General features: G+C 48.4%; 52 protein-coding genes and 3 pseudogenes (1 of these 55 running past the window's edge). 43 read left to right on the top strand and 12 right to left on the bottom strand.

Features of this window, described 5'->3' with window-relative positions; genetic code table 11:
* The 21 genes and pseudogenes from R6242_RS03905 to R6242_RS03820 form a co-directional block, all read left to right on the top strand.
* Window positions 1-565, top strand: partial view of a hemagglutinin repeat-containing protein gene (locus R6242_RS03905; RefSeq protein ID WP_318423986.1) — the end only. It extends 14,039 nt beyond the left edge of the window; only the last 565 of its 14,604 coding nucleotides appear in the window; its start codon lies off the left edge, out of view; the stop codon is at window positions 563-565.
* Between the two features lies 1 nt (window position 566).
* Window positions 567-1,034, top strand: coding sequence for a hypothetical protein (locus R6242_RS03900; protein WP_318423983.1), 468 nt, complete (start codon window positions 567-569; stop codon window positions 1,032-1,034).
* 127 nt (window positions 1,035-1,161) lie between these two features.
* Window positions 1,162-3,711, top strand: coding sequence for a hemagglutinin repeat-containing protein (locus tag R6242_RS03895; RefSeq protein ID WP_318424243.1), 2,550 nt, complete (start codon window positions 1,162-1,164; stop codon window positions 3,709-3,711).
* Window positions 3,708-4,301, top strand: coding sequence for a hypothetical protein (locus tag R6242_RS03890; RefSeq protein ID WP_318423982.1), 594 nt, complete (start codon window positions 3,708-3,710; stop codon window positions 4,299-4,301). Before R6242_RS03895 ends, R6242_RS03890 begins: the two co-directional genes overlap by 4 nt.
* 93 nt (window positions 4,302-4,394) lie before the next feature.
* Window positions 4,395-4,718 (top strand): Imm8 family immunity protein, encoded by a 324-nt coding sequence (locus tag R6242_RS22270; protein WP_412099538.1) that lies wholly within the window; start codon window positions 4,395-4,397, stop codon window positions 4,716-4,718.
* A 195-nt stretch (window positions 4,719-4,913) separates the two neighbouring features.
* Complete coding sequence (locus R6242_RS03885; protein WP_318423979.1) at window positions 4,914-5,120, top strand: DUF4926 domain-containing protein; 207 nt, start codon at window positions 4,914-4,916, stop codon at window positions 5,118-5,120.
* Between the two features lie 80 nt (window positions 5,121-5,200).
* Entirely contained in the window at window positions 5,201-5,449 is a 249-nt protein-coding gene (locus tag R6242_RS03880) for a hypothetical protein (protein ID WP_318423976.1), read from the top strand.
* Window positions 5,450-5,494: 45 nt separating this feature from the next.
* Window positions 5,495-5,764 (top strand): hemagglutinin repeat-containing protein, encoded by a 270-nt coding sequence (locus tag R6242_RS22265; protein WP_412099580.1) that lies wholly within the window; start codon window positions 5,495-5,497, stop codon window positions 5,762-5,764.
* 106 nt (window positions 5,765-5,870) lie between these two features.
* Complete coding sequence (locus R6242_RS03875) at window positions 5,871-7,943, top strand: VENN motif pre-toxin domain-containing protein (RefSeq protein WP_318423973.1); 2,073 nt, start codon at window positions 5,871-5,873, stop codon at window positions 7,941-7,943.
* The gene (locus R6242_RS03870; protein WP_318423970.1) at window positions 7,940-8,836 is read left to right on the top strand and encodes a PoNi-like cognate immunity protein; all 897 of its coding nucleotides are present in this window, start codon (window positions 7,940-7,942) and stop codon (window positions 8,834-8,836) included. The genes R6242_RS03875 and R6242_RS03870 overlap by 4 nt, the downstream gene beginning before the upstream one ends.
* 31 nt (window positions 8,837-8,867) lie before the next feature.
* Window positions 8,868-9,464 carry a hypothetical protein gene (locus tag R6242_RS03865; RefSeq protein WP_318423968.1) on the top strand — a complete coding sequence of 199 codons (597 nt, stop codon included), beginning with the start codon at window positions 8,868-8,870 and terminating at the stop codon, window positions 9,462-9,464.
* Window positions 9,443-13,414: pseudogene (locus tag R6242_RS03855) on the top strand (hemagglutinin repeat-containing protein). Before R6242_RS03865 ends, R6242_RS03855 begins: the two are co-directional and overlap by 22 nt.
* Window positions 13,415-13,745: 331 nt before the next feature.
* Window positions 13,746-14,363 carry a deaminase domain-containing protein gene (locus R6242_RS22260; protein WP_412099578.1) on the top strand — a complete coding sequence of 206 codons (618 nt, stop codon included), beginning with the start codon at window positions 13,746-13,748 and terminating at the stop codon, window positions 14,361-14,363.
* 9 nt (window positions 14,364-14,372) lie between these two features.
* The gene (locus R6242_RS03850) at window positions 14,373-14,846 is read left to right on the top strand and encodes a hypothetical protein (protein ID WP_318423961.1); all 474 of its coding nucleotides are present in this window, start codon (window positions 14,373-14,375) and stop codon (window positions 14,844-14,846) included.
* Between the two features lie 150 nt (window positions 14,847-14,996).
* Window positions 14,997-15,494: a hypothetical protein gene (locus tag R6242_RS03845; protein ID WP_318423958.1), complete on the top strand. Its 498-nt coding sequence runs from the start codon at window positions 14,997-14,999 to the stop codon at window positions 15,492-15,494.
* 107 nt (window positions 15,495-15,601) lie between these two features.
* Window positions 15,602-15,676 (top strand): annotated as a pseudogene (locus tag R6242_RS22255) (hemagglutinin repeat-containing protein); the annotation flags it as partial.
* Between the two features lie 24 nt (window positions 15,677-15,700).
* Window positions 15,701-17,731 (top strand): VENN motif pre-toxin domain-containing protein, encoded by a 2,031-nt coding sequence (locus R6242_RS03840; protein ID WP_318423956.1) that lies wholly within the window; start codon window positions 15,701-15,703, stop codon window positions 17,729-17,731.
* Window positions 17,732-17,752: 21 nt separating this feature from the next.
* Entirely contained in the window at window positions 17,753-17,899 is a 147-nt protein-coding gene (locus R6242_RS03835; protein ID WP_318423954.1) for a hypothetical protein, read from the top strand.
* Window positions 17,900-17,909: 10 nt separating this feature from the next.
* Complete coding sequence (locus tag R6242_RS03830) at window positions 17,910-18,821, top strand: hypothetical protein (protein ID WP_318423951.1); 912 nt, start codon at window positions 17,910-17,912, stop codon at window positions 18,819-18,821.
* A 51-nt stretch (window positions 18,822-18,872) separates the two neighbouring features.
* A pseudogene (locus R6242_RS03825) lies at window positions 18,873-19,199 on the top strand (hemagglutinin repeat-containing protein); the annotation flags it as partial.
* Window positions 19,159-19,995: a hypothetical protein gene (locus tag R6242_RS03820; protein ID WP_318423948.1), complete on the top strand. Its 837-nt coding sequence runs from the start codon at window positions 19,159-19,161 to the stop codon at window positions 19,993-19,995. The pseudogene R6242_RS03825 and the gene R6242_RS03820, both read left to right, overlap by 41 nt.
* Window positions 19,996-20,192: 197 nt before the next feature.
* Here R6242_RS03820 and guaB read toward each other — a convergent pair whose 3' ends face one another.
* Window positions 20,193-21,662: an IMP dehydrogenase gene (guaB, locus tag R6242_RS03815; protein ID WP_318423945.1), complete on the bottom strand. Its 1,470-nt coding sequence runs from the start codon at window positions 21,660-21,662 to the stop codon at window positions 20,193-20,195.
* 272 nt (window positions 21,663-21,934) lie between these two features.
* Between guaB and R6242_RS03810 the strand changes: the two genes are divergently transcribed.
* From R6242_RS03810 to R6242_RS03795, 4 genes are all read left to right on the top strand, one after another.
* The gene (locus R6242_RS03810) at window positions 21,935-23,131 is read left to right on the top strand and encodes a patatin-like phospholipase family protein (RefSeq protein ID WP_318423942.1); all 1,197 of its coding nucleotides are present in this window, start codon (window positions 21,935-21,937) and stop codon (window positions 23,129-23,131) included.
* A gap of 157 nt (window positions 23,132-23,288) precedes the next feature.
* Window positions 23,289-23,780, top strand: coding sequence for a disulfide bond formation protein B (locus tag R6242_RS03805; RefSeq protein WP_318423939.1), 492 nt, complete (start codon window positions 23,289-23,291; stop codon window positions 23,778-23,780).
* Window positions 23,777-24,712 (top strand): LysR substrate-binding domain-containing protein, encoded by a 936-nt coding sequence (locus R6242_RS03800; protein ID WP_293934228.1) that lies wholly within the window; start codon window positions 23,777-23,779, stop codon window positions 24,710-24,712. Before R6242_RS03805 ends, R6242_RS03800 begins: the two co-directional genes overlap by 4 nt.
* 443 nt (window positions 24,713-25,155) lie before the next feature.
* On the top strand, window positions 25,156-26,307 hold the full coding sequence (locus tag R6242_RS03795) for an NAD(P)/FAD-dependent oxidoreductase (RefSeq protein WP_318423933.1): 1,152 nt from the start codon (window positions 25,156-25,158) through the stop codon (window positions 26,305-26,307).
* Here the strand turns inward: R6242_RS03795 and speG are convergent.
* The gene (speG, locus tag R6242_RS03790) at window positions 26,304-26,834 is read right to left on the bottom strand and encodes a spermidine N1-acetyltransferase (RefSeq protein WP_318423930.1); all 531 of its coding nucleotides are present in this window, start codon (window positions 26,832-26,834) and stop codon (window positions 26,304-26,306) included. The genes R6242_RS03795 and speG overlap by 4 nt on opposite strands.
* 115 nt (window positions 26,835-26,949) lie before the next feature.
* Window positions 26,950-27,258: a helix-turn-helix domain-containing protein gene (locus R6242_RS03785; protein WP_318423927.1), complete on the bottom strand. Its 309-nt coding sequence runs from the start codon at window positions 27,256-27,258 to the stop codon at window positions 26,950-26,952.
* Window positions 27,259-27,387: 129 nt separating this feature from the next.
* Here R6242_RS03785 and R6242_RS03780 point away from each other — a divergent pair, with 129 nt between their 5' ends.
* A complete protein-coding gene (locus tag R6242_RS03780) occupies window positions 27,388-28,146 on the top strand; it encodes an SDR family NAD(P)-dependent oxidoreductase (RefSeq protein ID WP_318423924.1) in 759 nt (252 codons plus the stop codon).
* A 57-nt stretch (window positions 28,147-28,203) separates the two neighbouring features.
* Here the strand turns inward: R6242_RS03780 and tdh are convergent, their stop codons facing one another.
* The 4 genes from tdh to R6242_RS03760 all read right to left on the bottom strand — a co-directional run bounded on the left by tdh (window position 28,204) and on the right by R6242_RS03760 (window position 32,373).
* On the bottom strand, window positions 28,204-29,229 hold the full coding sequence (gene tdh / locus R6242_RS03775; protein WP_318423921.1) for an L-threonine 3-dehydrogenase: 1,026 nt from the start codon (window positions 29,227-29,229) through the stop codon (window positions 28,204-28,206).
* A gap of 256 nt (window positions 29,230-29,485) precedes the next feature.
* The gene (locus tag R6242_RS03770) at window positions 29,486-30,688 is read right to left on the bottom strand and encodes a glycine C-acetyltransferase (protein ID WP_318423918.1); all 1,203 of its coding nucleotides are present in this window, start codon (window positions 30,686-30,688) and stop codon (window positions 29,486-29,488) included.
* A gap of 230 nt (window positions 30,689-30,918) precedes the next feature.
* On the bottom strand, window positions 30,919-31,503 hold the full coding sequence (locus tag R6242_RS03765; RefSeq protein WP_318423917.1) for a hypothetical protein: 585 nt from the start codon (window positions 31,501-31,503) through the stop codon (window positions 30,919-30,921).
* A gap of 180 nt (window positions 31,504-31,683) precedes the next feature.
* Entirely contained in the window at window positions 31,684-32,373 is a 690-nt protein-coding gene (locus R6242_RS03760) for a nitroreductase family protein (RefSeq protein WP_318423914.1), read from the bottom strand.
* 172 nt (window positions 32,374-32,545) lie between these two features.
* Here R6242_RS03760 and uvrC point away from each other — a divergent pair, with 172 nt between their 5' ends.
* The 13 genes from uvrC (at window position 32,546) to rfaE1 (ending at window position 45,545) form a co-directional block, all read left to right on the top strand.
* Window positions 32,546-34,402: an excinuclease ABC subunit UvrC gene (uvrC, locus tag R6242_RS03755; protein ID WP_318423911.1), complete on the top strand. Its 1,857-nt coding sequence runs from the start codon at window positions 32,546-32,548 to the stop codon at window positions 34,400-34,402.
* Between the two features lie 420 nt (window positions 34,403-34,822).
* Window positions 34,823-35,392 carry a CDP-diacylglycerol--glycerol-3-phosphate 3-phosphatidyltransferase gene (gene pgsA / locus R6242_RS03750; RefSeq protein WP_318423908.1) on the top strand — a complete coding sequence of 190 codons (570 nt, stop codon included), beginning with the start codon at window positions 34,823-34,825 and terminating at the stop codon, window positions 35,390-35,392.
* A gap of 340 nt (window positions 35,393-35,732) precedes the next feature.
* Window positions 35,733-36,734, top strand: a complete 1,002-nt coding sequence (locus R6242_RS03745) for a 3-deoxy-7-phosphoheptulonate synthase (RefSeq protein WP_318423905.1) — start codon at window positions 35,733-35,735, stop codon at window positions 36,732-36,734.
* A 9-nt stretch (window positions 36,735-36,743) separates the two neighbouring features.
* Complete coding sequence (locus R6242_RS03740) at window positions 36,744-37,388, top strand: META and DUF4377 domain-containing protein (RefSeq protein ID WP_318423902.1); 645 nt, start codon at window positions 36,744-36,746, stop codon at window positions 37,386-37,388.
* Complete coding sequence (locus R6242_RS03735) at window positions 37,388-38,257, top strand: prephenate dehydrogenase (RefSeq protein WP_318423899.1); 870 nt, start codon at window positions 37,388-37,390, stop codon at window positions 38,255-38,257. Before R6242_RS03740 ends, R6242_RS03735 begins: the two co-directional genes overlap by 1 nt.
* Window positions 38,258-38,265: 8 nt before the next feature.
* The gene (locus R6242_RS03730) at window positions 38,266-39,252 is read left to right on the top strand and encodes an aldo/keto reductase (protein ID WP_318423896.1); all 987 of its coding nucleotides are present in this window, start codon (window positions 38,266-38,268) and stop codon (window positions 39,250-39,252) included.
* 41 nt (window positions 39,253-39,293) lie between these two features.
* Entirely contained in the window at window positions 39,294-39,962 is a 669-nt protein-coding gene (gene cmk, locus R6242_RS03725) for a (d)CMP kinase (protein WP_318423893.1), read from the top strand.
* Window positions 39,963-40,206: 244 nt separating this feature from the next.
* Window positions 40,207-41,883 carry a 30S ribosomal protein S1 gene (gene rpsA, locus R6242_RS03720; RefSeq protein ID WP_374759863.1) on the top strand — a complete coding sequence of 559 codons (1,677 nt, stop codon included), beginning with the start codon at window positions 40,207-40,209 and terminating at the stop codon, window positions 41,881-41,883.
* Window positions 41,884-41,899: 16 nt separating this feature from the next.
* Window positions 41,900-42,184, top strand: coding sequence for an integration host factor subunit beta (locus tag R6242_RS03715; RefSeq protein ID WP_130108284.1), 285 nt, complete (start codon window positions 41,900-41,902; stop codon window positions 42,182-42,184).
* A gap of 155 nt (window positions 42,185-42,339) precedes the next feature.
* Window positions 42,340-42,642 (top strand): lipopolysaccharide assembly LapA domain-containing protein, encoded by a 303-nt coding sequence (locus tag R6242_RS03710; RefSeq protein ID WP_293934197.1) that lies wholly within the window; start codon window positions 42,340-42,342, stop codon window positions 42,640-42,642.
* A gap of 8 nt (window positions 42,643-42,650) precedes the next feature.
* Window positions 42,651-43,814, top strand: coding sequence for a lipopolysaccharide assembly protein LapB (gene lapB / locus R6242_RS03705; RefSeq protein WP_293934195.1), 1,164 nt, complete (start codon window positions 42,651-42,653; stop codon window positions 43,812-43,814).
* A 78-nt stretch (window positions 43,815-43,892) separates the two neighbouring features.
* Window positions 43,893-44,597, top strand: a complete 705-nt coding sequence (gene pyrF / locus R6242_RS03700; protein WP_318423886.1) for an orotidine-5'-phosphate decarboxylase — start codon at window positions 43,893-43,895, stop codon at window positions 44,595-44,597.
* Window positions 44,598-45,545, top strand: a complete 948-nt coding sequence (gene rfaE1, locus R6242_RS03695; RefSeq protein WP_318423882.1) for a D-glycero-beta-D-manno-heptose-7-phosphate kinase — start codon at window positions 44,598-44,600, stop codon at window positions 45,543-45,545. It abuts the gene before it with no gap.
* Window positions 45,546-45,557: 12 nt separating this feature from the next.
* On the opposite strand, the gene R6242_RS03690 is transcribed toward rfaE1, so the two are convergent.
* From R6242_RS03690 to R6242_RS03675, 4 genes are all read right to left on the bottom strand, one after another.
* Window positions 45,558-47,369: a GGDEF domain-containing protein gene (locus tag R6242_RS03690; RefSeq protein WP_318423879.1), complete on the bottom strand. Its 1,812-nt coding sequence runs from the start codon at window positions 47,367-47,369 to the stop codon at window positions 45,558-45,560.
* A 142-nt stretch (window positions 47,370-47,511) separates the two neighbouring features.
* On the bottom strand, window positions 47,512-48,687 hold the full coding sequence (locus tag R6242_RS03685) for a DUF2863 family protein (RefSeq protein ID WP_318423876.1): 1,176 nt from the start codon (window positions 48,685-48,687) through the stop codon (window positions 47,512-47,514).
* Window positions 48,688-48,770: 83 nt separating this feature from the next.
* Window positions 48,771-49,367: a GNAT family N-acetyltransferase gene (locus R6242_RS03680; protein ID WP_318423873.1), complete on the bottom strand. Its 597-nt coding sequence runs from the start codon at window positions 49,365-49,367 to the stop codon at window positions 48,771-48,773.
* 37 nt (window positions 49,368-49,404) lie between these two features.
* Complete coding sequence (locus R6242_RS03675; RefSeq protein WP_318423869.1) at window positions 49,405-50,958, bottom strand: DEAD/DEAH box helicase; 1,554 nt, start codon at window positions 50,956-50,958, stop codon at window positions 49,405-49,407.
* A 389-nt stretch (window positions 50,959-51,347) separates the two neighbouring features.
* On the opposite strand from R6242_RS03675, the gene acnB reads away from it, so the two are divergent.
* The gene (gene acnB, locus R6242_RS03670) at window positions 51,348-53,927 is read left to right on the top strand and encodes a bifunctional aconitate hydratase 2/2-methylisocitrate dehydratase (RefSeq protein WP_318423866.1); all 2,580 of its coding nucleotides are present in this window, start codon (window positions 51,348-51,350) and stop codon (window positions 53,925-53,927) included.
* A 317-nt stretch (window positions 53,928-54,244) separates the two neighbouring features.
* Here the strand turns inward: acnB and R6242_RS03665 are convergent, their stop codons facing one another.
* A complete protein-coding gene (locus R6242_RS03665; protein WP_318423864.1) occupies window positions 54,245-54,817 on the bottom strand; it encodes a phasin family protein in 573 nt (190 codons plus the stop codon).
* Window positions 54,818-55,022: 205 nt separating this feature from the next.
* Here R6242_RS03665 and phaR point away from each other — a divergent pair, with 205 nt between their 5' ends.
* The 3 genes from phaR to R6242_RS03650 all read left to right on the top strand — a co-directional run bounded on the left by phaR (window position 55,023) and on the right by R6242_RS03650 (window position 57,581).
* On the top strand, window positions 55,023-55,688 hold the full coding sequence (gene phaR / locus R6242_RS03660) for a polyhydroxyalkanoate synthesis repressor PhaR (protein ID WP_293934174.1): 666 nt from the start codon (window positions 55,023-55,025) through the stop codon (window positions 55,686-55,688).
* Between the two features lie 75 nt (window positions 55,689-55,763).
* A complete protein-coding gene (gene tcdA / locus R6242_RS03655; protein WP_293934245.1) occupies window positions 55,764-56,576 on the top strand; it encodes a tRNA cyclic N6-threonylcarbamoyladenosine(37) synthase TcdA in 813 nt (270 codons plus the stop codon).
* A 204-nt stretch (window positions 56,577-56,780) separates the two neighbouring features.
* On the top strand, window positions 56,781-57,581 hold the full coding sequence (locus R6242_RS03650; protein ID WP_318423860.1) for a carcinine hydrolase/isopenicillin-N N-acyltransferase family protein: 801 nt from the start codon (window positions 56,781-56,783) through the stop codon (window positions 57,579-57,581).
* Window positions 57,582-57,671 lie beyond the last annotated feature (90 nt).

The following is a 57,671-nucleotide window of genomic DNA, read 5'->3' as shown; positions in this document are numbered from 1 at the left end:
CAGATTGCCGCAAGGTTATAAAATTGACGACAATGGTATGATTACGGGGCCGCAAAATGGGAAATATCTACCAACGGGTAGCTCTGATGCGAATGGTCATCCAATTTTTGAGTTGAGTACTGGTGGTTATTACACGTTAACAAGTGGTAAATCAACGAAAGTAGACAATCCAAATCCAAATTATCATCGGCAGTCTGAACTCGACACTGGCAAAGATTTACCTGCAAATGCAAAACCGCAACAAGCCTTTAAAGATGGCAAGCCAGTACCCCCGAATACGCTGGGGTCAGTCAAACCAGATTGGGTTGATGGGGGAATGAGCAGTTGGTCGGTTGAAGTTAAAAATTACAATTTATCTAGGCCAAATGGAGCTGCCGATCTAGTTGCGAATATTAGTCAACAAGCGTTAGATCGAAAAACACATTTACCAAAAGGGATGGAACAGAGTGTGGTAATCGATATTCGGGGGCAGTCAGTAACTGTAAAGCAACGTATTGAAATTCAAAAGTCTATTGAAATAAAGACAAATGGTGTAATTAAGGCCGCATCAGTGAGGTTTATGTAATATGAGTAAAGTTGGTTTTATTGATTCGACCAATCTTCATCGTTTGGAAGAAGTAGGAAAGCTACCGTTATTTTTTGAAGTAATACGAATGGTATGTGGAGTTTCTGCGTGTCCAATTACTTTGAGTCAGCTCTATGCTGGATATGTTGCCGAGTCTAGTTTTGATGATTTTGTAATTGAATTTCGATATATCACAAAGAGATTAAGTGTCCTTTGTGTTTCTGATGTTATTCAGGGTGTCGATGAGGGGACTGAAAATGAATTGTTAACTGATTTCTTTAAAGAAATCTTATTTAAGTTGAATGATTCTATAGAGTGCATGATTATTTATCGTAATGAATTTGGATATGGCGCACCCTTGAAAATTGGAGATATCAGTATTCCAAACTATATATACGAGCACAAAAAAACTTCAGATGATTATGCCTTAATTGATGGTAAGCCATTTTGGTTTAAACTTTTACCCTAGCCATGCATCTAACATTTTGTTTGTTCAATGGCTTTGTTCCGCACATTAGCCAAGTAGGCGGGTTTCTGCAGAAGGCGAGAAAGCGAGGGTCCAATACCGTCTTGCAATACAACAATTTAGTTAAACTATTTGTTGTATTGCAAGTCTTGGCCCCATTTTTTCTGCCGCAGATCCTAAATCGCTCAGCGTTAGCATTACTTATGGCGAGTCAAAATCCGAAAGCACTACCAAAAGCAGTAGCATCAGCCATAGCGGTAGCACGCTCAATGCCAAAGGCAATATCAAGCTGAAATCGGATGGCGATATCAACTTGCAATCGGCGCTGGACGAGAGCGAGCAGCATAGCAAAAACAGCAGCTCCAACTGGGGCGCTGGGGTGGCCATTACCTTTGGCCAAGGTGGCGCTAGCTATGATGTGACTGCCAACGGCAGCCTGAGCCGTGGCCATGCCGACGGCAAAGACACCGCCCAGCAAAACAGCCATATCAACGCCGCTAAAACCCTGGAGCTGGACTCCGGCAATGACACCCGTATCGAAGGCGCCGTTGTGAGCGGCAATAAAATCATTGCTGACGTCGGCGGCGATTTAAAACTCGCTAGCCGCCAAGACACCAGCCAATTTGACAGCAAGCAAAGCAGCGTCAGCGCCAGCGTGACGGTGGGCGTTGGCGTATCCGGCAGCGCCAGCATCAGTCAGGACAAGATGAAATCTGACTACGCGGCGGTGCAAGAGCAAAGCGGCTTATTTGCAGGCAAAGATGGCTTTGAGATTAAGGTTAAAAACAACACCGATCTAAATGGTGCGGTGATCGCCAGCAAATCGGCGGACAACACCCTCAGCACCGGCACGCTCACGCAAAAAGAAATCAACAACCACGCCGAATACAGCGCCAGCAGCATCGGCATTGGCGGTGGCTTTAGCATGGGCGGCACTGAGAAAAAACCAGATGATGGCAAAAGTGGTGATCAGGCGGCCGCCCCTTCTGGTAGCAAACTCTACGACGCAGGCCCAAGTGGCGTGACGGCCACCATGCCAGTTGCGCTCAGCGCTGGGGACAATGGCACAAGCACCACCAAAAGCGCCATCGCCACCGCCAAAATCACCATCACCGACGAAGCCAAGCAAAAAGAGCTGACCGGCAAAACTGCCGCCGAAACCATCGCCAGCCTAAACCGTGACACCGATAGCGCGCAGCAAAAACTAGACAACGATTTTAAGCCTGAAAAAATCAACGAGCTATTCAGCGCCACCAAAACCTTCCTGCAAGAAGGCAATACCTTTATGGCCAACCGCACGGCTGAGGCGGATGCGGCGAAAAAGGCGCTGGCAGAAAACACCGATCCAACTGCAACAAACGCCTTAAAAGACAAGCTAACTGAAGCTAATAAATGGACGCCCGGCGGAGACTATGGCCGCGCCATGACCGCACTGCAAGCCGCAGTGGGTGGAAATGTTAGCGGCGGCGTAACGGGACTAGTGCAAAACGCCTCCGTGGCTTACGTGCAAAGCTTGGGCGCTGAAAAAATCAAAGAGATAGCCAACAGCTTCCAGAAAGTGGATGGCGAAGAAAACCAAACTAGCCAAAACGTCCGCGCCGCCCTGCACGCCATCGCCTCTTGCGCCGGAGCAGCGGTCACAGCCAGCAATTGCAGTAGCGCTGCAGTGGGCGCGGCTTCCAGCGTCGTGATTAACAACGTCTTATCAGAAATTGAAAACACCACCGCAGATAAGATGACTGCCAGCGAAAAGGAAAAACGTAAGAACCTGGTGGGCTCTATCATCACCGGCATTGTTGCGGCAACGGATGGCAATGCAGCTGCGGCGAATAATGCGGCGCAGATTGAGATGGAGAATAATGCGTTAACATTTTTAAAAGGGACGACTGCAAGAGTTAAAACAGTTGCTACAAGTACGGCAGATTTTTTGGCTAAGCCTCAGGGTAAAGTGACAAGAACTGAAATTGATGGCGAATTGGCGAAGCTTAAAACATTGGCAAGTAAAGGGGATTTATCAGTACAAGAGTCTCTTAATTTGAGTTCTTTATGGATTGCTGTTGTTACTCGTGCAGAGTCGGAAAAATTAATGACTTCAAGCGAGGGGGTTAATTCTAAGGAATTTATGCGTGCTGCGATTGCTTCAATGGCGTTTGGTGGTAGTAATAATTCCTTGAAGTCGCCAAAGAGTGAGACAGGGCCAGAATTGCCAAGTACAACAGGTACAGCAACAAAATATAATAAATCTGATGGGGTGGCTGATATAGGGGCCGCATCTCAACTTCGTCAAGATTTAGCAAAGAAAGAAGGAATTCCAAGGGGGGTGGAAAATATTTGGGGAGCAAATAAAAACGATTTGAAAAAAGCTTATAAAATGGATGGATATGCCACACTTGATGAAGCACCTATAAAGGGTACCTCTGGCAATGCACAGGTTTTTAAAGTTGACAATCATCCTTTAGTTAGCAAAGTGCAGTTTAGTCCTGCTAGTGAGGACTCAATACATAAAGGACAGTACTATAAAGTTACTTATAAAGATGGATCAATAGGGAAAATAATCGAACCTACAACTTATAAAAAGTATGATCCCGCTGAAAATAAAGGGCGAGTGGTATATTTTAATCCTGATGGACAGACTATTATTCCGCTTGATAAGTATGGGAAAAATTGGAGAGTGAAATGACAAAAGAAATTGAGATGAATGTGAATTGGAATTGTCCTATTGTCCCGTATGAATCGTGTGCAGGAATTATGTTGGGCACAAAAGTTGCGGACTTGGACAAGGTATTGCAAAAATATAAGGTGGTTGGAACGATCGATTTATTTCATTTTCCAGGGGGGCCAGTGCTTAGAAAAGAAGAAAATATGGAGTATATTTCCTTTCTAAGTACAGATGCACGATTTGGGGGGGCTGGTCAAGAAGATGGAATTGGGATTGATGATCGATCTTTAACGATAAAAATAAGTAATGGGGTTGTTTTGACTGTGACAGTCTGGTTGGTTGATTGTTATTCTGATGATATTAAAAAATCCTCTAAATTTGATGCGAAAAATTTAGATTTATCATATCAAGGTAGATTGCCAGAGGGCATGAGGTTGGGAGATCGTGTGGATTCTTTTCTTCCTTATACATCCATGCATTATGACTCTGGTGATGAGTGGTTTTACGTTGATGAAAGTTATGGCGGGCTTATTGTTGGAGGGCAGCATGCTCTCGATTTGTCCGAAAGTACGGATCAAATAATTACGATGTTGCGGGTAATTCCAGATTGAAATATTGTGAATATAAATGTTATTAGTGATAAGGATGTTAAAATAAATAATAAATAATAAACATTTAAATGTTACAAAATAACAAGGTATAAAATGAAGCCTATTGTGAGAAGTATTTCTAGTGACTTGTATGATATGGATGTGTTTACTCCTGAAGACAAGAGTTGTTTTTGTTTGAATCTATTAATACGAATTGGTATGAGTGACTCTTCAGGTTCCGATAATTTTGAAGTGCTCGTATGTACCGCGGGGTGGGTCAGTAAACATGTATGGGAACCAACTTGGGGGCGTCATATGATTATTGTTAGGTCATTTGATTTTCATGAAATTTGTGAAATAATTAGATGTAAAGTTGATTCATGTGAGGGAATTGATTGGCAAGAAATTGCCACGAAGATATCAAGATTCCTTGCGTGAGAATTCGAAGATTATAAATTATAATTGTTAATAAATATTGGTAGCGGTAAAGACAGTATTTGCACCGTATAGTGTGAAGTTTTATCAGGTCATTCCAATTGTTGGGGGTAATGGTAGGGTAATAAATATTACATTTGGTTGGGTAAAAAATAACGATGGAATTATTCGTTTAGTTACAAGGATGCCAGCAAATAAATGAAAGAAAAATTTTTGGAATATGATGTGATTCAATCAAAGTCTAGACTTCACGTTGATGTCCCTGCTAAAACTATTGGCACTATATTGATGGTTTTTTCCTTAGAGGGGTTGGCGGAGTATGAGGTCGAGTTTGTTGATGCCAATGGGGAAGCTTTGGCTGTAGTAACAGTTTCAGAAAACGATCTGGAGTGGGTTGTAGTTTGAAGGCAACATGAGGTGAAAATATTATATAAATATGGATTTGTTTATTTAAAAATAAAAATAGTAATGTAAGGAATGTTGTCATGGATGATCATTTAGTTAAGGCATTGGTTGATGTTGCTATATTTTTGGAATTTTCAAACCAAGAGCTATTAAATGAGGACTTGGCAGTTGATATGCTCGAGAAATTGTCATCTGAATTGCAGTTGATTAATGATGACCTCAGGTCTGAGTTGTGTGAGAAAATTAAAGATTTATCTGATAAGTACGAAGGAATAGAGAAGAAAGTATTCGTGAATAAATTGCCGGAAACATTAGGCATAGATTATTAAATTAGAATAACTGGGGTCAAATAACTGGGGGCAGAGCAAACTTAAATCCTGCTATGTTTCATACTCTCAAGCGATGTCGTTTGGCAGAACAGCCAATTAAACGCCGGAAAAACACTCACCCTGATTTCAGGGGGAGATACCAACTTGCGCGGCGCAACGGTGACAGGCCAGCAAGTCATTGCAGATATCAAAGGCAATTTAAATATTGGAAGCCTGCAAGACATTAGTCAATTCGACAATAAGCAAATAGGGGGGCAGTGCCAGTGTCACCATTGGCTATGGCAGTGCGAGTGGGAGTGCCAGCGCTTCCTATGATAAAACGCACAATGACTATGCCGCGGTAAATGAGCAAAGTGGCATTTTTGCAGGCAAAGATGGCTTTGATATCAAGGTTAAAAACAATACCGATCTGACAGGGGCGGTGATTGCCAGCATCAGTGATGCGGGTAAAAATAAGCTCAGCACAGGCACGCTGACGCAAAAAGACATCAACAACCATGCCGAGACCAGCGCCATCGGCTTAGGTGGCGGGCTTGATTTTAGTTCGTCAGGCAAAAAATCTGAAAGCAAGAGCGCTGATCAATCCAATGTAAGTGCAAGCACACCATCAGTAATCGGTGCGCAGGATAGTGACAGCAGCAACACCAAGAGTGCCATCAGCCAGGGCCAGATCACCCTGACGGATGATGCAAAACAAAAAGCGCTGACCGGCCAAACTGCGGCCGAAACCATCGCCAGCCTGAATCACGATACCGATGGTGCACAGCAAAAGCTGGCCAACAACTTTAATAAACAACAGTTGGCAGAGCAAATGGCTGCGGCTAAAGCGCTGGTTCAGGAAACGGGCCGCTTTATGGCCAATCGCGCGGCGGATGCGGATAAAGCCAAGGCAGCGCTAGAGGCCACCGACAAAGCATTAACAGCAGAAAACGCCAAACCAGCAGGGCAAAAAGATCAAGCACGTATTGATGATCTGATACAGCTGCAAGCCCGCCAAACAGAGCAAAAAGCCGACGCAGACAAATGGACCCCAGGCGGCGAATATGGTCGCGCCATGACCGTGCTGCAAGTGGCCGTGGGTGGCAATGTCACTGGAGGCATGAGTGGCCTGCTACAAAACGCCACCGTTGGCTATCTGCAAAGCATAAGCGCTGAAAAGATCAAAGACATCGCCGACAGCTTCCAGACCCAAAAGGGAGAAGAAAACCAAACCAGCCAAAACGTCCGCGCCGCCCTACACGCCATCGCATCCTGCGCCGGAGCAGCGGCAACGAGCAGCAACTGCAGCAGCGCCGCCGTGGGAGCCGCATCCAGCGTAGTGATCAACAACGCCCTTACGGCAGCAGATAGCCTGAGTGATACTCAGAAAGAGCAACGTAAAAATCTGGTGGGTAGTCTGATTGCGGGGATTGCAGAGGCAACAGGTGGTAATGCAGTCGCAGCAAATAATGCGGCACAGATTGAGATGGAGAATAATTGGCTTTCGCCAAGCCAAAATGCTCAGTATTTAAAGGAATTAAAAGAGGCAAAGAGTTTACTTGACGAAATTAAGGTAAGTGGTAAGTGGGCATATATAAGCGGAAAGCAGGATGGACTGACCGCAACCGGTATTGGTAAGGGCTTAGCAGAGTCCGGTTGGAGTGATGTAAAGGGCATTGCACAATTTCTAGCTGATCCAATTGCAGGTTTAAATGGATTAAAACAAATTATTACTAGCCCAGAAGTCAGACAGCAGTTGGGTGAAACCATCTTGGGCGAGCTGAACTTAAAAATGGCTCGAATGGATCAAGCGCTAACCCAAGGTGGTGATGTTCAGGCAGAACAGTTTGGTAAAGACCTTGGAAGCTTGATTTGGCAAGTGGGGAGTGTGGCAACAGGGGTAGGTGGCGTTGCTAAGGGCGGTGTGGCTTTAGCTAAGGCGGGCGTGGTGCTTTCAGAGCAAGGGCTGGAGGCTTTAGTTAATACTGCGAAATTTGATCAATTAGTGGCAAAAGGCGGTGTATTTGCTGTAGATGGCAAGCCATTAATGGATTTTCGTAATCTGACTAATGCACAAAAAAGTGTTGTTGGCGATTTACTTGGGGGTGAAAAGATTACGAGCCTTGCTCCGGGTGCTCAGAAAATAGGTCGTTCTCCGGGAATTGGACAAACTGGGATTGATGATCTTTATAAAGTCAATAAACCTAATGTTGATTATATTGTGGTGGAATATAAATTTGGCTCATCTGTTTTAAAAGAAACTAAAGATGGTTTGCAGATGAGCGATAGCTGGCTGTCAGGAGCAAATACTAATTACAATCGGGTATTAGAGTCGGTTGAAAATAATACAATAGCAGCAAATAAGATTTTTGATGCAATGAACCAAGGGCGTGTTGAAAAGTGGCTAGTTCATACGGATCCATTTGGGCGAATAACCGTTGGCGTGCTAGATAAAAATGGACGTTTTTTCTCTGATCCGAGCCTCGCATCTAAATTACTGGGAGGAAAAAAATGATACGTTCATCATTAGGGGGGCAAGCTTATTGGGATGAATGGGTGAATTATTGCGATGGTCGTATTGGAGATGTTTTAGAAAAACTCAAAGAACCATCGGGCGATCCATCTTATCGTCCGCAGTATATCTTTCAACTCGCTCAAGAGAATTGGCATCAAATATTACGTCGTTATTCTCGCGGTGATGAAATTAGTGAATTGTCTCAGTATTTTTCACCATTATTAGATGCATGGGAAGAATCTGAACGATTAGGAAAAGATATCTGGACAGAAGAGCAGCAATATACGCGTCATGCTTGGACCGTGAATCTGGATCATTACATTGTTTGTTTCTGGCTTGTGGGTTTGGCTTTGGCTCTATCTATTCCAGAGGAGCAATGGCAACGATTATTAGCATTAATAGGAAATGAGGGACAGGATGAATTATTGGATCGTGTTATTGCTTCACGTCAGTCAGGGCGGAAGATTGGTTCTCGGCTTTGCCACCCTAAGCCTTATCAGCGGTTACTTGATGCGGTGAATGCCCCTGTTGATGAGCAAGCCAAGCGATTGTTTGTGTTTGTAGACAAATGGTACAAAGAGTTGAATCGCCCTGCCAAGAAGGGCTTGTCTGCGGATACCGCCATGTATGAGCGCCCTTATTGGTATACATATGGAGATCGTAATTTTGAAGGGGGAGCGTATTTTGGTCGCTGGTGTGTAGAGGCCGTTGCTGTGGCTAAGGCCTTGGGTTTAGATGACTCCCAATGTTTAAGGCACGAGTATTATCCGGGCGATTTATTAAGACCCGACGGGCCAAGTACTCATCCTATGGTGGAGATAAGCATTGCACTTCCAGAGGCTATTGACGAACCTAAACGCGGATTCTTCTCAAAATTATTTAGGCGTAAATAAGGTGTAAATGTAGGTAAAGATAGGCGGGGCGGTGATCTCTGCGCGTGAAGTGCATTTAAGCAGCAGCGAAGATCTGGTGAACCGCAATTCCAGCATTGTGGGCAACAAACTCACGCTGAATGCGGGCCGTGATGTATTCAATGATCACGGGCAAATCGGCGGCCAGCAAATCTTTATCCATGCCAATAATGATTTACAAAATCAATCCGGCCAGATTGTGGGTATGGGCGAGGGCAGCAAACTTAGCCTGAGTGCGGGCCGCGATATTGTCTTGCAAACGCTGGCGATGGTTGAAACTACAAACGCGGCGGGCACGGCCAAGCAATCTAATCTAGACCGGCAAGCGACTGTGCAAGGCGGCGAAATCAGCCTGAGCGCAGGCCGCGATCTGCTGCTTAAAGCCGCCAGCGTACAGGCAGCGCAAGATCTAAGCATGCAAGCCGTAGGCAAGATCGATAGCCAAAGTGTCGCCACTAGCAGTAGTTTGCAAATAGTCACTGGTAACGATTGGGCGGGAGGGCGCACCAATTATTTAAAGCTACAAGCTACAAGCTACAAGCTACACAGCAAAATATTAGTAGCATCAGTGCGGGGCAAAATGCCAAGTTGCTGTCGGGGGGGGATTTAACGCTGTTAGGCACAGATTTCCACACAGGAAAGGACTCTATTTTGATAGGCAGCAGTGTGCAAATCTCTGCTGCTAAGGAGTTTCAATCTAGTGATGTTCAGCGCGCAGGCAATAATCGCTACGATAGACACGCCTTTAGCAAGGAGAGCTTACAAGGCGGCAGCGTCACGGCTGGGCAGAATCTCAGCATTAAAGCCATCGGCCCAGATGGCAATATCAGCCTGAAAGGCGCAGATCTGCTGGCAGAAAAAGGCCTACTGAGCTTAGCGGCTAAAAAAGATATCGAGATCAATTCGATTGATGTGACGCAAACCGATACCCGTGAAACCTTCCGCGAAAGCCGAGGCTGGTTCTCCAGCTCGACCACCACCACCTTTGACACCAGCCGCACGACTCAAGCCATCGGCAGTAGTTTGTCTGGCAACAGCATGAAGGTGCAGGCGGGGAATGATATTAAGGTGAATGGCAGTAGTATTGTTGGGGAGCAGGATGTAGCGCTATTGGCTGGGAGGGATATTAGCCTTTTGGCCTCAAGCAATACTTCACAGCAAACCCATTTAAGGGAAGAGAAGAAGTCAGGCATTTTCTCTGATGGGTTATCTATCAGTATTGGCCCTAGGCGGTAAAGTCAGTGTGCAGGCTGGCCGTGATCTAAAAATTGGCGGCAGTGATGTGAGCGCCTTAGCGGGAACGATTACCCTAGAAGGCCGTAATGTCAGTATTGAAACCAGCCAGGATCAGCTTAATAGCAGCCAACAGCATGAAGAAACAAGCCGAGGTTTAAGCTTGCAGGTGGTCGGTACACCTTTTGATACGGTTCAAAACCTTAAGACCATTCGTGATACGCAACAAGGCTATCAAGGGGCCAAATCTGCGCTGAATGAATTGGCGGCGACGGGCATGGATACGCCGGGCTTGTCGTTGGCTTACCAAGAGAGTCGCTCTGGGTCTCAAACTGAGATGCAAAGTACCACCCATCGAGGGAGCCATATCACGGCTGGGCAAGATATCACGGTGCGTGCTTTAGGTGAAAAAGATGCAACAGGCCAGTGGCAAGGGGGGGATCTAATGGTTTCAGGATCAAGCATTCAAGGGGAAGGCAAAACCCTGCTGCAAGCGAATAATCAAGTCAATATCCTTGCTATGAATGATCGTTTGGATAGTAGCAATGCATCCTATCAATATGGGCATAGCATTTCATTGGGCGTGCCCTCATTAGGCGATGCCGTAAGGACATTGGATGGCGCGGCAAATGCTGGGCATGTTTCTTCTCTTCCTTACAATCAAGGGCGTAAAGAAGGCGATGGTAAGGATTTGGGCGGGGCACAAACCGCCAGCCTGATCAGTGGTAAAACAATTGAAATTAGCGCTGCCAAGGGAGACATCCATCTTGCTGGTGCGGCAGTTGTGGCGCAAGGCGAGGTTTTATTAAGTGCAGATCAGGGGCGGATTATTGGCCAGTCTGGCCAAATTGAGCGGATGTCTGAGCTAAATGAGCACGGCCAGCAGATTGGAGAAGTTGCTGGCGGCAATATGAGCCAGACCAATGGGGTTCGGCAGAATGAAGATCACTGGAAAGACCAGAGTACCCAGCAAGGGGGACTGCAAAGTAGCATTATTAGCCAGAATGCCAATGTCACCTTGAAAGCCAAAGAGAGCATTGCATTACAAGGCACAGACCTCAGCGCAGGAAAAGACCTGCTGCTGACGAGCAAGCGTATTGATATCAGCAGCACAGTGGATCAGCAGCAGCACCAAGAACAGCATGAAATGGAGCAAACGGGGATCACCACCAAGGTCAGCAGTGCAGTGATCTCGGCGGCACAAACTGCAGAGCAAATGTTGCTCATGATGCAAGGCAGCAAAGATGCCCGTACCCGTGCGATGGCGGCTGGAGCGGCAGCGTTAGCGGCTTACAATGGGGTTCAGGCTGCGCAAGCTATGGAATCAGGCAGTATTGCTAAGGTCAGTATTACGGCTGGCCAGAATACCTCGCAAAGTGAAGCGGTCTCCAGTGCAACAACGCATCAGCGCGGTTCAATCAGTGCGGGTGGCGATATTAAAATGATTGCGAGCGGGGGAGGAGCAGAAAGCAATATCACCATCACCGGCACCAAGGTAGATGCGGCACAAAACCTCACTTTGCAAGCAGACAATAAAGTAACGCTGCAAGCCGCCAAGGATAGCAATGATCAGCACAGCACGAACAGCAGCAATGGCTGGGGGGTGGGGGTGGCCGCTGATATTGGGCAGGGCGGGGTAAGTTACGGCATAACAGCAGAAGTGAGCGCATCGAGGGGCAAAGCGGATGGGCAAGATGTGGTTTGGCAAAATACTGAGCTGAATGCAGGCAAAACCCTGACAATCAGCTCGGGAGGGGACACACAGCTGATCGGCGCCACGGCAAGCGGCCAGCAAGTCATTGCAGATATCAAAGGCAATTTAAAGATAGAAAGCCTGCAAGACATCAGTCAATTCGACAACAAGCAAATTAGCGGCAGCGCCAGTGTCACAATCGGCTACGGTAGCGCCAGTGGCAGCGTGAGCGCCTCTTATGACAAAACACACAATGACTATGCCGCAGTGAATGAGCAGAGCGGCATCTTTGCGGGCAAAGATGGCTTTGATATCAAGGTTAAAAACAATACCGATCTGATGGGGGCGGTGATTGCCAGTAGCAGCGATGCGAGTAAAAACAAGCTTAGCACTGGCACGCTCACGCAAAAAGATATCAACAACCATGCCGAGACCAGCGCCATCAGCTTAGGCGGCGGGCTTGATTTTAGCTCCTCCGATAAAGGCAAAGAGCAAACGCCCCAAACCAAAGAGGCTGACAAATCCAATGTCAATCCAAGCTCTCCCGTTGTAGTTGGCGCAAAGGAGAGTGACAGCAGTAGCACCAAGAGCGCCATCAGCCAGGGCCAGATCACCCTGACGGATGATGCAAAACAAAAAGCGCTGACCGGCCAAACTGCGGCCGAAACCATCGCCAGCCTGAATCACGATACCGATGGTGCACAGCAAAAGCTGGCCAATAACTTTGATAAACAGCAGCTGGCAGAGCAAATGGCTGCGGCTAAAGCGCTGGTTCAGGAAACGGGCCGCTTTATGGCCAATCGCGCGGCGGATGCGGATAAAGCCAAGGCAGCGCTAGAGGCCACCGACAAAGCATTAACAGCAGAAAACGCCAAACCAGCAGGGCAAAAAGATCAAGCACGTATTGATGATCTGATACAGCTGCAAGCCCGCCAAACAGAGCAAAAAGCCGACGCAGACAAATGGACCCCAGGCGGCGAATATGGTCGCGCCATGACCGTGCTGCAAGTGGCCGTGGGTGGCAATGTCACTGGAGGCATGAGTGGCCTGCTACAAAACGCCACCGTTGGCTATCTGCAAAGCATAAGCGCTGAAAAGATCAAAGACATCGCCGACAGCTTCCAGACCCAAAAAGGCACAGAAGACGCCAGCAGCGGAACCATCCGCGCCGCCCTACACGCCATCGCCTCCTGCGCTGGAGCAGCGGCAACGAGTAGTAACTGCAGCAGCGCCGCCGTGGGCGCGGCTTCCAGCGTCGTCATCAACAACGTCTTATCTGAAATTGAAAACACCAGCGCAGATAAGATGAGCGCCAGTGAAAAGGAGAAACGTAAGAATCTGGTTGGCTCCATCATCACCGGCATCGTGGCGGCCACGGATGGCAATGCGGCAGCGGCGAATAATGCGGCGCAGATTGAGATGGAGAATAATTTTTTAAGCCGTAGCGAAAAGAAAGAGCTTATTGCCGCAGAAAAAGCGTGCAATGTCACAAATAGTAGCAGTTGTAAAAAAGCTGAAGAACTCAAGGCTACTGATAAAAAGCGCGACGCCTCTTTGAAAGCAGCAATTGATAGTTGTAATACACAAGGTGCATGCCAAGAAATCGCGGCGGTAACGAAAGCAGTATTAATTGATCAGCAGAATCAACTGGCTGAATTAATTAAAGTGGGTACAGGTGGTTGTTCTGTTGTGGTACAGAACTGCACGCCTGAAAAATATCAAGATATTATTGATACTAAGAAAAAATTGATTGCTAAGGCCGAGCAGGAGGTCGCTACAATCAATAAACTAGGTATCAGCTCTATCCGGTACTCAAAAGTAGGCGAACCTGCATTAGATCCGGTTATTGTTGAAGATATTCTCATTCCATTATTTAAGGTTGGTGGCACGCTCACAAAAGCCGCGGTGGGTAATTTAGTTGCTAAAAATATAGAAGCTAAAGCATTAGCAAAATTAGAAGCTGAAATGATTGCAAAGGCCAGAGTTGAGCTTAATTCGGGCAGGGATGCAGAGAACTTTTTGGCGAATAAATGGTTTGATTTGAAAGATAAAGCCGCGCAGGTTCGTTTGGATGCAAACCTGAATGTTTTGAATGAGAAAGGACATTTGCCAGGTAATTTAGCGACGGCGACAATACGTGTTGATGGAAAAATGCCCGTTGAAGTTAAGGCGTACTCTAGTTTTGGGAACGATGCAAATAGCGTGGTTAATGGCTTTGCTATTCTACCTCCGGAGAGTGAGCGAATTCTGCAGCCGTTAGTTGGTTCTAAGTCACCTATTAACCGTGCAAATGATACGGAGTATAAAATATTAGAGAACTTTGCTCAGCAATATAAAATGAATAATAAAGTAAGTGCTACAGTTGATTTGTTTACTGAACGCTCACCATGCGTGAGCTGTACGGATGTAATTTCTAGGCAGTTTTTAGAACGATTTCCAAATGTTGAGGTGCGTGTTTACCATAACAATGGGAAAATTATTACGTACAAAGAAGGGAATATTATTGTAGACCAAGCATCCGTACCAAAGAATGCACCTACATGGCCTACTTTGCCTGAGAAGGCAACATTTTTAAATCATTAATGGAGTGGTATGTTTCCTTGTTCAAGTATTCTTGAGTTAACCTCTGATGAAATATACTCATTTAGTAGTTGTGATCCTGACTATTTAGAGTTGCTGAAGTACTATTCATCACTTTTTGATTATAGTGCGATGAATCAACTTGTATATGAAGGGGTATTTAGTTATGAATATCTCTTTTGGTGGGGGATTAATGAAGAATGGGAGGCTTATGGAAGAATAAACCCTGCAATTCCGATGAGGTGGTTGGCTATATCTAAACGAGCTTTGCAATGGGATTATATGCCAAGTAATTTTCACCCATGGGCATTAGCTATTTTAGAATCTTTTGATTTGCCTCGTTATCAAGCGGCTTATCATTTGCCATTGGATGAATTTACTGCTATCGAGCAGGATTTGCCGGTTGTGCTGAAGGGGGTGCGTAACTATCCAAAAGAAAAGCTGGCTGCACCAATGGATGAAGATAATTGGGGTTTGGTTGATTAATGAGGTATTGGCCTCTGGCTTGAGACTTATCGGGTCAGCGGATACTGGCCAATTGAGATGTTAGGTTAGTATTGCTTGAGCATAAATACCGTGCTAATCCTAAGTGGTTGATAAAATCATGCATGAGATATAACCCCAGAGTGCCCGTATATGTTCCCAAGTGTTGATGTAAATGAATTTTGTTCTGATGTTATTTATCAATTTGGTGATTGCAAGCCTCTTTATCTAGCCTTAACTGAGTATTATAAGGCGCTTTATGATTCTGGCTCATATGAAGAAAGAATAGCTGAGCAAGAAAGGGGGCATGAATTTCGACAAGATATGTATTGTTCAAGTTTTTGGTGGGTAATTAATGAAGCATGGGAATCATATGGGAAATTAAACCCCGCAATTCCTATGCGTTGGCTTGCCATATCTAAACGAGCTTTGCAATGGGATTATATGCCAAGTAATTTTCACCCATGGGCATTAGCTATTTTAGAATCTTTTGATTTGCCTCGTTATCAAGCGGCTTATCATTTGCCCTTGGATGAATTTACTGCTATTGAGCAGGATTTACCGGTTGTACTGGAGGGATTGCGTAACTACCCAAAAGAAAAGCTGGCTGAACCAATGGATGAAGATAATTGGGGCTATGTAGATCAATGAGACGTGAATTCAAATAGTAAATGCAACGCTAGGCTGGTGGCTTATCAGGCGAACTGACAAAATAACTGGGGTCAGAGAAACTTAAATCCTGCTGAGCAACGGCTACAGGCCAGCAAGTAATTGCAGATATCAAAGGCAATTTAAATATTGAAAGTCTGCAAGACATTAGTAAATTCGACAACAAGCAAATCAGCGGCAGTGCCAGCGTGAGCGCCTCTTATGACAAAACGCACAATGACTACGCCGCTGTAAATGAGCAAAGTGGCATATTTGCGGGCAAAGACGGCTTTGATATCAAGGTTAAAAACAATACCGATCTGACAGGGGCGGTGATTGCCAGCAGCAGCGATGCCAGTAAAAACAAGCTCAGCACTGGCACGCTCACGCAAAAAGACATTCGCAACCATGCCGAGACCAGCGCCATCGGCTTAGGTGGCGGGCTTGATTTTAGCTCCTCCAATAAAGGCAAAGAGCAAACGGCCCAAACCAAAGAGGCTGACAAATCCAATGTCAATCCAAGCTCTCCCGTTGTAGTTGGTGCAAAGGAGAGTGACAGCAGTAGCACCAAGAGCGCTATTAGCAAGGGCCAGATCACCCTAACGGATGATGCAAAACAAAAAGCGCTGACCGGCCAAACTGCGGCCGAAACCATCGCCAGCCTGAATCACGATACCGATGGTGCACAGCAAAAGCTGGCCAACAACTTTGATAAACAACAGTTGGCAGAGCAAATGGCTGCGGCTAAAGCGCTGGTTCAGGAAACGGGCCGTTTTATGGCTAATCGCGCTGCGAATGCGGATAAAGCCAAGGCAGCGCTAGAAGCCACCGACAAAGCATTAACAGTAGAAAGCGCCAAACCAGCAGGGCAAAAAGATCAAGCACGTATTGATGATCTGATACAGCTGCAAGCCCGCCAAACAGAGCAAAAAGCCGACGCAGACAAATGGACCCCAGGCGGCGAATATGGCCGCGCCATGACCGTGCTGCAAGCGGCCGTAGGCGGCAATGTCACTGGCGGCATGAGTGGCCTGCTACAAAACGCCACCGTTGGCTATCTGCAAAGCATCGGCGCTGAAAAAATCAAAGAGATCGCCGACAGCTTCCAGACCAAAAAAGGCACAGAAGACGCCAGCAGCGGAACCCTCCGCGCCGCCCTACACGCCATCGCCTCCTGCGCCGGAGCCGCCGCTACCAGCAGTAATTGCAGCAGCGCCGCCGTGGGGGCAGCTTCCAGCGTCGTCATCAATAGCGCCCTTACGGCAGCAGATAGCCTGACCGATACCCAGAAAGAGCAACGTAAAAATCTGGTGGGTAGTTTGATTGCGGGGATTGCAGAGGCAACAGGGGGGAATGCAGCAGCGGCGAATAATGCGGCGCAGATTGAGATGGAGAATAATTACCTTTCAACTTGGCAAAAAGAGGCAGGAGTTAAAGAGACGGCAGAGTGTAAAGGAGGCTCTTTTTGTGAGGCTGTTGTAGCAGCAAAGCACTTTGGAATCAGTATGACGCAAGATCTAAGGCTGGTTTCCGGTATGGGCCTAGGGGTTGTACTTGAAGCCAATGCGTTGGGTAATGCAATTGTCGAATTGCCAAAGGTTGTCTCTGCCGTAATGGCTGATCCTAGCCTGTTGAAGCAGTTGCCTGCAGGTTATGCCGCACAAATTCAGGAAAAATATGATGCTTTTCTGACTGCTAGAGAGACTGCTGGACCAGATGGTGCAACCACTGCCGGAGTTTATCTGGTGCAGTTGGCAAACTTGGTTGCACCTATTGTGTCCGGCGGGATTGGGGCAGGTAAGGCCGTTGCCTCCATCAGTAAAGACTCTCTAGAAACCTTAGCCACGCTTAGCTGGCCAGCTACGGGATCATTACGCGCCCAATATGGTGTGATGGGTGATGCTGCATTGATCAATGCGACGTGGCAAGTTGCCAAAACAGAAAAAAGCCTTGCACCGCTGGGCAGTGCGCTGGCTAAGGCGGGGAATGGTGATCTTGGTGAAATGGCGATTGCTAACTTAATGCGTCAGCAAGGTTATACCGATGTTATTGCCATTAAAAACAACAGTGGTCACGGTATTGATATCATCGCCCGTAATGCCGAAGGCAAACTAGTTGGGATTGAAGCTAAGACCAGCACGACCGGTAAAACGGGCACGTTGTCGCCAGATCAGAGGTTGGGGAGTGATGCTTTTGTGCGGAGTCGGATTGAAAGGGCAGCGAATGCAACGGATGGCTGACAGCATATGAATGGCAGTGAGATGCAGCAGATCGCCAAGCGACTGGAAACGGAATTGGACAATATTCCTCTAGGCACGTTGCCTGGCTTCAAAGTCGATCTGTTCGTGCCGAAATCAAATAAGACTGGCACGGTCACGATGAATGTAACGCCATGGACAAAAAAATAAGGAGCAAAAGATGGGTAGCTTAGGTGTCTGGAAACGCTGGAGTTCAAAAAAAATTTTGGCAAGCCGTCAAGAATGGATTCAACGCGACAATGAGCCTATCTGGTGGTGGCAGGAACCGATACAAGAGTTGACGGTGTTGATTCAAGGGGAGCGCCAGACTGAGAATCCACTTGAATATTCAACTTCTTTAAAATCTATGCACTTATGGAGCACAGCGAACGCCGAAGCTTTGAATGTCGCTGGGCGAGAGGTCGAGGCGTGGGATTGGCATCGTAAAGCGAATGGTTACTGGTTTGCTGCACTTAAAATACATCTGGCGGGGAATTGGGGCTGGTCTAATCAATCAGATTGGCAACCCCTATTGCGCTTATTGTTGCTAGGGCATATGGAAGAAGCCAAAGCTATGGTGCAGGCCGCACAGGGATTAGATGAAACGCACGTTTATCATGATTTCTGGACGGTGCGTACACGCGAGAAGTTCTTAGCACATCGTTTTGCATTTCACTTAATTTACGCACTGCTGGATCAGCCATTTAACGGCGATCAGGATAATGAAGAGCCTCTAGGTGTTTTTGCTCCGCTAGTGGCGTTGATTCGTGAGCTAGATGCCGACCAATTGATCGAACCCATTTTGCACGTGCTGGATTGGCATACGCATGAAACAGATGTTAAACACCGTGGTCAATACGCCGAATTTAGTTACGGCAAGTTTGCTGCTTGGCCAATTGAAATCTTGGCACTGCTCCGAGTACGAGAATTTCTTGGTTTAATCAACCCAGAGTTGGATCATCCGCTGATGGCTTTGCCATTATCGAAATTGCAGCCAATTGTGCCGCTTTATCGTGATGAGTGGACGCAAGGCGCGCTAGCGGGTGCCGCTAAATTATTGCCACAACGACCCGCCGAATTTTGGCAAATATAGCCTATTTGAGAAAAAGCTGATTAATGACCAGAGCTTACCGCATCCCGAGGCAAGGCCAATGGGAGCGATGTCGTCTGGCAGAACAGCCAATTGAGCGCAGGAAAAACACTCACCCTGATTTCAGGGGGAGATACCAACCTGCGCGGAGCAACGGTTTCAGGCCAACAAGTCAGTGCAGATATCAAAGGCAATTTAAATATTGAAAGCCTGCAAGACATTAGTAAATTTGACAATAAGCAAATAGGGGGCAGTGCCAGTGTCACGATTGGCTATGGCAGTGCGAGTGGGAGTGCCAGCGCTACTTATGAAAAAACGCAGAATGACTATGCCGCTGTAAATGAACAAGAGTGGCATCTTTGCAGGCAAAGATGGCTTTGATATCAAGGTTAAAAATAATACTGATCTGACGGGAGCTGTGATTGCCAGTAGCAGCGATGCCAATAAGCTGAGCACCGGCACACTCACGCAAAAAGACATTGATAACCATGCTGAGACCAACGCCATCGGCTTAGGCGGCGGGCTTGATTTTAGTTCGCCAGGCAAAAAATCTGAAAGCAAGAGCGCTGCTGATCAATCCAATGTAAGTGCAAGCACACCATCAGTAATCGGCGCAAAGGAGAGTGACAGCAGTAGCACCAAGAGCGCCATCAGCCAGGGCCAGATCACTCTTACGGATGATGCAAAACAAAAAGCGCTGACCGGCCAATCTGCGGCCGAAACCATCGCCAGCCTGAATCACGATACCGATGGTGCACAGCAAAAGCTGGCCAACAACTTTGATAAACAACAGTTGGCAGAGCAAATGGCTGCGGCTAAAGCGCTGGTTCAGGAAACTGGCCGTTTTATGGCTAATCGCGCTGCGGATGCGGATAAAGCCAAGGCAGCGCTAGAAGCCACCGACAAAGCATTAACAGCAGAAAACGCCAAACCAGCAGGGCAAAAAGATCAAGCACGTATTGATGATCTGACACAGCTGCAAGCCCGCCAAACAGAGCAAAAAGCCGACGCAGACAAATGGATGGCCGTGCTGCAAGTGGCCGTGGGCGGATTAGTAGCATCAGTGCAGGCGGCACGGCCCTTGTGGTGGCGGGCGATCGCCTTAGCCTTGTCGGTACGAATGTACACGCTGGGCCAGCGTAGCGTTATCATTGAGGCGCCTATGGCTTTCATGTAGAACTCCTCAAAGACTGCGAGAAAATTCTACTTAAAAATGAGCTGGTTTTGTGTGTGTGCTACCCAGCAGCGCTGGGTTGTAATAGCTCGGCGGCCAATTCGTCGGTTTCCTCGGTGTGCACTTGTTAATTGGCATAGCAAGCATAAAAAAACCGGATGCACCATGGGGTGATCCGGTTTTTGATTAAGCGCTAATGCTTAGTCGGTATGGTAGTTTGGTGCTTCTTTGGTGATTTGCACATCATGCACGTGCGATTCGCGAATGCCGGCTGCGGTGATTTGCACAAATTCGGCTTTTTCGTGGATTTCTGTGATGTTTTTGCAGCCCAAATACCCCATGGAGGAGCGCAAGCCGCCCATGAGCTGATGGATGATGGCGGTAATCGGGCCTTTGTAGGCCACACGGCCTTCAATGCCTTCGGGTACTAATTTATCTGCGTTATTTACATTGTCTTGGAAATAACGATCAGAGGAGCCGTTGCTGCCGGCCATTGCACCTAAGGAGCCCATGCCACGGTAGCTCTTGTAAGTGCGGCCTTGATAAAGCTCTACTTCACCCGGCGCTTCGTCTGTGCCGCCAAATAAACCACCCAACATTACCGAGCTTGCGCCGGCGGCGATGGCTTTAGAGATGTCGCCAGAGTAGCGAATACCACCGTCAGCAATCAGTGGAATGCCTGTGCCAGCCAGTGCATCGGCTACATTGGCTACCGCAGTGATTTGCGGTACACCCACACCCGCTACAATACGCGTGGTGCAGATCGAGCCTGGGCCAATCCCCACTTTAACCGCATCGGCACCGGCTTCAGCCAAAGCTAAAGCGGCAGCAGCGGTGGCGATATTGCCGCCAATCACTTGGATGTGCGGATAGTTTTGCTTCACCCAGCGTACGCGGTCAATCACGCCTTGGCTGTGGCCGTGGGCGGTATCTACCACAATCACATCCACACCGGCTTCAGAAAGCAGTTTTACGCGCTCTTCCGTGCCTGCACCCACGCCAACAGCCGCGCCGCAGCGCAGGCGACCTTGATCGTCTTTGGCGGCATTTGGGTGCTCAGAAGTCTTGATCAAATCTTTAACGGTAATCAAGCCTTTTAGCTTGAAGTTTTCATCGATCACCAACACGCGCTCAAGGCGGTGCTCGTGCATCAGCACGCGGGCGGATTCGATCGAATCGCCTTCGTTTACGGTAATCAAGCGCTCTTTGGGTGTCATGATGCTGCTGACAGCCACGTCAAGGCGTGTTTCAAAACGTAAATCGCGGTTAGTGACGATGCCGACCAATTGGCCGGTTTTGTCGATCACAGGCAGGCCAGAGATTTTGTGCTGACGGGTGAGTTCGTGCACGTCACGAACCAGCATCTCTGGGGATACGGTAATCGGATCCTTAACAATGCCTGATTCGTAGCGTTTTACTTTGGATACTTCTTTCGCTTGCATTACTGGGGTCATATTCTTATGAATAATCCCCATGCCGCCTTCTTGGGCGATTGCAATGGCGAGGCGAGCCTCGGTCACTGTATCCATCGCTGCAGAAGCCAGCGGTAGATTCAGGCGAATATTACGGGTGAATTGTGTCGATAAATCGACATCACGCGGTAGGATGTTTGAATGGGCCGGGACGAGGAGTACATCGTCAAAGGTGAGGGCCTTCTGAATCACGCGCATGGTGCAGAATCCTTAGTCGCCAAAACGGCATTATACCGAAAACCGCGTAAGAAGACTAATTGCTATTTCGTGTTTCCATTAATAATTTGTAGTTTTGTCAATAATGGGTATCTGCCTTTGCGTGCTATGGGGTGGAAATTTACTTGAGCAAGAATAGGGCCTATTCGGCATCGGTGCTTGCGGTAAGGATGGCTTCGAGCTAGCGTAAGAGTATGCCAATGGCTTTGGGATTTTAGAGCCCAGAACAGGTTGATTCGATCAAGAGGCCGATTATGTTGAGCAAGAGAATGCAGGCGCACCGTGCAAATACGGCCTTGATTTTATCAGGGGGCGGGGCAAGGGCGGCTTATCAAGTTGGGGTGTTGTTGGCAATTGCTAGATTGCTGCCTAAAGGAGCCGCCAACCCTTTCCCCATTATCTGTGGCACTTCAGCAGGTGGGATTAATGCAGTGGCCGTAGCGGCGGGGGCCATGAATTTTCGCCGCTCAGTTTTTGAGTTGGCGAGGCTATGGCAGGGGTTAAGCCCTGAGCTGATTTATCATTGCTCTGTATGGCACTTATTAAGCTCAGGGGGGCATTGGTTATTGTCGCTTTTAGTGGGCGGGATGGGGAAGCGTAATCCACGTGCTTTTCTTAATAATTCACCACTGCGTGATTTATTGATAGATCGCGTAGATTTTTCAGGGATTCAACACGCTATTAATGCGGGCGCGCTCAGGGCTTTATCGATCTCTGCATCGGGCTATACATCGGGGCAATCGGTGTCTTTTTTTCAGGGGGCGGCCGATTTAGATGTTTGGCGGCGCGCCTCTCGGGTGGGGGTAAAGGCGAGCATTAGCGTGGATCATTTAATGGCCTCCGCAGCAATTCCTTTGTTGTTTCCTGCGGTACGTTTACATCGTGAGTATTTTGGTGATGGTTCGGTGCGGCAAATTGCGCCGATCAGCCCTGCGATCCATCTTGGGGCTGAGCGTATTTTGGTGATTGGGGTGGCTCCACCCCTGACTGATCCTGCTGTACGAGAAAAACACACGCGCTATCCTACTTTGGCCCAAGTGATGGGGCACTTAATGAATAGCATTTTTTTGGATGGGCTAGACACAGATCTAGAAAGGCTAAATAGAATCAATCGGACGCTTGCCGCAGTGCCTGCGGAGGTGATACGTACTTTGCCACTGGGGCTGCGGCCGATACAAGTACTGACGATTTCTCCATCACAGCCATTAGAGCGGCTGGCGGTGGCGTTTAAGTTGGAATTCCCCGTGGGGATGCGTTTTTTATTGGGCGGCATGGGGGCGTTTCGTCATCAGGGCTCGGTGGTGGCCAGCTACTTATTGTTTTGTAGTGGTTATTCTCGCAAACTAATTGAGCTGGGCTATCGCGATGCCATGGATAAGGAGCAAGAATTACGCACCTTTTTGTCTGAAATTCAAGAAAATGTTGGCGAGCCGGACACCTGCGCTAAATAACCCCAAGTCGTTAGCCTTGGGGTTAGGGGTCGGTAATCTGTAATATTCACAGATTACTCTTCGTTAACAACGCTTATTCCGTGCTTACATAAGTACCCACTTGATCGAGTTGGCTGATAGAATAGTCTGTATCTATTTATGGCGATTGGAGTGCTTCATGTTGCGTTGGCGTTTGGGGCACTTAGCCCTATCTTTATTTTGCGCGAGCACCATTGCTTTTGCGCTGTATCTAGAAAAAACTCAATTTTTAAGCCCATGTCCGCTATGTATTTTTCAGCGAGTGGGTTTTATTACCTTTGGCTTGCTGTCTTTTTGCGCCGCTGCAGTGCCACTGCCACGGATGAGTCGTTTTTGGCCTATCTTGTTGACTATCGTTGGGCTGGCAGGTGCGGGTGTGGCAGCAAGGCATGTGGCGATTCAGTATTTTATTGATCCAAGCCAATTGCCTTCTTGTGGGCCGGGGCTCAATTACTTAATGGAAACCCAGCCATGGTTGCAGGTATTTAAAGGCGTGCTAACAGGGCACGGGGAATGCGGTGTGATTGATTGGAGCCTCTTTGGTTTATCGCTGCCGGTGATTGCGCTCATAGGCTTTAGTGGCCTGATTGCGGCCACTTGGGGTATTCGTTTCTGGCAGGCTAAAGCATGACGCTAACCGAGCTGCGCTATATTGTTGCCGTGGCCAGAGAGCGCCATTTTGGCCGTGCTGCGGCCAGCTGTTTTGTTTCGCAGCCCACTTTATCTGTGGCGGTAAAAAAATTGGAAGAAGAGCTGGGCGTGGCGCTATTTGAGCGCTCGGCGAGCGATGTGAGCCTCACGCCAATTGGTGGGCGTTTAGTGGAGCAGGCACAGCGGGTATTAGAAGAAGTGCAGCTGATTAAGCAGCTGGCAGAGCAGGGCAAAGACCCTCTGGCAGGGCCGTTGCGACTAGGGATTATCTACACGATTAGCCCCTATTTATTGCCGCATTTAATTCCGCAGCTGCGTATTGCCGCGCCGCAAATGCAGATTTTGCTGGAAGAAAATTACACCGCACGCCTAGTTGAAATGCTCAAACAGGGTGAAATTGATGTAGCCATCGTGGCCGAGCCCTTTTTTGAGGCGGGCCTTGCCACTCAAGCGGTTTATGACGAGCCTTTTGTGGTGGCAACGCCTAAGGGCCATCCTTGGGAGAGCGAAACAGAGATTGATTCGTCTATTTTGGCGGATGAAAATGTCTTGCTGTTGTCTTCTGGTAATTGTTTTCGCGATCACGTTTTGCAAGCCTGCCCAGATTTAAATCGTGAAAGCCTGCCGGTAGGGAGTTTGCAACGCACCTTGCAAGGTAGCTCGCTTACTACGATTAGGCATATGGTAGCCGGGGGAATTGGTGTAACGGTGTTACCGGCTTCATCGGTGAGTGCCGCGGATGATGCTTTACTGACGATTCGCCCTTTCAAAGAGCCTATCCCAAGCCGTAGGGTGATTTTGGCGTGGCGACGTAATTTTCCGCGCGCTGCAGCAGTAGAGGCTGTACGGCAAGCGGTGCTAAATACCCGCTTGTCTTCCGTGAGTATTTTGCAGGATGAGCCTGTGCATTAAGCTTTTTAGCTTCATTATGGATAATTGCTTATTACTTAAACCTGATTATGTTTCTTGCTCAATTATACCTATGTAAATAAATTTTTTAGAATCACACTTGCATTCGTAGGGCGGGTAAAACCCAATCCTATCAACTTAAGAAAAATATCACCGTAGGGCGGGTGCAACCCGCGAGGAATGCTGAAAAAACGCGGGTTGCACCCGCCCTACGATACTGATGATAAGTTCGAGTAAGAGACATAATCAGGGGCTTAAACGTCATCTTCGAATGTTTTTATCGGGAGCCCAACGTAAATACTAGATTCCCGCCTGTGTGGGAATGACGACACTGAGTAAATCAGCGTTCCCTTATGAAATATAGTGATGAATGTGTAGTTTATTTTTTTAAAAATGCTGAGAAACTGATTTACCTTAATCTATTGACGCACACCACAGGAAGCACAATGAGCACTCCTATTATAATTATTGGTTCGGGTTTGGCGGCCTATAATTTGGCGCGTGAATTTCGTAAATTAGATCAAACCACGCCTTTAACTATTATTGCAGAAGACGCCGCTGATTTTTATTCTAAGCCAATGTTGTCTAATGCTTTAGCGGGTAATAAGACAGCTGAATCCCTAGTGTTAAAATCTGCTAGCAAAATGGCGACCGAATTAAGCGCAGCCATTCTCCCCTTTACCGAAGTGGTGGGGATTGATACGGCTAATCAGCAGGTATTGCTGATTGATGGTCAAGCCTTGGTGTATCAAGATTTGGTTTTAGCTCTAGGCGCAGATCCTATCTACCTGCCTTTGGGGGGTAATGCGGGGGATGATGTTGTTTCTGTGAATAATATTCAGGATTATGCCGAATTTGCCGCCAAACTACCTGGTTTAACAACGGTAGGTATTCTTGGTGCGGGTTTAATTGGTTGCGAATTTGCTAATGATTTATTAGCTCTTGGGATTAAACCGATTGTATTTGAGCCAGCAGCGTGGCCTTTGTCACGTTTATTGCCAGAAGCGGCGGGGCGTTATTTGGCCGAGCAATTAACGGCGGCAGGGGTGGAGTTTCATTTTGGCCTTGCGGCGCAAAATTACGATCATATGGAAGGGCGTTATTTACTGGGTTTAAATGATGGCTCGATTGTTGAAGTGGGTATGCTGGTCTCTGCGGTGGGTTTGCGCCCGCGCATCCATCTGGCAGGTAGTGCAGAGCTGGATGTGAATCGCGGCATTGTGGTGAATAAAAACTTACAAACATCCAATCCACATATCTATGCTTTAGGTGATTGTGCTGAGGTAATGGGTTTGAATTTGCCATTTGTAATGCCCATCATGCACTGCGCCCGTGCCTTGGCCGCCACTCTGGCCGGAACACCCACAGCTGTTAAATACCCCGCCATGCCGGTGCTGGTGAAAACACCCGCCTGCCCAACTATCGTGGCACCTCCCGCAACGGGCGCACAGGGGCAATGGCAAATTACTGATGTAGAAAGCGGGCTAGATGCGCGCTTTGTGGATGCGAATGGCAATTTGCTGGGCTTTGCCTTATTGGGCGCAGCCACCCAGCAGAAGCAAACGCTAACGGCGCAATTGCCGCCCGTTTTGGTTTAAGCTGACACTCGATTTTTGGCAAAGAAATTGTGCTGGAATAGGCACATTCTGAAGACATTATGGTAAGTGCCGTTGCTGAAATATTCTTCTATCAGCTCGGCCTCTTGGGTACAACCGCATTTTTCATAAATATGAATGGCGGCTTTATTTGACACATCCACCACCAAATAAAGCTTACGCAGATTAAGCACAGAAAACGCATAGCTGGCGGCCAGCCTAGTCGCTTCGCTGGCATAGCCCTTGCCCTGTTGCTCTGGTGCAATCATGATCTGAAATTCACCGCGGCGATGAATGTAATCCAGCTCAATTAATTCAACAAAGCCCACCATTTCATCATTGCCATCTACGGCCACAAAGCGGCGCTCGCGTACATCGTGTACATGCTGATCGTATAGTTGGGTAAGCTCAGAAAAAGTCTCGTAAGGCTCTTCAAACCAATAACGCATAATTTTGGCGTTATTGTTCAGCTCGTGGGCAAAGCGTAAATCAGATCGTTCTAAAGGGCGTAGTTTTAAGCGGCTACTCATATAAATTTTAGGGTAATAGAGATGAGTGTCCGACCCAGAGAGGTGAAACGGAGTTCATTTTGAGAGCAGGAATGGTATTTGTTACCCAGAGGGGCGGTGGCTTATGGTGTTTTATTTAGGTCATTGCCAATGAGCGAAGCACCGCATCCAGCAAGCCAGGGAAGCGGCTGTCTAGATCTTCTTTGCGTATGTTGTTGATAAACTGCGTGCCATCCGCCGTCATGCGAATAATGCCTGCTTCGCGCAGCACCCTAAAATGATGCGATGCGGTGGATTTGGCCATGTCTTGGCACAAAGCGCCGCAGGCCTGTTCGCCCTTGCTGGCAAGGCTCTGCACAATGGCAAGGCGTGCGGGGTCGCTCAGCGCATACAGCGCTCGGGTCAGAGTTAGATCTTCTTTTGAGGGGTGGATTGGTGTTCTCATGCTTGCAGTGTTGCATAGTGCATGCTAATGTTCAATTGTTCGATAATTATAGAACTTATGAACTTGGCAAAAAACAGCTCGCCATTTGGGCTTGTTGCTCCCTCCCTTGAGTAAAAACAGGATTACGCTATGTCAGCTAAATTTAAGAATCAGGTCGCCGTTGTGACCGGTGGCTCTACCGGTATTGGTTTTGCGATTGCTAAGGCTTTGCTGGATGAGGGCGCCCGCCGAGTTTATGTGACCGGCAGGTCGGCTAAAACGCTGGATGCTGCCGTTACGGTGCTGGGGGAAAGAGCACTGGCTGTGGTGTCGGATGTGGCCGAGCTTGCCGATTTGCAAAAGCTGAAAAGCACGATTGAGCAGCAGGGGGACGTGCTGGACGTGGTGTTTGCCAATGCCGGAATCGCAGAATACAACCACTTTGGCGAGACGATTGAAGCAGAGTTTGCTAAGACCTTTGATATCAATGTAAAGGGTGTTTTTTTTACGGTGCAAACCCTGTTGCCGCTGCTAAAAGAGGGAGGTTCTGTCGTGCTGACGGCCTCGATTGTGGCCAATAAAGGCATGGAAAACCTGAGCCTTTATAATGCCTCTAAGTCTGCAGTTCGCTCGTTTGCACGCTCTTGGGCCAATGATCTGAAAGGGCGCAAGATTCGGGTGAATGCACTGAGCCCAGGCCTGACCCGTACACCGATTATGGAGAATGGCTTGAAATGGGATGCAGAGCAGCTAGCCGGGCTGGATAGCTACGCAGCAGAAGTCGTCCCGCTGGGCTATGTAGCGCAGCCTGAAGACATTGCCGCTGCCGCCTTGTTTTTAGCATCGGATGATGCTCGTTATGTGAATGGGGTAGAGCTGACCGTGGATGGTGGTTTTACTCAAATTTAGTAAACCCATGTAATGGCCATAAGGGCACCGCACCCTTATGGCTTTATTTAACTCGCCTTATTCCCAGCTTAAAATAACCTTGCCGCTTTGGCCTGATAGCATGGCAGCAAAGCCTGCTTCAAACTCATTTACAGGAAAGTGGTGGGTGATAATCGGGGTGATGTCGAGGCCAGATTGGATGAGGGCGACCATTTTGTACCAAGTCTCGAACATCTCGCGGCCGTAAATACCTTTGATTTCCAGCCCTTTAAAAATGACCTGATTCCAGTCGATGGCGGTGTCAGATGGTGGAATGCCTAAGAGCGCCACTTTGCCGCCGTGCTGCATGGTTTCCAGCATGGTGCGAAAAGCCTGTGGATTGCCAGACATTTCCAAACCCACGTCAAAACCTTCGGTCATTTTTAAATCCGCCATCACGTCTTTTAAATCTTCGTTTAAGACGTTGACGGCGCGCGTTGCGCCCATTTTACGCGCCAGCTCTAGGCGGTAGTCGTTGACGTCGGTGATCACCACATGGCGTGCGCCAACATGTTTGGCAATCGCCACCGCCATAATGCCGATCGGGCCTGCGCCGGTAATCAATACATCTTCACCGACCATATTAAAAGATAAGGCGGTATGTACGGCATTACCGAAGGGGTCGAAAATCGCGGCTAAATCATCAGAAATATCGTCAGGAATAGGGAAGGCGTTAAAGGCTGGTAGCACCAAGTATTCGGCAAAAGCACCGGGGCGATTCACGCCCACGCCAACGGTATTGCGGCAGAGATGACGGCGGCCTGCGCGGCAGTTACGGCAATGGCCGCAGGTAATATGGCCTTCGCCAGAAACGCGATCGCCAATCTTAAAGCCTTGCACTTCTGAACCAATCTCCACCACCGTGCCGACATATTCATGGCCAACGTGCATGGGCACCGGAATGGTTTTCTGCGCCCAATCGTCCCATTTCCAGATATGAATATCAGTGCCACAGATGGCGGTTTTTTTGATTTTGATTAGCAAGTCGTTATGGCCGATGACAGGCTTTTCGACTTGATTCATCGTCAGGCCAGGTGCTGCGGTCAATTTTGATAAGGCTTTCATCGGGTGTTTCCATTATTTTATTAAGACTACAAAATCTAAGGTCTGTAGACGCGGAGCTCTCAGAGATTAAAAGTAGAACACGGAGAAAAGCGCATGCCATGTCGTGTAGGGCGGGTGGAACCCGCGAGCCTTGCTCAATAAATACGCGGGTTTCACCCGCCCTACTAGTGCCATAACGCCAGCCAAGCTAGCAATTTCTTTGTGTGCTCTGTGTTCTCATTTAGCTCTGTGGCTACAGAATTTGTAAGTTTTATTTTTAAGCAATCACTTTTAATTCACGGCCTACTTTGATAAAGGCGGCGACGGTTTTATGGATTTGTTCTAGTGTATGCCCCGCCGACATTTGCGTGCGGATGCGGGCCTTGCCTTTGGGCACAACAGGGAAGGAGAACCCAACTACATACACGCCTTCTTTAAGCAGCGCTGCCGATACTTCACCCGCAAGGCGGGCGTCGCCCAGCATCACCGGAATAATCGGGTGCTGGCCTGGTACCAAGCTAAAGCCCGCGTCAGACATGGCTTTACGGAAGTATTCGGCGTTGCGCTTTAAATTGCTGCGCAGTGCTTTACCTTCATCGCTCGCCAAAATCTCTAATACTTTTAAGCTGGCGGCTGCAATGGCGGGGGCAAGGGTATTGGAGAACAAATAGGGGCGTGAGCGCTGACGCAGTAAATCAATCATTGGCTTGCGGCCAGCGACATAGCCGCCCGATGCGCCGCCCAGTGCTTTGCCCAAGGTGCCGGTGTAAAGATCGATACGGTCTTGCACGCCGCATAATTCGGGCGTGCCCGCGCCGTTTTCACCGATAAAGCCCACAGCGTGCGAATCATCCACCATCACGATGGCGTTATAGCGCTCGGCCACATCGCACAGCTCTTTTAGGTTGGCGATAATGCCATCCATAGAGAATACGCCATCGGTCACCACCAGCTTAAAGCGCGCACCCGCAGCATCGGCGGCAATCAGTTGCGCCTCAAGGTCTTGCATATCGTTGTTTTTATAGCGGAAACGCTTGGCTTTACACAGGCGCACGCCGTCGATAATCGAAGCATGGTTCAGCTCGTCCGAGATCACCGCGTCTTCTTCACCCAGCAGGGTTTCAAATACGCCGCCATTGGCGTCAAAGCAGCTGGAATACAGGATGGTGTCGTCGGTCTTTAGAAAGCCAGAAATCGCCTGTTCTAAATCTTTATGCACCTGCTGGGTGCCGCAAATAAAGCGTACCGATGCGCAGCCATAGCCATAATCGTCCATACCCTGTTTGGCGGCTGCAATTAGGCGGGCGTCGTCGGCTAGGCCTAAATAATTATTTGCGCAAAAATTCAGCACTTCCTGGCCGCTCTGTAAGGTTATGTCGGCACTTTGGCGGCTGGCAATTACCCGCTCAGGCTTGGCAAAGCCATCGTTGTGGATTTGCGTGAGCGTTGCATTTAGGTGTGTAAGATAGGCCTGATTCATAGTCATCCTGTATACGGGTTGTGTCGAGCGAATAGCTTGATTGTAGACCGATGCAGAATGGCCGAGCAGTAGCAGTTGGGCGTGTTTTAGAGCGGGGAAGTGTTTATTTGGCTTGCTGCTACCTAGGTGGCATTGAATACGCACTCAAGTGTGTGATCTTTATTGCTTTCTTAAAACCCTCACCTCCAGATTGGCGATGAGGGTTTTAAGAAAGCTCAGAGTCCGTGCTATCAATCCGCAGGTTTACGGCTAGTTTGCGTGGCGCAGCGTGTTGTGAATTTAAAGCCTTCCTCAATGGCTTCTTCCATCGTCCTTGCATCAGCACTGGGGAATGCCCCCGTTAATGTTTTTTTATCTTTGGAAAGCTTCATTAAAATCAGACCAGATATTCTGTCTGCATCATAATTGCAGCGCATCATCCAATCTTGGCTGGCCCCGCAGCCATAAATAGCGCCCGTGCTTTCATTCTTTGAACTGGTGAGAATATAGTTGGCTTGTAGTGTGTTGGGTTCTTTTTGATCGAATTCAATGGTGAGTTGAGTTTTTAAGCTGTCCCGCATATCAATATCACCATGACAAATAAGATTGGATGTGGATTTAATCAATGCTGGAATGGGGTTTTGTCCTGCTGCATTAGTATTGAATACAGCCATACTAATTAGGCCAATAAACAGCACGACACTTGATGTTTTTGCTTTCATTTTATCTCCGTGAAATAGGCTGTGGTTGATCTTTAAAAAGACAGGCGCATGCCTCTTGTATATTTTCTGTCGTTTGTTTGACATCCACGGATGTCGCTCGTAGGGGCGCAGCAAGCAGCTGCTGCTAAAGATTAGAAATAAGTGCAAAAATGATTGCTCGGTTCAGTGGGCATTTAAGACCTATTACTTCAATGAGTAAACGAATTAAAATACTTAGGGGCTATAGGTCTCTGCTTTTGAATAGAGGTGTCATTTTTAGGAACAATTAGGGGCTGACCATAGTTGAAACACTGCCTATAAAAAAGATGCAATATCGTGAAGCGGTTTTTTTAGGATATTGGGAACTTGGCAATGCTCGGCTGGGTAGCCAACGACCAGCAAGATATAAGGCTTTTCGTCTTTACTCCGGCCACAGATTTCATTTAAAAATCCCATCGGGCTAGGGGTGTGGGTTAGGGTGGCTAGGCCAGAGTGATGTAATGCTGCAATCAAAAAGCCAGTAGCAATATTGACAGACTCAGGCACATAGTAGTTCTTTAGCCGTAATCCATCGTTAAACTCACAGTGCTTTTGGCCAAAGATGACAATCAGATAGGGTGCGATTTCTAAAAACGGCTTTTCTGCATCGGTGCCCAATGGGGCGAGTGCCTCTTTCCAGTCTTGTGGTGCACGTCGGGTGTAAAAATCGCGTTCTTCTGCTTCGGCGGCAAGGCGGATTTGTTGTTTGATGGAAGGGCTTTCAATAACGGCAAAGTGCCAAGGTTGATGATTGGCACCAGATGGTGCAGTCCCTGCGGCCAGTAAACATTGTTCGATCACAGCTCTAGCCACGGGACGATTAGAAAACTCGCGGATGGTTTTTCTGCGTTGCATGGTTTTATAAAACTGCGTGGCGTTTTCTAGCATATTGCTAGGGGCTTGTTCCTCAAAGGTGCTGAGATCAAGCCAGCCAGGGGTGTTGATATTGAGTGGGTGTGTATGCATGACAAGCTCCGAAAGGAAAAGACCGGCTCATCATAAGGGGCGTAAATCATGCTCGCCAATTATTTACATCCTTACGTTGTTTGAAAGACAAAGTGGGAGGTGCTCTGGCGTACTTATTTGCTGCTTAGCCGCGTAGAATGTCGCTACTCCAACCCGTCTATCTCCTGATCCTATGTCCGAACAACCATCTGCTGACGCCATTCTATCCACTCAAGCCATTAAAGACGCGCTATTAGAACAAGTTAAAAGCCTGCCGGATCAGCCTGGGGTGTATCGATTCTTGGGGGCGGATGGCACGGTTTTATATGTGGGCAAGGCAATTAATCTGCGCAAGCGGGTGGGCTCTTATTTCCAAAAAAATGATCACAGCCCACGTATTCGTTTAATGCTGGCTCAGGTAATGCGCTTAGACACCACGGTGGTGCGCTCCGAAGGCGAGGCGCTGGTATTAGAAAATAATCTGATCAAGGCTTTAGCCCCACGCTATAACATTTTGTTTCGGGACGATAAAAGCTATCCCTATGTGGTGATTACGGGGCATGACTCCCCGCGCTTAGCCTATTACCGTGGCACTTTAGATAAACGCCATCAATATTTTGGCCCCTTTCCCAATGGCTACGTGGTTAAAGAAAGCATTCAGCTGTTACAAAAAGTTTTTAAAATACGCACTTGTGAAGACACGGTTTTTGCCAATCGTTCTAGGCCCTGTTTATTGCATCAAATCAAGCGCTGCTCGGCACCCTGTGTGGATTTAATTAGCCATGATGATTATCGAAGCGATGTTAATAACGCGGTGCGGTTTTTAAATGGCAAGGCCAGCGAAATATTGGGTGAATTAGAATTGCGCATGCAAATGGCATCTGAAGGTTGGCGATTTGAAGAGGCGGCGGCGATTCGGGATCAAATTAGCGCTTTATCGCGCATCCAAGATAAGCAATTTGTTTCGAGTAATAGTAGCGAGGTGGATGCGGATATTGTGGCGTGTGTGATTGCACAAGGCATGATTTGTGTGAACCTAGCTATGGTGCGCGGTGGACGGCATGTGGGGGATAAAAACCTATTTCCATCGCATGCCGATGGTTATGATGCACCTGCAGCACTTGAGGCGTTTTTGGCCCAGCATTATTTAGAGCGCAATACGCCGCCGGTGATTTTTTGCCATCCTGAGCCAGAAAACGCTGCCCTATTGGCGGATTTGTTGAGCCAGCAGGCCGAGCATAAGGTGGTATTGAATAGTAATCCCAATGGCGAGCGACGCGTTTGGCTAGAAATGGCGCTTAAGAATGCTGAATTGGCAATTTTGCAAAGAAGTAGCCAAACCGCTACGCAGCATGCTCGATTAGCTTCTTTGATCGAAGCCATGCAGTGGCCCGATACCATTGCCCGTATCGAATGCTTTGATATCTCGCACACCATGGGTGAAGCCACCGTGGCCTCTTGTGTGGTGTACGACCGTATGGATATGCAGCCTAAGGAATACCGCCGTTATAATATTGAAGGCATTACGCCAGGGGACGATTACGCCGCCATGCGCCAAGCCTTAATTCGCCGTTACGGCAAAATTGCAGCGGGTGAAGGTATGGTGCCCGATGTGGTGTTGATCGATGGTGGCAAGGGCCAGCTATCTATGGCGGTAGAGGCGATGAGCGAGGTGGGCATGCTTGAGCCTATCTTGCTAGGTGTGGCTAAAGGTGAAACGCGTAAGGCCGGTTTGGAGCAGCTCATCTTGGTGGATAGGCCAGAGCCAATCCAATTGCGACGTGACCATCCCGCTTTGCATTTAATTCAGCAAATTCGTGATGAAGCGCACCGTTTTGCCATCACCGGTCACCGTGCCAGACGCGCTAAAGCAAGGGTTTCATCCAGCTTAGAAGATGTAGAAGGCATTGGCCCAAAACGGCGGCAAAAATTACTCGCCCGCTTTGGTGGCTTGCAAGGGGTAAAGGCCGCCAGTGTGGATGAATTAAAGCAGGTAGAGGGGATTAGCCAAGCCTTGGCAGAAAAAATCCATGCCGTGTTGCGTGCTTAATGAAACCTGATTATGTCTCTTGCTCAATGAACTCTGTGCAGGAGGGTTTCTTGAGTGTTGGGCTTGATTTTTGAATGTGTAGGGCGGGTGAAACCCGCGAGTGATGCTGAAGAAATACGCGGGTTTCACCCGCCCTACGATATTTATAATGAAATTGAGCAAGATACATAATCAGGTAATGAAAATGATGGGGTGCTGTTTTTTTTTGCTCGATTCAATCTTGGCCGTAGCGGCTCTTTAGTTTGTAGGCAAAGTGTCTGGTTTTTGTCTATGGATAAATTGCCTTTAGCTTGGATAATTTTGCTTTGTTGCACATTTTCACGAATGCCCTGAATAAAACGAGCTTGATCCGCAATCGGGCTGTGCATACTGGTAGAATGCGATTTTCTTGCTGTATTTGCCATTGGGTTCTGTATTCGCATGCCTTTTAATTTGCCGATATTTCTGACATGGTTGCGCGTTGCGCTGATTCCTATTTTTGTGGGCGTGTATTACCTGCCGATTAGTTTTATGCCACTCATTACCCAAAACATGGTGGGTAGTGCCTTGTTTTTTCTTGCGGCAATCACCGATTGGTTTGATGGTTATTTGGCACGTCGTTGGAATCAAACTTCTAGCTTTGGCGCATTTTTAGACCCTGTGGCGGATAAATTAATGGTCGCCGCCGCCCTGATTTTATTAGTGGAGCTGGCCCGTGCCCCAACATGGTTGGCGGTGATTATTATTGGCCGCGAAATTACTATTTCTGCGCTGCGCGAATGGATGGCGCAGCAAGGTAAATCTAAAAGCACGGCCGTGGCGTATATTGGTAAATTAAAAACTGGCGCACAAATGATTGCTATTTTATTGCTGCTTTGGGCAGGGCCTTTATTGCCAGGTGTTTCTACACAATTAATAGGTACACTGGCGCTATATATTGCCGGTATATTGACAATTATTTCTATGTTTTACTATTTGCAATTGGCTGCGCAGCAATTTAAAGAAGAATAATGTGTTGATGCCTGAGTGATAGATTAAAAACCTGTAAGCCGCTGTGTTTGCAGGTTTTTTTAATCTTATGGCTTGATGTTAATGAGTGAGTTCAAGAAATGGATTGCTCATGACATACACGAAACAAAAAATGAATAGATGGGTTTTTCGAGGTTCCCTTTGGTAAATTTAAGCCATAACACGCTCAATAAATTACTTACGAAGTAAATTGGTGACTCGTAGCTCGGAAAAATGCAGCTTTATTGGCTAGATCTCCTGTGTGTTTCATTGTCTTTTCGTATGTTTCGTGTTTTTTGTGGGTAAAAGTCGTGGTGCATAAAATAGATTAAAAAGGCGGCGCATGATTATTGTGATGAAATACGGCGCAAGCGAAGCGCAAATTGAGAGCGTGGTGAATAAAATCCACCAAGCGGGTCTAAAAGAGCACCTTTCCCGTGGCGCAGAGCTCACCATAATTGGGGTGATTGGGGATGAGGAGCGCTTAGAGCCTTCGCGTTTTGCCATCTTGCCTGGGGTAGAGCGGGTGAATCGGGTGGCCAAGCAATATAAGATTGTTTCGCGTAGTACGCACCCCAGTGGCACCATTATTAAAGTGCGTGGCGTTGAAATTGGCGGGGCGCAGATCCAAGTGATTGCGGGGGCTTATGTAGCAGAATCGGCGCAGCAAATGGATTTAACCGCCGATGCCGTTGCGGCAGCGGCTTGCCGGCTGATGCGCAGCGGTTCTTTTGGCGCACACCCTGCCGCTCAGCAGCGCGAAGCGTTGGGTTTATTAAGAGACGCTGCAGCGCGGCATCAACTGCCCATCGTGGCGGAGCTGCCGGATGTGCGCATGCTGGATACGTTTATGGAATACGACGTTGAAATCATCCAGATTGGTGAGCGTAATATGCAAAATCTGGATTTACTCAGGGAAGTTGGGCGTATCAATAAGCCGATTATCTTAAAGCGTGGCGTTTCGGCAACCATTGTGGAGTGGCTAATGGCTGCTGAATCGATTGCAGCGGGAGGTAATCACAATATTATTTTCTGCGAACATGGTATTCGTACTTTTGAAACGGCATACCGCAATGTTTTGGATATCAGTGCGATTGCGGTGCTTAAGCAAGAAACGCATTTGCCGGTGATGGTTGATCCTAGTGATGCCGGTGGCAAATCTTGGATGGTGCCTGCTTTGGCGCAAGCGGCCATTGCGGCAGGGGCGGATGGGGTGTTGCTGGATGTGCACCCCAACCCTGCGGAGGCACGCTACGCTGCAGATCAAGCACTTAGCCCGCAAGCTTTGCTAGATACACTTGCGGCCTTAAAACCCTTAGCTCTGGCCTTGGGTCGATCTCTTTAAAGGATAGTCATGTTCAATAAATCTTTGCTGGCAACAGCGCTGTTAGTGGTGGCCATAAGCGCGCAAGCGCGTTCTCTTTTGGATGGCGATTATGTTTTAAGCGAATGGCGGCATGCAGGCGTTACCCAGCGTGAGCCCAAAAAGGCGACCTTAAACATCAGTGGCGATCGGGTGAGTGGGGTCTCTGGGTGTAATCGTTATTCTGGCGGTATCAGCACTTTGCCCAAGCTAAAAGTAGGCCCGCTCGCCAGTACGCGGATGGCTTGCTTGGATGAGCAGGCGGCGCAAGTAGAATCCGCCGTCTTGGGTGTGTTGGACAAAGCGCAGCGCTACCGCTTGCAAAAAGGTAATCGCTTGGTGTTTTTAGCCGCGAAAGGCGAGCGACTCATCTTTGTTCGCCAGCCCGATGCGATCGAGCAAGTGCTTTATATCGCGCCTGAAACCAAAGCGTGTACCGGCGTTGTGCCTATGAATTGCCTGCAGACCCGTGAATCGCCTGCCGCAGAATGGACGCTTTTTTATGACCACATCGAAGGTTTCGATTATGTGGCAGGGAAAAGCTACAAAATCAAAGTACGCCGTGAAAAAGTAGCCAACCCGCCTGCGGATGCTTCCGCATTTAAATATGTCTTGCTTGAAGTTTTGGGTGACTAATGCGCATTAAACGGTTGGTTTTGCTGGGTACAGGGCTGATTGGTGGCTCGTTTGCGCTGGCACTCAAGCGGGCAAAGTGCGTGGATTATGTGGTGGGAGTGGGGCGTAATCCCGCTAATCTGGCGCGTGCCCTTGAGCTAAATGTGATTGATGAAGCAAGTGGGGATGCCGCCACCGCCGTGGCAGGCGCTGATTTGGTGTTGCTGAGCACGCCCGTTGGCCAAATGGGGGGGCTATTGCAGCAGATTGCCCCTTATTTGCCGACGCATTGCATTGTGAGTGATGCGGGTTCTACCAAACAGGATGTCAGTGCGCTGTATCAGCAATATCTGCCACAGCACTTAAGCCGCTGCGTACCGGGCCATCCAATTGCTGGCTCAGAATTATCCGGCGCGGCCGCTGCGCAATATGGTTTATACGAAGGGCGGCGCGTGGTGTTGACGCCGCTGCCTGAAAGTGGCCCAGAATCAGTAGCGCTGCTGCGCACCCTATGGCAGGCCTGCGGTGCCGAGGTGTTTGAAATGAGCGCGCTTGAGCATGACGGTGTTTTTTCTGCGGTGAGCCATGTGCCGCATTTGCTGGCCTTTAGCTATATGAATGCGCTGTTAGATCGCCACAATGCACCGCTTTGCCTCGATTTTGCCGCAACGGGTTTTAAGGATTTTACCCGTATCGCCGCATCTCACCCCGATATGTGGCGTGATATTACCCTTGCTAATAAAAGCGCTATTTTGCATGATCTAAAAGCCAATGCTGCGCAATTAGCGGCATTGATTGAATGTATCGAAAGCCAAAATGCCCAAGGCTTAACCGAGCAAATTGTTCGCGCCAGCACCGCGCGTAATCAATGGGGCCGTAAATCTAGGTAGGACTAATCATGAATTATTTGGCCAGTGAAACACGCTATCAAAATATGCCTTATCGCCGATTAGGCCGCAGTGGTTTAAAGTTGCCAGCGATCTCTTTGGGCTTATGGCATAACTTTGGTGAGAATCGTGCGTATAGCAGCAGCCGAGACATGGTCTTGGCAGCTTTTGATGCAGGCATCACCCACTTTGATCTTGCTAATAATTATGGCCCGCCCCCTGGCGCTGCTGAATCTACCTTTGGCCGCATCCTTGCCAAAGATCTTAAGCCCTATCGTGATGAGATTGTTGTATCGAGTAAGGCTGGTTGGGAAATGTGGCCAGGCCCTTATGGTGAATGGGGTAGTCGCAAGTATTTAATGGCAAGCCTTGATCAAAGCTTGCAACGTATGGGCTTGGATTATGTGGATATTTTTTATTCGCATCGGCCAGACCCCGATACCCCGCTAGAAGAAACCATGTCGGCATTGGATGCAATGGTGCGGCAAGGTAAGGCGCTGTACGTGGGGATTTCTTCCTATACCGCTGAGCAAACGCGTGAGGCGAGCCGCATATTAAAAGAGTTGGGCACACCTTGCCTGATTCATCAACCATCGTATTCCATGTTTGATCGTTGGATTGAGGGCGGTTTGTGTGATGTATTGGCCGAAGAGGGAATAGGCTCAATTGCTTTTTGTCCTTTGGCGCAAGGCTTGCTCACTTCACGCTATTTAAACGGTATCCCGCTCGATTCTCGTGCCGCTGCCGTGGATAATCCATTTTTAAGTGCGGATAAAGTTGAGCAAAGGATTGCTCAGATCAATGCGCTAAACCGAGTGGCCGAGGCGCGTGGGCAAACCTTGGCGCAAATGGCAATTGCTTGGGCGCTGCTGAAAGTAACGTCAGTTATCATCGGTGCCAGCCAAGTGGCACAAATTAAAGAAAACATTATTGCTGTGCAAAATTTAGAATTTAGTGCTGCTGAGTTGCAGCAGATTGAATTGATTTTAACGACGTAGCTGCGCGGTAATCGGCGCAGTCTAAATAGGCAAGGAAAGATATGTCGGGTATCGCTGTTTTAGCTATTGATGGGCCGTCCGCTTCGGGCAAAGGGTCGGTTGCACAAGGTGTTGCAGAAGCACTTGGGTTTGCCTACCTGGATTCGGGTGCTTTGTATCGTTTAAGCGCTTTGGCCGCCAAGCAAGCAGGCGTGGCGTGGCGTGATGAGCTTGGGGTGGCCCGTATTGCTGCATCATTAGATGTGCGCTTTGAGGCGGGTTTAATCTTGCTGAGTGGGCAAGACGTGAGTGCGCAAATTCGCAGCGAAGAAATTGGCGTAGGTGCTTCACAAATTGCCGCCTTTGCTGCAGTAAGGCAGGCTTTGCTCGCGCGTCAGCGGGCTTTTGCGCTTGCCCCTGGCTTGGTAGCAGATGGTCGTGACATGGGCTCGGTGGTGTTCCCACAGGCAGAACTGAAGATTTTTTTAACCGCCAGTGCCAAAGTGCGTGCAGAGCGCCGCTATACGCAGCTGCTTGGGCGGGGTGAGTTGGCAGATTTAGCGGCGATTACCCAAGATTTAGAATCAAGGGACGCGCGCGATGCTGCTAGAGCTGAGGCGCCATTGCGTCAATGGCCGGATGCTTTGCTCTTGGAAACCTCGAATTTGAGCTTAGATCAGGTGGTTGAGCAGGTGTTATCTTGGTGGAAAACACGGCCTAAAGAGGAATAATGTGGTTTTTCTTGTTATAAATCACGCCTTTTATCCCCAAGTACTTGAACTATAACAGAGAATTCTTTAGAATCGCCACACTAAGCCATGGCCCTAGGTCGTGGCTTTTGCCCTTGTTGGGTATTTATCGTGTTTTAGGGCGCAAAGCCTTACAACATTTGTTTAACTAACTTATTTTTGGCATTCCGCCCAAAAATGCTTGGAAATTTCCATTTATATGACTACTGCTACTCTGTCCGGCTCCATGGAAAGCTTTGCCGCTCTGTTCGAAGAAAGCCTAACGCGTCAGGAAATGCGCGCTGGTGAAGTGATCACTGCTGAAGTGGTTGCTATCGACCATAACTTCGTGACTGTGAACGCCGGCCTGAAGTCCGAGTCGCTGATCCCGCTCGAAGAATTCAAAAACGACAATGGCGAACTTGACGTTAAAGTTGGCGATTTCGTTCCTGTTGCAATTGATAGCCTGGAAAACGGCTACGGCGAAACTAAGCTTTCCCGTGAAAAAGCAAAACGTCTGGCTGCATGGATTGAGCTTGAAGATTGCCTAGAAAAAGCCATGGTTATGACCGGTGTTATTTCCGGTAAGGTTAAGGGTGGTCTGACTGTTATGGTTAACGGTCTGCGCGCATTCTTGCCAGGTTCTTTGGTTGATATTCGTCCAGTTAAAGACACCACTCCATTCGAAGGCAAGCAAATCGAATTTAAGGTGATCAAACTTGATCGTAAGCGTAACAACGTTGTTGTTTCACGCCGTGCGGTTCTGGAAGAGTCCTTGGGCGAAGAGCGTCAAAAACTCCTTGAAACACTCAAGGAAGGCGCGATCATCAAGGGTATCGTTAAAAACATCACAGACTACGGCGCGTTCGTTGATCTGGGTGGTATTGACGGTCTGTTGCACATTACTGACCTTGCTTGGCGTCGTGTGAAGCACCCATCCGAAGTTCTGGCTGTTGGCGATGAAGTTGAAGCTAAGGTTCTGAAATTCGATCAAGAGAAGAACCGCGTTTCTCTAGGTCTGAAGCAATTGGGCGAAGATCCTTGGGTTGGTTTGTCACGTCGTTACCCATCGGGTACACGTATGTTCGGTAAGGTTACTAACCTTACAGACTACGGCGCATTCGTTGAAATCGAACAAGGCATCGAAGGTCTGGTTCACGTTTCAGAAATGGATTGGACTAACAAAAACGTTCATCCATCTAAGGTTGTTCAGCTTGGCGATGAAGTAGAAGTAATGATTCTGGATATCGACGAAGAAAAACGTCGTATCTCACTGGGTATGAAGCAGTGCATGGCTAATCCATGGGATGATTTTGCTGAAAACTTCAAGAAGGGTGACAAGATCAAGGGCGCAATCAAGTCTATTACTGACTTCGGTGTGTTCGTTGGTCTGGCTGGCGGTATCGACGGTCTGGTTCACTTATCTGATCTTTCTTGGAATGTGGCTGGCGAAGAAGCTGTTCGCAACTACAAGAAGGGCGATGAAGTTGAAGCGATGGTTCTGTCTATCGACACTGAGAAAGAACGCATCAGCCTTGGTATCAAGCAAATGGAAGGTGATCCTTTCAACAACTACGTTTCTACTTTCGACAAAGGTTCCCTTGTTAAGGGTACTGTGAAATCTTTGGATGCTAAGGGCGCAACAATTGCTCTGTCTGAAGAAATCGAAGGCTACCTGCGCTCTACAGAAGTTTCACGCGATCGCGTTGAAGACATCCGTACTGTGTTGAAAGAAGGCGACGAAGTTGAAGCCATGATCATCAACGTTGATCGTAAGAACCGTTCGATCAATCTGTCGATCAAAGCGAAAGACTCTGCTGATGAAACAGAAGTAATGAGCAAGCTGTCTACAGAAAGCACAGGTACTGCTGGTACAACCAGCCTAGGCGCCTTGCTGAAAGCTAAGATGTCTGGCGCAGAGTAATATGGATCAAGGTGGGATGACCAAGTCCGAGCTTATTGCAAAGCTCGCCCAGCGTTATCCGCAGCTGGTTGCGAAGGATGCAGAGCTGGCTGTGAAGACCATCTTAGATGCAATGGCCAAGAGCTTGTCTCAAGGTCAGCGTATCGAGATTCGTGGCTTTGGCAGTTTTGATCTGAATTATCGTCCGCCGCGAGTGGGGCGTAATCCGAAATCTGGTACGAAAGTAGCAGTTCCGGAGAAATTTGTTCCCCACTTTAAAGCGGGTAAAGAGCTTCGAGAAAGGGTTGATGCCCTGATTTGATGTTTTGCGTTACCTCAAGGCGACACCCAAGGGTGTCGCCTTTTTGTATTGGGGCGTAACATCCTCAATCCTTACGTACAATGTGCATTATCCATGCGAATGCAACGGCTGAATCGGTTACAATGCTACCTAGCTTATTTCTATGGTTCTAACCCATGCGATATTTCTACTGGCTGATTAAATTTATACTCTTTGTGATTATGTTTGGCTTTGCTATGCATAATGCCGAGCCTGTGGTACTTAAATTCTTTTTGGGTTATTTTTGGCAGGCGCCACTTGCTTTGCTATTGTTAGTTTTCTTTGTGGTTGGAGCCGTATTTGGTTTGTTGGCCGCATTTTCTAAGATCATTCGCTTGCGCCGTGAAGTCGTAGGCTTAAAAAAAGAATTACGTGCTAGGCAGACCGTTGCTGATTTAGCGCCTGATCTTCTTGTTGAACAACCCCGTGACGCGTTGTAAATCTATTTATGCTTGAAATTGAATACTGGTGGCTAATTGCCTTGCCGGCTTTTTTTGCCCTAGGGTGGTTGGCTGCGCGTGTAGATATTAAACATGTTTTGTCTGAAACTCGCTCTTTGCCTGTAGCGTATTTTAAAGGGCTAAACTACTTACTGAATGGTGAAACCAATCGCGCGGTAGATGTGTATGTGGATATTGCACGGCATCACGCAGAGACCATTGAATTGCAATTCACGCTTGGGCATTTGTTTCGCCGTCGTGGTGAATTAGAGCGTGCTATTCGTATGCATCAAAAGTTATTGGTTCGGCGTGAATTAACGGTGGGCCAAAAACAAACGGCGCAATTTGAATTGGCGCTTGATTTTATGCAAGCCGGTTTGTTTGATCGTGCAGAAAGTCTGCTCACTGAATTGGCCGATACTGATTACGCTAGGCAGGCGCGAATTGAATTGCTTGGGGTATATCAGCAGGAAAAAGCATGGGCAAAAGCGATTGAAACCGCACAGCAATTGCGGGATGAGCGTCATACCTATCAGCATGAAATTGCGCAGTTTTATTGCGAATTAGCCTCGCAAGGCGCTTTACGTTCTGAGCCTGCAGCGGCTCGCGCCTATTTGCAAAAAGCCATTGCTGAGCATCGTAAGTGTTCCCGTGCGTATATGATTTTGGCTGAGCTGGAAATTACGGCGGGTAATGTAGATGCTGCAATTGAAGCTTGGCTTAAGATTGAATCACAAGAGCCGCTTTATATTGCGCTGGCAGCAAGGCCATTGTTGGCGGCCTTTGATCTGCAAGGGCGTGCGGCCGAAGGGACGCAGCTCTTGTTGGGTCTGCTGCGCCAGTATCCTGAGTTAGATGTGTTGGATTTGGCTTATGAGCGCTTGCTAACTGAGCAGGGCCTGCTGGCTACGCATGAATTTGTACGGGAGCGGTTGAAAGCGCATCCAACGATGCCGAGTTTGCGTAAGGTGCTTGAGGCGCATTTGCTGGTGGCGCCAGATGATCAAAAAGTTGAGCTAGAGCTGATTGTGAAGCTGATTCACGATGCCACACGTGAGCAAACCATGTATCGCTGCACCCACTGTGGTTTTAAAGCCAAGCAATATTTTTGGCATTGCCCTGCTTGCACCGAGTGGGAAACCTTTCCGCCGGTTCGTGGCGCACAAAAATAACTCTACCCTGCTCACAGAGCGGTTTTAGGCTTGTTCGCCGCCCTAATGCCTAGCATAAAATTATAAATAGGATTGTGTATGCCGACTTCATCCCCCGTGATTGTTGCCTTGGATTACGCTAGTGCAGCAGAAGCCTTGGCCTTTGCTGATCGATTGAGCCCCGCTTTGTGTCGTCTAAAAGTGGGTAAAGAATTATTTACCCGTAGTGGCCCAGCATTGGTTGAGCAGTTGGTTGCGCGTGGTTTTGATGTGTTTTTAGATCTTAAATTTCACGATATTCCCAATACAGTTGCGCAGGCGTGCAAAGCCGCGGCAGAGTTGGGCGTGTGGATGGTGAATGTCCACGCCAGTGGTGGTCGTCGAATGATGGAAACTACACGTGATGCATTAGAGGCCTTGCCTCAGCGGCCCTTGCTGATTGCCGTGACTGTGTTAACCAGCATGAATGCTGCAGATTTGGCCGAGTTGGATTTGCCTGAGCCAACGGTACAGGTCGAAAAGTTGGCTCGTTTAACCCACGATTGTGGTTTGGATGGTGTAGTTTGCTCGGCACATGAGGCGAGCTTGCTAAAAAGTATTTGCGGTGCTGATTTTAATTTGATTACCCCAGGGATTCGCCCAGCTCATTTCGCCGCCAACGATCAGTCGCGCATCATGACGCCTGAAGAGGCCGTTGCTGCGGGGGCAGACTACTTGGTGATTGGTCGCCCCATTACACAAAGTGCGGATCCTGTGGCCGTGCTGCTGGAGATTAATCGTAGCTTGTTGGCGAAGGGGCAATAAATGTTGTCTGCAGAAGGCAAGCGTATGCTGGAGCGTGCAGTGGCAAATGCGCGGGTGCTCGTTGCGGGTGATGTGATGTTGGATCGCTATTGGTTTGGCGATGTGGATCGTATCTCGCCTGAGGCGCCCGTGCCTGTGGCACGTATTCGCCGTACAGAAGAGCGCGCAGGCGGGGCCGCTAATGTGGCAAGAAATATTGCGGCATTGGGTGGGCAGGCGCATTTATTGGCTGTAGTTGGGGATGATGAGGCTGGCCGTACCCTTGAAAAGCTGCTTATCGAGGATGGGGTGCATACCTATTTGCATCGTGATGCGACATTGGATACAACGGTGAAGCTGCGGGTATTGGCAAGGCAGCAGCAATTGCTGCGCATAGATTTTGAAAATGAGCCAAGCCATGAAATTTTGGCGGCGAAGCTCGATGAATTTAAGGCCTTGCTTGCTGAGATAGACGTTGTTATTTTGTCTGATTACGGCAAAGGTGGCTTACGCCACGTGCAGTTGATGATTGATGTAGCGCGGGCTGCAGGTAAAATTGTGCTGGTTGATCCTAAGGGGGATGAGTACGATCGCTATCGTGGGGCCACTTTGCTTACACCTAATCGTAGCGAATTTAGGCAGGTGGCGGGCAAGTGGGCTAATGATGCGGAGTTGGCCGAAAAAGCTGAGTCATTACGTGCATCATTAAACTTGGATGCATTGTTGGTGACGCGTAGTGAGGAAGGGATGACCTTATTTAGGCCAGAAGGCGTAGTGCATAAGCCAACCCATGCGCACGAAGTGTTTGATGTGTCGGGGGCAGGGGATACGGTCATTGCGACTTTAGGTTTGATGCTGGCGGCGGGTTTGGAAATGCCTGAGGCGATGGATTGGTCTAATCGAGCTGCTGGTGTAGTGGTTGCCAAGCTGGGTACTGCTGTAGTACACCCAGACGAGCTCTTTGCTTAATTGCTGGCTTGCTTATCTTAATGCTATACCCGTAGGCGTTTCGGCGATTTCCACTCTGTTTTTGCCAAGTTTTTTTGCTTGATACATGGCTTGGTCGGCGCGTTCTATCACGCGATCGCGCACCTCGCCAGGTAGCACCAGTGCAACCCCCGCACTAAAGGTGATCAGTAGTTTATCGTTATTATTTAAGAAGAAGCGCTTGGTAAGCTCACGTTGTAAGCGTTGAATCACGCTGACTGCTTCGTCAATGCCGGTTTCTGGCAAAATAAGGACAAACTCTTCTCCGCCGTAACGTGCCACAGAGTCCGTTGGGCGTAATAAGTCTTTTACGACTGTTACTAAGTGAACCAAGGCGGCATCGCCTGCTGCATGGCCTTGGCTGTCGTTTAGTTTTTTGAAATTATCAATGTCAAGTAAGCCTACCGTGAGCGGGCTTTCGCTACGTAATGCTCTTGCGGCCTCTACCTCAAATAACTCCTCTAAGCCGCGGCGATTTAATGCACCGGTGAGTTGATCTGTGCGGACTTTTTCGCTGACATGGGTAAGCTCTTGCTCAAGTATTATGATGCGTTGTTGGGCTTCATCGGCTTGGTTGCGGGCTTCTAGTAAATCGTCCCGTGAGCGGCGTACGTCGAGTTGCATGCTGCGGGTGTCGCCAAGGAGTGACTCTAAGACATCTTTTATGCTGCTTAGATTGTTTGCTTGCTGGATTTGCTCGGTATAGACGCTAATTTTGCTGTGGTATTGATCGGTGCTGTCCGACATCACGCTGAGGCGATCAATAAATGTAGCAATCATATTCTTAAGCACGGTTTGTGTTTCTACAAGGTTATGTTTAATTTGCCCCTGTTTAAATAAGACTTCTTTTAGGCCTGCTTCTGCATCATAAATCACTCGCATATCTAGGGGCTGCGCCATAATGGCTTGTACTACGGCAACTTGGCCACGTACCCATTCATCTTCAATCACAACTTCCGACATATTGTCTGTAAGCAAGCGCAATAAGCCCATTAGGCCATCGCATAAACGCATTTCTTGGTCGTTTTGTAACTCTAGGCGGAGCCAAAATTTGCGCAACCTAGGCATTAGTTTCTGAGTGCTGGCGCTATTGTTGACTGTGGCAACTTCGGCGGCGAGGTCAGTTGCCTCTTGTTGTAAATCTATGTTGTGGGTGAGGCGGGATTCAATACCAATGGTGAGGGCAACGTTTAGTGCATCTCGCCATTCGCGCCAATCAGAGTCTTCGCTGCCGGTGTTGGCGCTAGCTGTGTTGCTTGGGCTGCTGCTATTAATATCTGGTATGCCAAGTGTTTCAGGGCTATCACCGCTTTCTACACCGGATCCTCCCCAGGCTTTGATTAGGGCGCTGAGTTTTTCGTTCAGTGCATTACTCTCGCTGCCAAAATTAATCAGGACTTTTTCGAGTGAGTCTTGTTTTCTACTGGGGGTGTAGACGGGGTTGCGTAATTCCCATTGCCGAATTAAATCACGGATTAAATCTGCCCAGCTTTGGCTTAATTCTGTTTGCCCACCTTGGCTTTCAATGCTGCGAATAATCAGCGCAGGCATGCTGGCCCAGCTGGATTGTCCGGCGTGACGTTGCAATTGTTCAATATTACGTTGTAATTCTGGTGTTTGCCGTGGGAAGGCCCCCATGCTGGCAATCAGCTCTTTGATGGCGGGGTGTAGCTTATCTTTATCAGAGGTGCCCGCTATCTCATGATAAATTGACTCGTAATGGTCTGGAGTCGGTGGCACACGGCGCATGGTGAGTTGCTTGAGCGTTTCACGGGCGATATCGGTAGGGTTGCTAAGCTTATGCATGGCGTGCGGATTCGGTTAAAGAAGCTCGTCAATTATAGTGCATAAGACTAGGTGCTGTTGGCGTTTGATTGATAGCAAACGTCAATGGCGCCAAGGCGGTGTGCTGTGGCGGTGAATGCAATGCGTTCACCGCCTTTGAGGCTTAATGCAAGTGTGGGGAGGGAGTGTCGCTAGATTCTGGTGTTTCGGTGTGGATTAAATCCCCATCTAAATTAGGGAAAAGTGGAGTGCCGCAATCGTCACATTGATCCATCGGAAACGAGTGTTCATGGACGACAATATCGGTAATGCCTGATTCACGCAAAATGGCTTCGATTTCTGCGATGCAATCGGTGTGCTCGTCTTCGCCGTCGAGTAGTGGCCAGACTACGCCATGCAGCATGGGTTCTTCATTGCGGCGAACAAAGCCTACGCGATACTCTTCTAGGCGTCGTCCGTGGCAGGCGGCAATTACGCAGGTGAGTTGTCTGGCTTCTACGCTAAGTAAAAGTTGTAAGAAAGAGACAGATGCGCGCAAAGAATAAGCTCTCGATGCGCGGTCGGATTCTCGCCATGCGGCAAAGTAAGAAATGGGCAGAAGGGACTCCATTGCGCAGCCAGCAAACAAAGATTGCAGCGAATTGAGGCCTTGCTTTTGCCATTGCGTCAAAATATCTTTGCGTGAGCTATTTTCTTCTTGCCAACGAAACACCGCTTTGCCTTTAGGAGCAGCAATCGCGCCTAATAAATAACGTGTATCGGTTAAAAACGCGCTTGGCTCTGCATTATTGGCCTGTTCGCACATTAAGGTGCCGTTGCTGCTGGTTAAGTTTGCCAGTAATTTACTTAATTTTGCCGTGTTGCAATAGCCTTGTGGGAGCTGATCGGGGCTAAATAAAAAATCTGCTAGCGATAGCTTTGCGCCTTCAACAAACACATGCTTGCTTAAATGCTCGCGCAGGCTAGTAATACGCTCATCCCCTAGTGGCCCAGCGGGTATATTAAAGCGTGACCATGCCAGTAAGGGTACGGCAAACATAATGGCTTGGTATTCGTTTTTATCAATAAGGATGGTCTGGGTTTCGGTGCAGGCTTCTACGATATCTGCCAGTTCATTCCACGCCTGAGGATCGGTCTTGGAGAGCGTATCGAGTGCGGCATTGAGTGTTTCTTCATCCTCATCGAGCAAAATCTCACTGACTAAGCTGGCTAGTTTGTCTTGCCAGAAGCGATCCTCTGCAAGTGTGCATGAAACGCCAAGGCTGGTGGCGATGTGGATTAATTCATCTACTTCAGCAGCACCACGGCTGCGACGAACGGTGCGAGGTCTTTTATTCATGTTCTCATCTTTAACAAAGGTTCGTTTTATTTGAGTATGTGCGCTTATTTTCTTAATTTAGTTTAGGTGGTTTGTTTTTGGGTCTAAATGGCGGCTTCAAGGTAATGCGTATCCGTGCCGTAATCGGCTAATTTGCGAGATAAGTCTTTATTTACATTTTTTACAGGGCTAAGGCCTTGTTTTATCCAGAAGTTTGCTGCGCCAGCGATGGCGATTAAGCGTATTTTTTGTAATTTTTCTTGTCTGGCCCATTTTAAGGCTGTATCGAGTAGCTGCTGAGCAAGTCCTAATCCTCGTGCGCTTGGGTGCACGGCAAGATCGTGAATAAAATAAATATCGCAAGATTGATTTGGAGTGGGGAGTGGCGCGTTTAGAGCGGGTGGGGTATCGCCTGACCAAGGGTGAGTCAGTAAATAGGCGAGTACGTGCTGGTGTTGGGTAGCCACCCAGCAGCTTGATGGAGATTGCTGGTGTTTAGCGGTAAGGTGCTCTGCTTCTTCGAGTAGGTTGGCAGGATAACAAGCGCTTTGAATCCCCATAAGCGACTGGATATCGCTGGGAGTAAAGGGGCGCATTAAAATGGCATCTTTCACGGCATAGCTCGAAAGTAAAAACAGCCCATCAAAAGGATGGGCTGTTACTAATCTAATTCGCCACGCTTTGAATGCGGTATTGAGCATTCAAGACGGGCTTAAGATTTGACTGATAGACGATGGCTTACCAGCTAGCACGGCGTTGACGTGTTTCGCCAGTGCTTGCTGGACGCTCTGCGCGTGGTGCGCCGCTATCACGGCTGCCACTGCGGAAGCTGCCTGAATTGCTATTTGGGTTGCTTGCGCCGCCACCAAAGCTACCACGCGCTTCACGTGATTCACCGCCGCGTGGCGCATCGCCACCACCACGAGAATCGCTATGACGTTTGTCGCCGTAGCCGCCGCTATTGCTGTTATTGCCAGCGTAACCACCACGGCCACCGCCATTACCTGCACCAGCGCCAGCATAACCGCCACCACCTTGTGGACGCTTACCTTTGTAGCCGCCTGATGGCTTACGATCGCCGAAGCCACCGCCTGTGCCGCCGCCTTGGCCTGGCTTGAAGCGTGCTTCAAGACCTGGCATAGATACAGTGCCGAAATCGATGTTATAGCGACGACGAATGCGTGTCAGCAGCATGAAATCGTTTTTAGTTACCAGCGAAATGGCTTTACCAGTACGACCGGCACGGCCAGTACGACCAACGCGGTGGATGTAATCTTCTGCAAAGCGTGGCAGGTCAAAGTTTAATACCAAGCCAATACCTGCAACGTCAATACCACGCGCAGCAACATCAGTTGCAACTAAGATATCAATTTCAGCGCGACGTAGACGATCTAAAGTGCGGCGACGATCACGTTGTGCTAAGTCACCGTGCATTGCTGCAGCGCGGAAGCCTTCCAGCTTCAGCCATTCAGCAAGGCCGTCGGCGTCTGCTTTAGTTGCAGTAAATACAATCGATTGTGTTTCGCTGGCTTCTTTTAGCAGGGCAGCAACTAGTTTTTGCTTGTGCTCGTAACCGTCAGCGTAATGAACAGCTTGTTCAATTTGTGGCTGAGCGCTTGCAGTAACTTCCATTTCTACTAAGCGTGGGTCACGCAGCATTGGGCCAGCAAAGCGCTGTACTGTTTCTGACAATGTGGCAGAGAACAATGCAGTTTGGCGATCTTTAGGCATTGCAGAAACAATGGCTTCTACTTCATCAATAAAGCCCATGTCTAGCATGCGGTCGGCTTCATCCAGAATCAGCATATCTAAGCGAGCGAAATCGATACGGCCACCACGCATCAGGTCAGATAAACGACCTGGAGTAGCTACCAATACATCGTAAGGCTGGGCTAGCATACGGTTTTGAACTGGGTAAGGAACGCCGCCCACTACGCAAGCAACCTTGCAACGTGGGATCAGTTTGCAGTAATCTGTGGCTACTTTAGCAACTTGCTCAGCAAGTTCACGTGTAGGAGTAAGAACAAGTACACGTGGGCCACGCGCATTGTGCTTAGCTGGCTTAAATAGTTTGTGCAGTGCTGGCAGCAAGAATGCTGCAGTTTTACCTGTACCCGTTTGCGCAGAAGCCATCACATCATGGCCAGCCATTAATTGTGGAATTGCAGCGGCTTGCACTGGGGTAGGGGTAGTGATACCGAGCTTAGCTAATTCTTGCACCAATTCGGTGGCAAGGCCCATTTCGGCAAAAGCGTTTACAGGGGTATCAGAATGAGTTTCGCGATGTGGCATGAATATTCCTTTGAATATATCCCGGCGAGCGGGAAGACGGGCGCATTCCGGAATTAAATACGGAAACCGGCCGTCAGCGTTACATCGACGCTAACCGGTCAATCCGCATCTCATACAGCACAGGCGGGGGAAGGTCAGGGTACGATGGAGGTTTGTGCTAAAGCACAAAGAAGGTTGCGGATCATACCGATAGACAAACAAAAGCGCAAGCTAAATCGTCTTCGCCTACTTTGCTGTGGGACGAGCGGCATGGCGCAGTGCCTTGCTTTTTTATTGTAGTGCAACAAAAGTCGTTACACTTTGATTCACATCTAAAAGCCAGACAGGTAAAATGTCACTAGTCTGATATTTGCCAGGCATTTTCCCATCATCACTTGAAAGGTCCAACCGTGCTAGAAGTCTATCGTCAGCATGTTGCAGAGCGCGCAGCACAGGGTATCCCAGCGCTTCCACTGAATGTTTCGCAGACCACCGATCTCATCGAGCTGCTGAAAAACCCGCCTCAAGGTGAAGAGGCCTTTCTTGTCGACTTAATTACTTACCGCGTTCCAGCGGGCGTAGATAACGCAGCTAAAGTAAAAGCGTCTTATCTTGCCGCTGTGGCTCATGGTACTGAAGTATGCAGCTTAATCAGCCGCGCTAAAGCGACTGAGCTACTTGGAACCATGTTAGGTGGCTTTAATATCGCCCCTTTGGTCGATTTATTAGAGGATGCAGAAGTGGCTGCGATTGCCGCTGCTGCTTTATCTAAAACATTACTGATGTTTGATGCATTCCATGATGTTAAAACTAAAGCGGATGCAGGTAATGCCTTTGCTAAGCAAGTTTTACAATCTTGGGCGGATGCAGAGTGGTTTACTAGCCGCCCAGCGGTGCCAGCGAAAGTTACGCTGACGGTATTTAAAGTATCTGGCGAAACCAATACTGATGATCTATCCCCTGCACCAGATGCTTGGTCACGCCCAGATATTCCATTGCATGCCTTAGCTATGCTAAAAAACCCACGCCCAGGCATCGAAGCGGATCAGCCAGGTAGCGTAGGCCCCATCAAACAGTTGGATGCCCTTAAAGCCAAGGGCCATAAAATCGCTTATGTTGGCGATGTGGTGGGTACGGGTTCTTCACGTAAATCAGCGACCAACTCGGTGCTATGGTTTACCGGTGATGATATTCCTTATGTACCAAACAAGCGCTTCGGTGGCTTTTGCCTTGGTACAAAAATTGCCCCGATCTTCTTTAATACCATGGAAGACGCGGGTGCTTTGCCGATTGAAGTGGATGTCTCTGCCCTTGAAACCGGCGATGTGATCGATGTTTATCCGCTAGAAGGTAAAGTTGAGAAAAACGGCGTTGTGGTTTCTACCTTCAGCCTAAAAACCGATGTATTGCTCGATGAAGTGCGTGCCGGTGGCCGTATCCCGCTGATTATTGGCCGTGGCTTAACCGATAAAGCGCGTGAAGTGCTGGGCTTAGTGGCATCTGATGTATTTAAGCGCCCAGTTGCACCGGTAGATTCTGGCAAGGGCTATAGCTTAGCGCAGAAGATGGTGGGTAAAGCCTGTGGCGTGATTGGCGTTCGTCCAGGCACGTATTGCGAGCCACGCATGACTTCGGTTGGCTCACAAGACACCACCGGCCCAATGACCCGTGATGAGCTAAAAGACTTGGCCTGCCTTGGCTTCTCTGCTGATCTGGTGATGCAGTCGTTCTGCCATACCGCGGCTTACCCTAAGCCGGTTGATGTAAAAATGCACCATGAATTGCCAGAGTTCATCTCAACGCGCGGTGGTGTATCGCTGCGTCCGGGGGATGGTGTGATTCACTCGTGGCTGAATCGCTTGTTGCTGCCTGATACCGTGGGCACAGGTGGTGATAGCCACACCCGCTTCCCGATTGGTATTTCTTTCCCTGCTGGCTCTGGCTTAGTGGCGTTTGCTGCGGCAACAGGTGTAATGCCGCTAGATATGCCTGAATCGGTGTTGGTGCGCTTTAAAGGTGAAATGCAGCCAGGTATCACCCTGCGTGATTTGGTGAACGCCATTCCGCTTTACGCGATCAAGCAAGGCCTGCTGACCGTTGAAAAGAAAGGCAAACAAAACATTTTCTCTGGCCGCATCTTAGAAATTGAAGGCTTGCCTAAGCTCAAAGTTGAGCAAGCATTTGAATTGTCTGATGCATCTGCGGAGCGCTCTGCTGCAGGTTGTTCGGTGCAGTTGGATAAAGAGCCAATTGCAGAGTACCTGACTTCTAATATCACCCTGATGAAATGGATGATTGCTGAAGGCTATGCGGATGCTCGCACCTTGGCACGCCGTATCGCCGCGATGGAAGAATGGCTGGCAAATCCTAAATTGCTGCAGCCGGATGCTGACGCTGAATATGCAGTGATTATCGATATCGATTTGGCTGATATTAAAGAGCCTATCGTGGCTTGCCCGAACGATCCTGATGACGTGAAATTCTTGTCAGAAGTAGCCGGTGATGTGATTGATGAAGTGTTTATTGGCTCTTGCATGACCAATATCGGGCACTTCCGCGCGGCTTCTAAATTGCTTGAAGGCAAGAGCGATATCCCTGTTCGCCTGTGGATTGCTCCACCCACCAAAATGGATGCGCAGCAGCTGACGGAAGAAGGCCATTACGGCGTATTAGGCCGCACTGGCGCGCGTATGGAGATGCCAGGTTGCTCATTGTGTATGGGTAACCAAGCACAGGTGCGCAAGGGCTCGACTGCGTTCTCGACATCGACACGTAACTTCCCAAATCGCTTAGGGATTGATACCCGCGTTTATCTGGGCTCGGCTGAGCTGGCTTCGGTTTGCGCTATGCTGGGTAAGATTCCGACGAACGAGGAATATCTTGCGAATATCGGGATTCTTGCGCAAAAATCCGACGAAGTGTATCGCTACTTGAATTTTGATCAAATCAAGCGCTATAGCGATATCGCCGATACGGTAAGCGCTAAGTAATATCCAAGGCCACCGCTTACGGTGTAGGTGGTGGCCTGTGATTTTCGAAGGGCTTGCAGGGCAAGCTCGGCAAGAATCACCTTTCTTTGCGAGTCGAGCTATTAGCTCGGCTTTTTTATTGATGACGTGCTTGACCCACCCATCTTACTCGTTGAAGGCTCAAGGCCGTGGCAAGACCTCTTGATCCTTCAGGGGGTATTTTGGGTAAAAGCAAAAAAGAAGTGTTAATGTACATGAAGTCATTTAAATATAAAAAGGCCACGAATATGCTCGTGGCCTTTTAGAGTAGCCAGTGCGTTTATCACGCACGGGCTGTTTTAAGCAGCAGCAGCGTTGTTTGCACCGTTAGTTTTCTTTGCAGCAGTCTTAACTGCATCTGCAGTTGCCGTGCCAGCAGCTTTAACTGAAGCGTCAGCAAAGTCAGCGACTTGCTTTGCAGCTTTTGTCAGGCTATCCACTGCAGCTGCAGTGGCTTGTAGTGTTGATTTAACAGCAGCAACCGCTACATCTGTACCAGCAGGGGCAGATTTAACAAATTGATCTAAACCAGATACAACATGCTTATTGAAAGCAGTAGTACGTTCTTCAACCAGTTGCGAAGTTTCAGCTTGTGCTTGTGAAGTGATTTCGTACAGGCTGCGTGAGTAATTGGTGGCTTGTTCGATCGATGATTCAGCCAGTTTTTGACGCAATGCTAAAGCTTCTTGAGCATCTTTAACGGCAACTAGCGCATTTGCGCTTTTTGCGTTGCTTTCTAGTGTGCTTTTTGCTACTTCAACTTGCAGCTTGATGATACGTTCGGCAGAATCAATGGAAATGCGTGCAAAACGCAGTGCCACTTCAACTTGCTCGGTCGCGAACGCGGAGAATTGTTGCTGTGCAGTAGTCATCTCAATGATCCTTTCTGTCGTTCAGTTTTGTGGGTTTTGGTAGCGAGTTGCACACTTAAATATGATGCAGTGCACAATCAGTGCTTATTCTGGAATAGGCTTTTACGATTGTCAATAAAATTGTGCATCGCAACATGTTGCATGAATAGATAGTCCAGACTATCCTCTTCTCAATAACAAATAATATACACACGAGGCAGCACTTATGAGCGTGGAAAAACGCGTTATCAAGAAGTATCCAAACCGCCGCCTATATGACACGGCCACGAGCTGTTACATCACTTTGGTGGATGTAAAACAGCTGGTTTTGGATAATATTGATATTCAAATTGTGGATGCTAAAAGTGGTGAAGACATCACTCGCAGTGTGTTGCTACAAGTCATTATGGAAGAAGAAGCTGGCGGAATGCCTATGTTTTCTTATGATGTGCTTACGCAAATCATTCGCTTTTACGGGAATGCAATGCAAGGTGTCATGGGGAATTACTTAGAAAAAAACATGCAACTCTTTGCTGAAATGCAAGGTCGCTTACAGACACAGGCTAAGTCGGTGATTACCGGCGAAAACCCGATGCTTTCAAATGCAAATCTGTGGGGAGACTTTATGAAGTTTCAAGGCCCAGGCATGCAAAGTATGATGAATAATTATCTTGAAAGCAGTACGTCAATGTTTGTGGATATGCAGCAACAGTTGCAAGATCGCGCCAGACATTTATTTACCGGTATGGGTATGCCAGGTTACGGCAAGGAAGGGGATGTACCTAGCGATGACCCTTTGCCAACCGATCCACCTGCGGCAGCCGCAGAAGAGACTATCGTTGAGGTCGAGGTGGCAAAGCCTGCGCCTAAACGAAGGGCTGCTAAAAGTTGAACTTTGAATAATGTGGTAAGTCTAGAAAAGAGCGCCCTTCGGGGCGTTTTTGCGTTTGTAATAAGATAAGGTTGAATTTTGGATACTTCTTTTGAGCGCCGTTTTGGCGGTATTGCCCGTTTGTATGGCATTGCGGCATTAGCGCAATTTCGGCAAGCGCATGTGTGTGTTGTGGGTGTGGGTGGCGTGGGATCTTGGGCGGCCGAGGCTTTGGCGCGCTCTGGTATTGGCCATATCACGCTGATCGATTTGGATGATATTTGTGTATCTAACACCAATCGTCAGCTGCCCGCCTTGGAAGGGAATTATGGCCGGATGAAAGTAGCCGCACTGGCTGAGAGAATTGTTCAGATTAATCCAGAATGCATCGTGGATATGATCGAAGATTTTGTCAGTGTTGATAATTTTGAAGAAACTTTAGGTCGTGGTTACGACGCCATTATTGATGCCATTGATTCGGTCAAAACTAAGGCGGCGATGATTGCTTGGTGCAAACGGCGCAAAATTCGCTTGGTGACAACGGGCGGCGCGGGCGGGCAGATCGACCCTAGCCAAATTGCCGTGGTGGATTTATCTAAAACGATAAATGATCCGCTGGCAGCAAAAGTGCGCTCAATCTTGCGCCGTGAATATGGTTTTGCGCAGCAGGGTAAAAAAATGGGCGTGGAATGCGTTTATTCCACCGAGCAACTGGTTTATCCGCAGGCAGATGGCAGCATCTGTACTCAAAAGCCCGCCGTGGGCGATGCGGCTTTGGGCTTGGGTTGTGAAGGTGGCTTTGGCGCGTCGGTGGCAGTAACAGGCTGCTTTGGCTTTGTGGCTGCGGCGCAAGTACTTAAACATTTAGCAAAAATAGCGCCTGCTGCGGAAGCAACATCCCTTATTTAACGGGGGGCATGCAGTAAGGTCAAACAATGCGTCGTCTACGAAAAACACAGGCAGTTGGCGCGTTGTAATTGTTCATTCTTTGATTCAATCAAATGTTTTCAATGAGAATCATCCTTGCCCTAATTTAGTAGATTGAACGCAAATTAAGTCAAGTAAGTGCCTTTGTGCATAACATCAGTTGTTGAAGCATTAAAGGGGTTGACGATGCGGCGTTTGCTACTCTTAGGCTTGCTTTTTTTCATACGGCCTGTGCAGGCTTGTACCCTTTGGGGGGCGGTAGGTGAGGCCGCAGGTGGCGGCACCTTGCTGGCTAAAAATCGCGATTGGCAGCCTGATCATGTGCAGTCTGTCCGCCTCGTTCACCCTAAGCAGGGCGCGGCTTATGTTGGGTTGTATGCCGACGATGGCTCGGTGCCAGGGCTGAAGGCGGGGGTGAATGAGTTTGGCTTGTCGGTAGTGGGCGCAATGGCAGGTAGCTTGTCTCGGGAAGAGCGAGAGGCGCAAGGCGGTACAAGAAATCTGATAGGCGACATTTTGCGTAAGGATCATCATATTGCCGATGTGCTGGCCCGTGCAGAGCAGCGCTTTAGCAAGAGTGGGCCGGTATTTTTACTGATTAGCGACCATAGCCAGCTTTTGCAAGTCGAAATTGGCAAGGATGGCCGCTATACGCTGCAAAGCCAGTCTCAGGGAGTGATGAGTCATACCAATCATTATCTGAGCGATGAGTTGGCGGATTGCAATTACAAAATTGGCAAAAGCAGTGAAACGCGGTTGGCGCGGATTCGCAGCTTGCTCACTAATGCTAGCACCCCTTACCGTTTAAATGATTTTGCCACCTTTAGCCAAGACCAAAATGCAGGCCCAGATAACAGCCTGTGGCGTGTGGGCAGGGAGCACACCTTAGCCAGTTGGCAAATCGCCACCCCAGCCAATGCACCACCGCTATTGTCGATTCGTTTGGCGAACCCTGGTAATCCCCCCACAAAACCAGCTCATTTTTAAGTAGAATTTTCTCGCAGTGTTTGAGGAGCTCTACATGAAAGCAGCACGCTATTCCGACAGCCAAATTATGGCGATTTTAAAGCAAGCCGA

This window comes from Iodobacter sp. CM08, assembly GCF_033446605.1.
GTDB lineage: Bacteria > Pseudomonadota > Gammaproteobacteria > Burkholderiales > Chitinibacteraceae > Iodobacter.
Note: the sequence above shows the minus strand (reverse complement) of the source record. Positions and strands in the feature narration are given on the sequence as shown.

Bases quoted from the DNA above. Each gene is read 5' to 3' on its own strand.
- R6242_RS03690 (WP_318423879.1), bottom strand. From the start codon at position 47,369: ATGCATAAGCTTAGCAACCCTACCGATATCGCCCGTGAAACGCTCAAG.
- R6242_RS03900 (WP_318423983.1), top strand. From the start codon at position 567: ATGAGTAAAGTTGGTTTTATTGATTCGACCAATCTTCATCGTTTGGAA.
- R6242_RS03650 (WP_318423860.1), top strand. From the start codon at position 56,781: ATGCGGCGTTTGCTACTCTTAGGCTTGCTTTTTTTCATACGGCCTGTG.
- tdh (WP_318423921.1), bottom strand. From the start codon at position 29,229: ATGAAAGCCTTATCAAAATTGACCGCAGCACCTGGCCTGACGATGAAT.
- R6242_RS22270 (WP_412099538.1), top strand. From the start codon at position 4,395: ATGAAGCCTATTGTGAGAAGTATTTCTAGTGACTTGTATGATATGGAT.
- R6242_RS03880 (WP_318423976.1), top strand. From the start codon at position 5,201: ATGGATGATCATTTAGTTAAGGCATTGGTTGATGTTGCTATATTTTTG.
- rfaE1 (WP_318423882.1), top strand. From the start codon at position 44,598: ATGTTGTCTGCAGAAGGCAAGCGTATGCTGGAGCGTGCAGTGGCAAAT.
- R6242_RS03770 (WP_318423918.1), bottom strand. From the start codon at position 30,688: ATGAATCAGGCCTATCTTACACACCTAAATGCAACGCTCACGCAAATC.
- R6242_RS03830 (WP_318423951.1), top strand. From the start codon at position 17,910: ATGGGTAGCTTAGGTGTCTGGAAACGCTGGAGTTCAAAAAAAATTTTG.
- R6242_RS03740 (WP_318423902.1), top strand. From the start codon at position 36,744: ATGTTCAATAAATCTTTGCTGGCAACAGCGCTGTTAGTGGTGGCCATA.
- R6242_RS03745 (WP_318423905.1), top strand. From the start codon at position 35,733: ATGATTATTGTGATGAAATACGGCGCAAGCGAAGCGCAAATTGAGAGC.
- R6242_RS03785 (WP_318423927.1), bottom strand. From the start codon at position 27,258: ATGAGAACACCAATCCACCCCTCAAAAGAAGATCTAACTCTGACCCGA.
- cmk (WP_318423893.1), top strand. From the start codon at position 39,294: ATGTCGGGTATCGCTGTTTTAGCTATTGATGGGCCGTCCGCTTCGGGC.
- R6242_RS03715 (WP_130108284.1), top strand. From the start codon at position 41,900: ATGACCAAGTCCGAGCTTATTGCAAAGCTCGCCCAGCGTTATCCGCAG.
- R6242_RS03675 (WP_318423869.1), bottom strand. From the start codon at position 50,958: ATGCCACATCGCGAAACTCATTCTGATACCCCTGTAAACGCTTTTGCC.
- R6242_RS03710 (WP_293934197.1), top strand. From the start codon at position 42,340: ATGCGATATTTCTACTGGCTGATTAAATTTATACTCTTTGTGATTATG.
- pyrF (WP_318423886.1), top strand. From the start codon at position 43,893: ATGCCGACTTCATCCCCCGTGATTGTTGCCTTGGATTACGCTAGTGCA.
- R6242_RS03845 (WP_318423958.1), top strand. From the start codon at position 14,997: ATGTTCCCAAGTGTTGATGTAAATGAATTTTGTTCTGATGTTATTTAT.
- speG (WP_318423930.1), bottom strand. From the start codon at position 26,834: ATGAGTAGCCGCTTAAAACTACGCCCTTTAGAACGATCTGATTTACGC.
- R6242_RS03890 (WP_318423982.1), top strand. From the start codon at position 3,708: ATGACAAAAGAAATTGAGATGAATGTGAATTGGAATTGTCCTATTGTC.
- R6242_RS03730 (WP_318423896.1), top strand. From the start codon at position 38,266: ATGAATTATTTGGCCAGTGAAACACGCTATCAAAATATGCCTTATCGC.
- phaR (WP_293934174.1), top strand. From the start codon at position 55,023: ATGAGCGTGGAAAAACGCGTTATCAAGAAGTATCCAAACCGCCGCCTA.
- R6242_RS03850 (WP_318423961.1), top strand. From the start codon at position 14,373: ATGTTTCCTTGTTCAAGTATTCTTGAGTTAACCTCTGATGAAATATAC.
- R6242_RS03735 (WP_318423899.1), top strand. From the start codon at position 37,388: ATGCGCATTAAACGGTTGGTTTTGCTGGGTACAGGGCTGATTGGTGGC.
- lapB (WP_293934195.1), top strand. From the start codon at position 42,651: ATGCTTGAAATTGAATACTGGTGGCTAATTGCCTTGCCGGCTTTTTTT.
- R6242_RS03870 (WP_318423970.1), top strand. From the start codon at position 7,940: ATGATACGTTCATCATTAGGGGGGCAAGCTTATTGGGATGAATGGGTG.
- R6242_RS03805 (WP_318423939.1), top strand. From the start codon at position 23,289: ATGTTGCGTTGGCGTTTGGGGCACTTAGCCCTATCTTTATTTTGCGCG.
- R6242_RS22260 (WP_412099578.1), top strand. From the start codon at position 13,746: ATGATTGCAAAGGCCAGAGTTGAGCTTAATTCGGGCAGGGATGCAGAG.
- R6242_RS03780 (WP_318423924.1), top strand. From the start codon at position 27,388: ATGTCAGCTAAATTTAAGAATCAGGTCGCCGTTGTGACCGGTGGCTCT.
- R6242_RS03760 (WP_318423914.1), bottom strand. From the start codon at position 32,373: ATGCATACACACCCACTCAATATCAACACCCCTGGCTGGCTTGATCTC.
- R6242_RS03885 (WP_318423979.1), top strand. From the start codon at position 4,914: ATGAAAGAAAAATTTTTGGAATATGATGTGATTCAATCAAAGTCTAGA.
- R6242_RS03800 (WP_293934228.1), top strand. From the start codon at position 23,777: ATGACGCTAACCGAGCTGCGCTATATTGTTGCCGTGGCCAGAGAGCGC.
- R6242_RS03680 (WP_318423873.1), bottom strand. From the start codon at position 49,367: ATGCTCAATACCGCATTCAAAGCGTGGCGAATTAGATTAGTAACAGCC.
- rpsA (WP_374759863.1), top strand. From the start codon at position 40,207: ATGGAAAGCTTTGCCGCTCTGTTCGAAGAAAGCCTAACGCGTCAGGAA.
- R6242_RS03685 (WP_318423876.1), bottom strand. From the start codon at position 48,687: ATGAATAAAAGACCTCGCACCGTTCGTCGCAGCCGTGGTGCTGCTGAA.
- R6242_RS03835 (WP_318423954.1), top strand. From the start codon at position 17,753: ATGCAGCAGATCGCCAAGCGACTGGAAACGGAATTGGACAATATTCCT.
- pgsA (WP_318423908.1), top strand. From the start codon at position 34,823: ATGCCTTTTAATTTGCCGATATTTCTGACATGGTTGCGCGTTGCGCTG.
- guaB (WP_318423945.1), bottom strand. From the start codon at position 21,662: ATGCGCGTGATTCAGAAGGCCCTCACCTTTGACGATGTACTCCTCGTC.
- R6242_RS03795 (WP_318423933.1), top strand. From the start codon at position 25,156: ATGAGCACTCCTATTATAATTATTGGTTCGGGTTTGGCGGCCTATAAT.
- R6242_RS03810 (WP_318423942.1), top strand. From the start codon at position 21,935: ATGTTGAGCAAGAGAATGCAGGCGCACCGTGCAAATACGGCCTTGATT.
- uvrC (WP_318423911.1), top strand. From the start codon at position 32,546: ATGTCCGAACAACCATCTGCTGACGCCATTCTATCCACTCAAGCCATT.
- R6242_RS03820 (WP_318423948.1), top strand. From the start codon at position 19,159: ATGAACAAGAGTGGCATCTTTGCAGGCAAAGATGGCTTTGATATCAAG.
- R6242_RS03665 (WP_318423864.1), bottom strand. From the start codon at position 54,817: ATGACTACTGCACAGCAACAATTCTCCGCGTTCGCGACCGAGCAAGTT.